This window comes from Castellaniella sp. (assembly GCF_034674885.1).
Taxonomy (GTDB): Bacteria; Pseudomonadota; Gammaproteobacteria; order Burkholderiales; family Burkholderiaceae_B; genus Castellaniella.
The window spans coordinates 222,930-278,546 of the sequence record NZ_JAUCDS010000001.1 but is presented as its reverse complement, the minus strand read 5'-3'; the positions used below and the strand labels follow the sequence as shown (position 1 = coordinate 278,546).

General features: G+C 64.8%; 55 protein-coding genes (2 of these 55 running past the window's edge). 25 read left to right on the top strand and 30 right to left on the bottom strand.

Going from position 1 to position 55,617, the window contains the following annotated elements; all coding sequences use genetic code 11:
* A protein-coding gene (locus VDP74_RS01365; protein WP_322997806.1) for a response regulator transcription factor crosses the window boundary here: on the bottom strand, positions 1–779 show its 5' portion. It extends 109 nt beyond the left edge of the window; 779 of the gene's 888 nt are visible here — the first part of the coding sequence; the start codon lies at positions 777–779; its stop codon lies beyond the left edge, outside the window.
* A gap of 358 nt (positions 780–1,137) precedes the next feature.
* On the opposite strand from VDP74_RS01365, the gene VDP74_RS01360 reads away from it, so the two are divergent.
* From VDP74_RS01360 to VDP74_RS01320, 9 genes are all read left to right on the top strand, one after another.
* Positions 1,138–1,575, top strand: a complete 438-nt coding sequence (locus VDP74_RS01360; protein ID WP_322997805.1) for an ATP synthase subunit I — start codon at positions 1,138–1,140, stop codon at positions 1,573–1,575.
* Positions 1,576–1,601: 26 nt separating this feature from the next.
* Positions 1,602–2,480: a F0F1 ATP synthase subunit A gene (atpB, locus tag VDP74_RS01355; RefSeq protein WP_322997804.1), complete on the top strand. Its 879-nt coding sequence runs from the start codon at positions 1,602–1,604 to the stop codon at positions 2,478–2,480.
* 54 nt (positions 2,481–2,534) lie between these two features.
* A complete protein-coding gene (atpE, locus tag VDP74_RS01350) occupies positions 2,535–2,777 on the top strand; it encodes a F0F1 ATP synthase subunit C (protein WP_298014239.1) in 243 nt (80 codons plus the stop codon).
* A 122-nt stretch (positions 2,778–2,899) separates the two neighbouring features.
* The gene (locus tag VDP74_RS01345) at positions 2,900–3,370 is read left to right on the top strand and encodes a F0F1 ATP synthase subunit B (protein ID WP_322997803.1); all 471 of its coding nucleotides are present in this window, start codon (positions 2,900–2,902) and stop codon (positions 3,368–3,370) included.
* 12 nt (positions 3,371–3,382) lie between these two features.
* Positions 3,383–3,922, top strand: coding sequence for a F0F1 ATP synthase subunit delta (locus VDP74_RS01340; RefSeq protein WP_322997802.1), 540 nt, complete (start codon positions 3,383–3,385; stop codon positions 3,920–3,922).
* A gap of 36 nt (positions 3,923–3,958) precedes the next feature.
* Positions 3,959–5,500: a F0F1 ATP synthase subunit alpha gene (gene atpA, locus VDP74_RS01335; protein WP_322997801.1), complete on the top strand. Its 1,542-nt coding sequence runs from the start codon at positions 3,959–3,961 to the stop codon at positions 5,498–5,500.
* Positions 5,501–5,556: 56 nt separating this feature from the next.
* On the top strand, positions 5,557–6,456 hold the full coding sequence (gene atpG / locus VDP74_RS01330; protein ID WP_322997800.1) for a F0F1 ATP synthase subunit gamma: 900 nt from the start codon (positions 5,557–5,559) through the stop codon (positions 6,454–6,456).
* A gap of 44 nt (positions 6,457–6,500) precedes the next feature.
* Positions 6,501–7,922, top strand: a complete 1,422-nt coding sequence (gene atpD / locus VDP74_RS01325; protein ID WP_322997799.1) for a F0F1 ATP synthase subunit beta — start codon at positions 6,501–6,503, stop codon at positions 7,920–7,922.
* Positions 7,923–7,931: 9 nt separating this feature from the next.
* Entirely contained in the window at positions 7,932–8,357 is a 426-nt protein-coding gene (locus VDP74_RS01320) for a F0F1 ATP synthase subunit epsilon (protein ID WP_322997798.1), read from the top strand.
* 105 nt (positions 8,358–8,462) lie between these two features.
* Here the strand turns inward: VDP74_RS01320 and VDP74_RS01315 are convergent, their stop codons facing one another.
* The 10 genes from VDP74_RS01315 to VDP74_RS01270 form a co-directional block, all read right to left on the bottom strand.
* On the bottom strand, positions 8,463–9,758 hold the full coding sequence (locus VDP74_RS01315) for a TRAP transporter large permease subunit (RefSeq protein WP_322997797.1): 1,296 nt from the start codon (positions 9,756–9,758) through the stop codon (positions 8,463–8,465).
* A gap of 1 nt (position 9,759) precedes the next feature.
* Entirely contained in the window at positions 9,760–10,287 is a 528-nt protein-coding gene (locus VDP74_RS01310) for a TRAP transporter small permease (RefSeq protein WP_322997796.1), read from the bottom strand.
* 9 nt (positions 10,288–10,296) lie between these two features.
* On the bottom strand, positions 10,297–11,316 hold the full coding sequence (locus VDP74_RS01305) for a TRAP transporter substrate-binding protein (protein ID WP_322997795.1): 1,020 nt from the start codon (positions 11,314–11,316) through the stop codon (positions 10,297–10,299).
* A gap of 104 nt (positions 11,317–11,420) precedes the next feature.
* Positions 11,421–12,596 (bottom strand): tricarballylate utilization 4Fe-4S protein TcuB, encoded by a 1,176-nt coding sequence (gene tcuB, locus VDP74_RS01300; RefSeq protein ID WP_322997794.1) that lies wholly within the window; start codon positions 12,594–12,596, stop codon positions 11,421–11,423.
* On the bottom strand, positions 12,583–14,037 hold the full coding sequence (gene tcuA / locus VDP74_RS01295) for an FAD-dependent tricarballylate dehydrogenase TcuA (protein WP_322997793.1): 1,455 nt from the start codon (positions 14,035–14,037) through the stop codon (positions 12,583–12,585). The genes tcuB and tcuA overlap by 14 nt, the downstream gene beginning before the upstream one ends.
* A 51-nt stretch (positions 14,038–14,088) precedes the next feature.
* Positions 14,089–15,465 carry an amino acid permease gene (locus VDP74_RS01290; protein ID WP_322997792.1) on the bottom strand — a complete coding sequence of 459 codons (1,377 nt, stop codon included), beginning with the start codon at positions 15,463–15,465 and terminating at the stop codon, positions 14,089–14,091.
* 1 nt (position 15,466) lies between these two features.
* Entirely contained in the window at positions 15,467–15,928 is a 462-nt protein-coding gene (locus VDP74_RS01285; protein WP_322997791.1) for an HIT family protein, read from the bottom strand.
* A gap of 14 nt (positions 15,929–15,942) precedes the next feature.
* Positions 15,943–16,740 (bottom strand): indole-3-glycerol phosphate synthase TrpC, encoded by a 798-nt coding sequence (gene trpC, locus VDP74_RS01280; protein WP_322997790.1) that lies wholly within the window; start codon positions 16,738–16,740, stop codon positions 15,943–15,945.
* Positions 16,737–17,771, bottom strand: a complete 1,035-nt coding sequence (gene trpD / locus VDP74_RS01275) for an anthranilate phosphoribosyltransferase (RefSeq protein ID WP_322997789.1) — start codon at positions 17,769–17,771, stop codon at positions 16,737–16,739. The genes trpC and trpD overlap by 4 nt, the downstream gene beginning before the upstream one ends.
* 27 nt (positions 17,772–17,798) lie before the next feature.
* Positions 17,799–18,365: an aminodeoxychorismate/anthranilate synthase component II gene (locus VDP74_RS01270; protein WP_322997788.1), complete on the bottom strand. Its 567-nt coding sequence runs from the start codon at positions 18,363–18,365 to the stop codon at positions 17,799–17,801.
* A gap of 507 nt (positions 18,366–18,872) precedes the next feature.
* On the opposite strand from VDP74_RS01270, the gene lldP reads away from it, so the two are divergent.
* The 3 genes from lldP to lldD are packed head-to-tail and all read left to right on the top strand — an operon-like array spanning position 18,873 to position 22,477.
* A complete protein-coding gene (gene lldP / locus VDP74_RS01265) occupies positions 18,873–20,558 on the top strand; it encodes an L-lactate permease (RefSeq protein WP_322997787.1) in 1,686 nt (561 codons plus the stop codon).
* Positions 20,559–20,568: 10 nt separating this feature from the next.
* Positions 20,569–21,321, top strand: coding sequence for a transcriptional regulator LldR (gene lldR, locus VDP74_RS01260; RefSeq protein WP_322997786.1), 753 nt, complete (start codon positions 20,569–20,571; stop codon positions 21,319–21,321).
* Between the two features lie 19 nt (positions 21,322–21,340).
* Positions 21,341–22,477 carry an FMN-dependent L-lactate dehydrogenase LldD gene (gene lldD / locus VDP74_RS01255; RefSeq protein WP_322997785.1) on the top strand — a complete coding sequence of 379 codons (1,137 nt, stop codon included), beginning with the start codon at positions 21,341–21,343 and terminating at the stop codon, positions 22,475–22,477.
* Positions 22,478–22,486: 9 nt separating this feature from the next.
* Here lldD and trpE read toward each other — a convergent pair whose 3' ends face one another.
* The 3 genes from trpE to rpe all read right to left on the bottom strand — a co-directional run bounded on the left by trpE (position 22,487) and on the right by rpe (position 25,677).
* Complete coding sequence (trpE, locus tag VDP74_RS01250) at positions 22,487–24,007, bottom strand: anthranilate synthase component I (RefSeq protein WP_322997784.1); 1,521 nt, start codon at positions 24,005–24,007, stop codon at positions 22,487–22,489.
* A gap of 174 nt (positions 24,008–24,181) precedes the next feature.
* The gene (locus VDP74_RS01245; RefSeq protein ID WP_322997783.1) at positions 24,182–24,904 is read right to left on the bottom strand and encodes a phosphoglycolate phosphatase; all 723 of its coding nucleotides are present in this window, start codon (positions 24,902–24,904) and stop codon (positions 24,182–24,184) included.
* A 38-nt stretch (positions 24,905–24,942) separates the two neighbouring features.
* Positions 24,943–25,677: a ribulose-phosphate 3-epimerase gene (rpe, locus tag VDP74_RS01240; RefSeq protein WP_322997782.1), complete on the bottom strand. Its 735-nt coding sequence runs from the start codon at positions 25,675–25,677 to the stop codon at positions 24,943–24,945.
* A gap of 73 nt (positions 25,678–25,750) precedes the next feature.
* On the opposite strand from rpe, the gene VDP74_RS01235 reads away from it, so the two are divergent.
* Genes VDP74_RS01235 through VDP74_RS01225 form a run of 3 tightly spaced genes read left to right on the top strand, consistent with a single transcriptional unit; the run spans position 25,751 to position 29,108 of the window.
* Positions 25,751–27,031: a murein transglycosylase A gene (locus VDP74_RS01235; protein WP_322997781.1), complete on the top strand. Its 1,281-nt coding sequence runs from the start codon at positions 25,751–25,753 to the stop codon at positions 27,029–27,031.
* 10 nt (positions 27,032–27,041) lie between these two features.
* Positions 27,042–28,226, top strand: a complete 1,185-nt coding sequence (locus VDP74_RS01230; protein WP_322997780.1) for an FAD-dependent monooxygenase — start codon at positions 27,042–27,044, stop codon at positions 28,224–28,226.
* Between the two features lie 39 nt (positions 28,227–28,265).
* Positions 28,266–29,108 (top strand): DsbC family protein, encoded by an 843-nt coding sequence (locus VDP74_RS01225; RefSeq protein WP_416232909.1) that lies wholly within the window; start codon positions 28,266–28,268, stop codon positions 29,106–29,108.
* Here the strand turns inward: VDP74_RS01225 and VDP74_RS01220 are convergent.
* The 6 genes from VDP74_RS01220 to VDP74_RS01195 all read right to left on the bottom strand — a co-directional run bounded on the left by VDP74_RS01220 (position 29,097) and on the right by VDP74_RS01195 (position 36,427).
* Positions 29,097–30,245, bottom strand: coding sequence for an ABC transporter substrate-binding protein (locus tag VDP74_RS01220; protein ID WP_416232908.1), 1,149 nt, complete (start codon positions 30,243–30,245; stop codon positions 29,097–29,099). The genes VDP74_RS01225 and VDP74_RS01220 overlap by 12 nt on opposite strands.
* Positions 30,246–30,379: 134 nt before the next feature.
* A complete protein-coding gene (locus VDP74_RS01215) occupies positions 30,380–32,191 on the bottom strand; it encodes a methyl-accepting chemotaxis protein (protein ID WP_322997779.1) in 1,812 nt (603 codons plus the stop codon).
* A 185-nt stretch (positions 32,192–32,376) separates the two neighbouring features.
* Positions 32,377–34,131 carry a methyl-accepting chemotaxis protein gene (locus tag VDP74_RS01210; protein WP_322997778.1) on the bottom strand — a complete coding sequence of 585 codons (1,755 nt, stop codon included), beginning with the start codon at positions 34,129–34,131 and terminating at the stop codon, positions 32,377–32,379.
* A 119-nt stretch (positions 34,132–34,250) separates the two neighbouring features.
* Positions 34,251–35,273: a UDP-glucose 4-epimerase GalE gene (gene galE / locus VDP74_RS01205; RefSeq protein WP_322997777.1), complete on the bottom strand. Its 1,023-nt coding sequence runs from the start codon at positions 35,271–35,273 to the stop codon at positions 34,251–34,253.
* An 89-nt stretch (positions 35,274–35,362) separates the two neighbouring features.
* Positions 35,363–35,671 carry a high-potential iron-sulfur protein gene (locus VDP74_RS01200; RefSeq protein ID WP_322997776.1) on the bottom strand — a complete coding sequence of 103 codons (309 nt, stop codon included), beginning with the start codon at positions 35,669–35,671 and terminating at the stop codon, positions 35,363–35,365.
* 99 nt (positions 35,672–35,770) lie between these two features.
* Positions 35,771–36,427: a thiopurine S-methyltransferase gene (locus VDP74_RS01195; protein WP_322997775.1), complete on the bottom strand. Its 657-nt coding sequence runs from the start codon at positions 36,425–36,427 to the stop codon at positions 35,771–35,773.
* A gap of 239 nt (positions 36,428–36,666) precedes the next feature.
* On the opposite strand from VDP74_RS01195, the gene VDP74_RS01190 reads away from it, so the two are divergent.
* Positions 36,667–37,044, top strand: a complete 378-nt coding sequence (locus VDP74_RS01190; protein WP_322997774.1) for a DUF4168 domain-containing protein — start codon at positions 36,667–36,669, stop codon at positions 37,042–37,044.
* Between the two features lie 4 nt (positions 37,045–37,048).
* Here VDP74_RS01190 and VDP74_RS01185 read toward each other — a convergent pair whose 3' ends face one another.
* Entirely contained in the window at positions 37,049–37,237 is a 189-nt protein-coding gene (locus VDP74_RS01185) for a 4-oxalocrotonate tautomerase (protein ID WP_322997773.1), read from the bottom strand.
* Between the two features lie 169 nt (positions 37,238–37,406).
* On the opposite strand from VDP74_RS01185, the gene dctP reads away from it, so the two are divergent.
* From dctP to VDP74_RS01160, 5 genes are all read left to right on the top strand, one after another.
* Positions 37,407–38,462 carry a TRAP transporter substrate-binding protein DctP gene (gene dctP, locus VDP74_RS01180; protein WP_322997772.1) on the top strand — a complete coding sequence of 352 codons (1,056 nt, stop codon included), beginning with the start codon at positions 37,407–37,409 and terminating at the stop codon, positions 38,460–38,462.
* A 24-nt stretch (positions 38,463–38,486) separates the two neighbouring features.
* Entirely contained in the window at positions 38,487–39,005 is a 519-nt protein-coding gene (locus VDP74_RS01175) for a TRAP transporter small permease (protein ID WP_322997771.1), read from the top strand.
* Entirely contained in the window at positions 39,005–40,324 is a 1,320-nt protein-coding gene (locus tag VDP74_RS01170; RefSeq protein WP_322997770.1) for a TRAP transporter large permease subunit, read from the top strand. Before VDP74_RS01175 ends, VDP74_RS01170 begins: the two co-directional genes overlap by 1 nt.
* 72 nt (positions 40,325–40,396) lie before the next feature.
* A complete protein-coding gene (gene dapA, locus VDP74_RS01165) occupies positions 40,397–41,272 on the top strand; it encodes a 4-hydroxy-tetrahydrodipicolinate synthase (RefSeq protein ID WP_322997769.1) in 876 nt (291 codons plus the stop codon).
* A gap of 10 nt (positions 41,273–41,282) precedes the next feature.
* Positions 41,283–42,764: an aldehyde dehydrogenase gene (locus VDP74_RS01160; RefSeq protein WP_322997768.1), complete on the top strand. Its 1,482-nt coding sequence runs from the start codon at positions 41,283–41,285 to the stop codon at positions 42,762–42,764.
* A 109-nt stretch (positions 42,765–42,873) separates the two neighbouring features.
* On the opposite strand, the gene VDP74_RS01155 is transcribed toward VDP74_RS01160, so the two are convergent.
* From VDP74_RS01155 to VDP74_RS01125, 7 genes are all read right to left on the bottom strand, one after another.
* A complete protein-coding gene (locus VDP74_RS01155; RefSeq protein ID WP_322997767.1) occupies positions 42,874–43,530 on the bottom strand; it encodes a GntR family transcriptional regulator in 657 nt (218 codons plus the stop codon).
* Between the two features lie 2 nt (positions 43,531–43,532).
* The gene (locus tag VDP74_RS01150) at positions 43,533–44,468 is read right to left on the bottom strand and encodes a 4-hydroxyproline epimerase (RefSeq protein ID WP_322997766.1); all 936 of its coding nucleotides are present in this window, start codon (positions 44,466–44,468) and stop codon (positions 43,533–43,535) included.
* Positions 44,465–45,733: an FAD-binding oxidoreductase gene (locus VDP74_RS01145; protein WP_322997765.1), complete on the bottom strand. Its 1,269-nt coding sequence runs from the start codon at positions 45,731–45,733 to the stop codon at positions 44,465–44,467. The genes VDP74_RS01150 and VDP74_RS01145 overlap by 4 nt, the downstream gene beginning before the upstream one ends.
* 166 nt (positions 45,734–45,899) lie before the next feature.
* Positions 45,900–46,637, bottom strand: coding sequence for a flagellar brake protein (locus VDP74_RS01140; protein ID WP_322997764.1), 738 nt, complete (start codon positions 46,635–46,637; stop codon positions 45,900–45,902).
* A 113-nt stretch (positions 46,638–46,750) separates the two neighbouring features.
* Positions 46,751–48,187 carry an NAD(P)(+) transhydrogenase (Re/Si-specific) subunit beta gene (locus VDP74_RS01135; protein WP_322997763.1) on the bottom strand — a complete coding sequence of 479 codons (1,437 nt, stop codon included), beginning with the start codon at positions 48,185–48,187 and terminating at the stop codon, positions 46,751–46,753.
* Positions 48,184–48,492 carry an NAD(P) transhydrogenase subunit alpha gene (locus VDP74_RS01130; RefSeq protein WP_322997762.1) on the bottom strand — a complete coding sequence of 103 codons (309 nt, stop codon included), beginning with the start codon at positions 48,490–48,492 and terminating at the stop codon, positions 48,184–48,186. Before VDP74_RS01130 ends, VDP74_RS01135 begins: the two co-directional genes overlap by 4 nt.
* Positions 48,492–49,610 (bottom strand): Re/Si-specific NAD(P)(+) transhydrogenase subunit alpha, encoded by a 1,119-nt coding sequence (locus VDP74_RS01125; RefSeq protein ID WP_322997761.1) that lies wholly within the window; start codon positions 49,608–49,610, stop codon positions 48,492–48,494. Before VDP74_RS01125 ends, VDP74_RS01130 begins: the two co-directional genes overlap by 1 nt.
* A gap of 321 nt (positions 49,611–49,931) precedes the next feature.
* Here VDP74_RS01125 and VDP74_RS01120 point away from each other — a divergent pair, with 321 nt between their 5' ends.
* Complete coding sequence (locus VDP74_RS01120) at positions 49,932–52,502, top strand: AsmA family protein (protein WP_322997760.1); 2,571 nt, start codon at positions 49,932–49,934, stop codon at positions 52,500–52,502.
* Between the two features lie 22 nt (positions 52,503–52,524).
* A complete protein-coding gene (locus tag VDP74_RS01115; RefSeq protein WP_322997759.1) occupies positions 52,525–52,911 on the top strand; it encodes an MOSC N-terminal beta barrel domain-containing protein in 387 nt (128 codons plus the stop codon).
* Here VDP74_RS01115 and coaD read toward each other — a convergent pair.
* Both coaD and VDP74_RS01105 read right to left on the bottom strand, forming a co-directional pair.
* A complete protein-coding gene (gene coaD, locus VDP74_RS01110; protein WP_322997758.1) occupies positions 52,902–53,411 on the bottom strand; it encodes a pantetheine-phosphate adenylyltransferase in 510 nt (169 codons plus the stop codon). The two genes, VDP74_RS01115 and coaD, sit on opposite strands and share 10 nt — an antisense overlap.
* Complete coding sequence (locus tag VDP74_RS01105) at positions 53,408–54,037, bottom strand: RsmD family RNA methyltransferase (RefSeq protein ID WP_322997757.1); 630 nt, start codon at positions 54,035–54,037, stop codon at positions 53,408–53,410. Before VDP74_RS01105 ends, coaD begins: the two co-directional genes overlap by 4 nt.
* A gap of 61 nt (positions 54,038–54,098) precedes the next feature.
* Here VDP74_RS01105 and ftsY point away from each other — a divergent pair, with 61 nt between their 5' ends.
* Entirely contained in the window at positions 54,099–55,379 is a 1,281-nt protein-coding gene (gene ftsY, locus VDP74_RS01100; RefSeq protein WP_322997756.1) for a signal recognition particle-docking protein FtsY, read from the top strand.
* A gap of 36 nt (positions 55,380–55,415) precedes the next feature.
* Positions 55,416–55,617, top strand: partial view of a bifunctional 3,4-dihydroxy-2-butanone-4-phosphate synthase/GTP cyclohydrolase II gene (ribBA, locus tag VDP74_RS01095; RefSeq protein ID WP_322997755.1) — the beginning only. It continues 983 nt past the right edge of the window; 202 of the gene's 1,185 nt are visible here — the first part of the coding sequence; the start codon lies at positions 55,416–55,418; its stop codon lies beyond the right edge, outside the window.

Below are 55,617 nucleotides of genomic sequence, written 5' to 3'. Positions count from 1 at the left end.
AGGCGCAGGTACAGGGCTTCGGTGTGGGTCTTGACGGTCGCCACTGAGATCGCCAGTTCCCGGCTGATCTGCTTCAGGGGATAGCCTCTGGCCATCAGGGCCAGAATGCCATATTGGCGTGGCGTGAGGCGCAGCAGTTCAGCTTCCCGCTGGATGAGCTCTGGCGTCAGCGCCTGGACAGCGGTCGCCAGCCCGCCGCTGACTGTCGATAAACGCGCCAGGCCGTCTTCCTGCCGGCCGTGAATTGCCTGAGCAGACGAGGGCAGGGGGTTCGTCAGGTCGCCATCAGCCTGGCCCTGGGGGTGCGCGTCGTCCTGATCGTACCAGCGCCGTTTTGGGGCGTCATCGCCGTGAGTGGCCGACATGTCCGGCGTGCCGGCATGGGCTGCGCTCGGGCGAGGGAAGCACTTGCCCCCCGCCAGGGAGAGCATGATCGAGGATTTCAACACGTCTGGCGATGCGAATTTGCAGACATATCCCGCCAGTACCGATGGCAGATTGAGCAACGAATAGGACGGTTCCTGGGCGTCGGAGAGCAGCAGGATGCGGCGCGGAGCAACGCGTTGCTGGGCGGTGGTGACCAGTTCCTTGACGTGGTCGTAGGCGGCCGGCACGGACAGCAGCATCAGGTCGGTGCCCGACGGGTGCGGCTGCCCGCCATCGAACAGCTGCGTGTAGTCGATCCCCTGGCTGGCGGCACGGCAGTCCAGCGTCTTCAGCAGATTGAGAATGCCCAGTCGCAATAGCGTGTTGGGTTCGACGACAGTAATGGTTACCATTCCGCACTCCGCAGGGTTTCATTCATGTGTGCGAATGCATATTGTTCATCCAAAAGTGGCTCAGCAGCGATCCCGGGGCGCTAAAAATATCGCCATATCGTTTCAGTCTGTGTCGTCATGTAGCAGAAACGGCCACAAGGGCCCAGGCGGCTGGCGCAAGTGTGATCGGGGTGTGCGCGGGTGCCAAGCATCGGATGTCAAACTGAGTTAAAATGGTGCGCCTTTTGGGGGTGGGTTCTAAACCTTGTTCCAAAAAACGCTATAATTCAACGGTTTGACTGGCTGCCTGGTGATTTGATCGCCGGGGCATGAACGGGTTGTTATGGGTGATCGGGCCACATCGGATCCGCACAGTGGGTTGGATGATGGATCGTCGGGCGAGGCCAGGCCACTGGTGCTCGACGACGCGGATCGCGCGCTCATCGCCCGACGTTCGCGGGTCGGCCTGTTTCGGGCGCTGGCAGCGCAAGCATTCACGGGGATGCTGGTGGTGCTGGGAGCCTGGGGGATTGCTGGGAAGGACGCTGGGGCTTCCGCCTTGATCGGGGCGGCAGCCTATTTTGTACCCAACGCGCTGTTCGCCATGCGATTGCTGCTGGGGTACTTCGGGCCAAAACGCCCGGGATCGCTCGCCTTTTTCTGGGGCGAATTCCTCAAGCTGCTGGTCGTGGCTGGGGTGGTGGTCCTGGTGGCGTGGCAGTGGGGGGGCTGGCTGAACTGGCTGGCTTTCCTGTTGGGCCTGTTGGGCGTCATGAAGGGGTATGTGGTGTTGCTGGCCTTGCGCCGCCTGCCATGATTTGATTACGTTTGAAGGGCTTACCGATGACCGACGCAGTAACGACGCCTCAGTCCGAATACATTCAGCACCACCTGGTGCATCTGAATAATCTCGGGCACAAGCAGGACATCATCGCCAACTTCGGCGTCGTGAACTACGACTCCCTGTTCTGGTCCATCCTGACGGGTGCCATCGTCATCTATTTCCTGTGGCGCGCCGCCCGGCGGGCCACGACCGACGTTCCCGGTCGCTTCCAGATGTCCGTGGAAATGCTCGTGGGCATGGTCTACGAAGAAGCCAAGAATATCGTTCCCAACGAGAAATCCCGCCTGTATGCGGCCCCCCTGGCGCTGACCGTGTTCCTGTGGATCACGCTGATGAATACCCTGGACCTGATCCCCGTCGATCTGATGGGCTGGTTCTTCCGCATGGTGGGTCTGGGTGCCGATCACTCCGATCCGCTGTACTACCACCGCATCCTGCCCACCGCCGACCTGAACATCCCCATGGGCATGTCGCTGGGCGTGCTGCTGCTCACTCTGTATTACGGCATCAAGATCAAGCACGTGGGCGGCTTCGTCAAGGAACTCTTCACTGCGCCTTTCCATGCGCATGGCGTGGGCGCCCTGGTGCTGGCCCCGTTCAATCTGCTGCTCAATCTCATCGAATACGTCGCCAAGACCGTCTCTCTGGGCATGCGGCTGTTCGGAAATATGTATGCGGGCGAACTGCTGTTCATGCTGATCGCCTTGCTGGGGGGGGCCTGGGTCGGGACCGATGCAACAAGCATCAGTCTGGCATTCGGGCACGTGCTGGCCGGCTCGGCGTGGGCGATCTTCCATATCCTGATCGTGCTGCTGCAGGCATACATCTTCATGATGCTGACCCTGGTATATATCGGGCTGGCACACGAAGGCCACTGATTTCTGATTCTTTTGTTTTCTGACTAAACAACGTTTACTTACCAAGGAGTTGTTATGACCAACGTTGCATTCGTTGCTCTCGCTTGCGGTCTGATCATCGGTCTGGGCGCCATCGGTGCCTGCATCGGTATCGGCCTGATGGGTGGCAAATATCTGGAAGCCTCCGCGCGCCAGCCCGAATTGATGAACACCCTGCAAACCAAGATGTTCCTGCTGGTTGGTCTGATCGACGCCGCCTTCCTGATCGGCGTGGGTCTGGCCATGCTGTTTGCGTTCGCCAACCCGTTCGTCGGCTGATCGCGCAGGCCTGTCCAGGCAGGCCAGGGGCTGATCCAGCCGCCTTTTGGGGGGCGGGCAGCCAGGTTTGGTGCCTTGTGGGTTCGCCACAAGGCACGAGTGGGTAAATTAGGGAAACGACCGTGAATTTAAACGCGACTCTCTTTTTCCAGATGATCGTGTTTTTCGTTCTGGGTTGGTTTACGATGAAATTCATCTGGCCACCCCTGACGAAGGCAATCGATGATCGTCGCCAGAAAATCGCCGACGGTCTGGCTGCTGCCGAAAAGGGCAAGGCGGACCTCGCCCAGGCGCAGGCTCGTGTCAGCCTGATCGAAGCAGCCTCGAAGACGGACAATCATGCACGTCTGGCGGAAGCCGAAAAGCAGGCTGCCCTGCTGATCGACGAAGCCCGCCGCGAAGCCGAAGCCGAAAAGGCCCGGATCGTCGCTCAGGCCCGCCAGGACGCCGCCCAGGAAGCGCAGCGCGCACGTGAAACCTTGCGTGCCGAAGTCGCTCATCTGGCCGTCAAGGGCGCGGAACAGATTCTGCGCCGCGAAGTCGACGCCAAGGCGCACGCTGATCTTCTGGATCAGCTCAAGGCGCAACTCTGATCAGGGTGAGTCATGGCTGAACTATCTACCATCGCGCGACCCTACGCCGAGGCTCTGTTCGAAGCAGTGCGCAACGATGCGCGCGGCCTTGAATCATGGTCCGGTGTGCTGTCGCTGCTGGCCCAGGTCTCGAGCATGCACGACGTGCTGGAAGCCATGGGCGATCCGCGTCTGAACAACGCGCAACGCATCCAGTTGCTGACCGCTCTGGTGCCCCAGGAACTGCCCGCACAGGCAGCCAATCTGGTGGCGCTGGTGGTGGAAAACAACCGGGTCCAGGTTCTGCCGCAGGTGGCGGAACAATTCGAGCTGTTGCGCAACCGGGTCGAAGGCACTGCCCTGGCCCAGATCACCAGTGCATTTCCGCTGGATGACGCCCAGGTCGCCGGCCTGCTGCAGGGTCTGGAGCGCAAGTTCGGCCTCAAACTCAAGTCGCAGGTGACGGTTGATCCGGAACTGATCGGCGGGGTGCGTGTCGCCGTGGGCGACCATGTGCTCGACACTTCCGTGCAGGCCCGTCTGGCCAATCTGCGCGATACGCTGGCCGCATGACGGCGGGCCACACAACAGGATTCCAGGAGTCTTACCATGCAACTTAACCCGTCCGAGATCAGCGAACTGCTGAAGAGCCGCATCGAAGGCCTGGGCGCGTCCACCGATGTCCGCACGCAGGGCACGGTGGTGTCCGTGACCGACGGTATCACCCGCATCCACGGCCTGTCCGACGTGATGCAGGGCGAAATGCTCGAATTCCCCAACAACCGCTTCGGCCTGGCCCTGAACCTCGAGCGCGACTCCGTCGGCGCCGTGGTGCTGGGTGATTACATTGGCGTGTCCGAAGGCGACTCCGTCAAGACCACCGGCAAGATTCTCGCCGTGCCGGTCGGCCCGGAACTGAAGGGCCGCGTCGTCGACGCCCTGGGCAATCCCATTGACGGCAAGGGTCCGATCAATGCCAAGGAAACCGACGTGATCGAAAAGGTCGCGCCGGGCGTGATCGCGCGTCAGTCCGTGTCGCAGCCGCTGCAGACCGGCCAGAAGGCCATCGACTCCATGGTGCCCGTCGGCCGCGGCCAGCGCGAGCTGATCATCGGCGACCGCCAGACCGGCAAGACCGCCGTGGCCGTGGACACCATCATCAACCAGAAGGGCAAGGGCGTCACCTGCGTGTATGTCGCCATCGGCCAGAAGGCCTCCACGATCAACAACGTGGTGCGCAAGCTCGAAGAGCACGGCGCGATGGAATACACCATCGTCGTGGCCGCTGCCGCTTCCGAATCCGCCGCCATGCAGTACCTGGCTGCCTATTCGGGCTGCACCATGGGCGAATACTTCCGCGATCGCGGCGAAGACGCCCTGATCGTCTATGACGACCTGACCAAGCAGGCCTGGGCCTATCGCCAGGTCTCGCTGCTGCTGCGCCGCCCGCCCGGGCGCGAAGCCTATCCGGGCGACGTGTTCTACCTGCACTCCCGCCTGCTGGAACGCGCGGCCCGTGTCAACGAGCACTACGTCGAACAGTTCACCAAGGGCGCCGTGAAGGGCAAGACCGGTTCCCTGACCGCGCTGCCGATCATTGAAACCCAGGCTGGCGACGTGTCCGCCTTCGTGCCGACGAACGTGATTTCCATCACCGACGGCCAGATCTTCCTGGAAACCGACCTGTTCAATGCCGGTATCCGGCCCGCCATCAACGCGGGTATCTCGGTGTCGCGCGTCGGTGGTTCCGCCCAGACCAAGGTCGTGAAAAAGCTGTCCGGCGGCATTCGTACCGACCTGGCTCAGTATCGTGAACTGGCCGCTTTCGCGCAGTTCGCCTCCGACCTGGATGACGCCACCCGTCGCCAGCTGGAACGCGGCAAGCGCGTGGTCGAACTGCTGAAGCAGCCCCAGTACCAGCCGCAGCAGGTCTGGGAACTGGCCGTCGCTCTGTATTCCGTCAACAACGGTCATCTGGACGACATGGAAGTCGGTCAGGTGCTGTCGTTTGAAAAGGCCTTGAAGGACTTCCTGAAGTCCAAGCACGAAGCCCTGATCCAACGCATCGAAGACGTGAAGGAATTGTCCAAGGAAGACGACGCCGCTCTGAGCGCCGCGATCCAGGAATTCAAGAAGCACGGCACGTTTTAAGTTGCATCCGGGGCGCCTGACTGCAGGCGCCCCGGTCAGCCCAAGGGAATAGTGGAATGGCCGGAATCAAGGAAATTCGAACCAAGATCAAGAGCGTGCAAAACACGAGCAAGATCACCAAGGCGATGGAAATGGTCGCCGCGTCGAAAATGCGCAAGGCGCAGGATCGCATGCGGGCTGGCCGTCCCTACGCCACCAAGGTCCGTGCGATTGCCGCGCACCTGATGCAGGCGAACCCGGACTACACCCATCCGTACATGGTGGAACGCCCGAAGCTGTCGGCCGTTGGCATCGTGCTGATCACGACTGACAAGGGCCTGTGCGGCGGTCTGAATACCAACATCTCGCGCCTGGCATTGGCGCGGATCAAGGAATTCGAACAGCAGGGCATCCGCGTGCAGGCGACGGCGCTGGGCTCCAAGGGCCTGGGTCTGCTCAATCGCGTGCGCGTCAACGTCGTGTCCTCGGAAGTCCAGCTGGGCGACGCGCCCAACCTGGAACGCCTGATCGGCGCCATCAAGGTCCAGCTCGATGATTTCATCGACGGCAAGGTGGACGCGGTCTATCTGGCGACCAGCCGCTTCGTCAACACCATGAAGCAGGACCCCAGCTTCATCCGCCTGCTGCCGCTGCCTTCGGGGCTGGACGATCCGTTCCAGGCCGGCAGCCAGGAAGACGATACGCTGGAGACGCAGTACGGTTGGGATTATCTGTACGAACCGGATTCCCAGACGGTCATCGACGATCTGCTGATGCGCTATGTGGAAGGCCTGGTGTATCAGGCCGTGGCGGAAAACATGGCCAGCGAGCAATCCGCGCGGATGGTTGCCATGAAGGCTGCGTCCGACAACGCCAAGAAAGTCATCGGCGACCTCCAGCTGGTCTACAACAAGACCCGTCAGGCGGCCATCACCAAGGAAATTTCGGAAATCGTGGGCGGCGCCGCCGCGGTCTGATCGACGCAAGCACCGGCAACCCAGAGATACTTATAGGACTAAACATGAGCAACGGTACCATCGTTCAGTGCATCGGCGCAGTGGTGGACATTCAGTTCCCCCGCGACAGCATCCCCAACATCTACGACGCGCTCACCTTGACCGACGAGTCCTCCGCATTCGCGGAAAAGGGCCTGACGTTCGAAGTCCAGCAGCAGCTGGGCGACGGCGTGGTGCGCACCATTGCCATGGGTTCGTCCGACGGTCTGCGCCGCGGCATGTCCGTGGCCGGTACGGGCGCCCCGATCTCGGTGCCGGTCGGCCAGGGCACCCTGGGCCGCATCATGGACGTGTTGGGCCGTCCCATCGACGAGCGTGGTGATATCCAGTCCACCGAAAAGCGCGCCATTCACCAGCACGCCCCGAAGTTCGACGAACTGTCGCCTTCCGTGGAACTGCTGGAAACCGGCATCAAGGTCATCGACCTGGTCTGCCCGTTCGCCAAAGGCGGCAAGGTCGGCCTGTTCGGCGGCGCCGGCGTGGGCAAGACCGTGAACATGCTGGAACTGATCAACAACATCGCCAAGGCCCACAGCGGCCTGTCGGTGTTCGCCGGCGTGGGTGAACGTACCCGTGAAGGCAACGACTTCTATCATGAAATGTCGGATGCCGGCGTCATCAAGCTCGACAACCTGGCCGAGTCCAAGGTCGCCATGGTGTTCGGTCAGATGAACGAGCCCCCGGGGAACCGCCTGCGCGTGGCCCTGTCCGGCCTGACGATGGCCGAGTCCTTCCGCGATGAAGGCCGCGACGTGCTGTTCTTCGTGGACAACATCTACCGCTACACGCTGGCCGGTACCGAAGTGTCCGCCTTGCTGGGCCGGATGCCGTCGGCCGTGGGCTATCAGCCGACGCTGGCCGAGGAAATGGGCAAACTCCAGGAACGGATCACGTCCACCAAGACTGGCTCCATCACGTCCATCCAGGCCGTGTACGTGCCGGCTGACGACTTGACCGACCCGTCGCCCGCCACCACCTTCCTGCACCTGGACTCCACCGTCGTGCTGTCGCGTGACATCGCCGCGCTGGGGATCTACCCGGCCGTGGATCCGCTGGATTCCACCAGCCGCCAGCTGGACCCGCAGATCGTGGGCGAGGAACACTACAACATCGCCCGTGGCGTGCAGCAGACGCTGCAGCGCTACAAGGAACTGCGCGACATCATCGCCATTCTGGGTATGGACGAACTGTCTCCCGAAGACAAGCAGGCCGTGGCCCGCGCCCGGAAGATCCAGCGCTTCCTGTCGCAGCCCTTCCACGTGGCCGAAGTCTTCACCGGTTCGCCCGGCAAGTACGTGCCGCTGGCCGAAACCCTGCGTGGTTTCAAGATGATTGTCGACGGCGAGTGCGATGCGCTGCCGGAACAGGCCTTCTACATGGTGGGCGGCATCGACGAGGCCTTTGAAAAGGCCAAAACCCTCCAATAAGGATTGCACATGGCGACTCTTCACATCGAAGTGGTCAGTGCGGAGGCCTCGATCTATTCGGGCGAGGCGACGTTCGTCGCCCTGCCCGGCGAGTCGGGCGACCTCGGCATCCTGCCGGGGCATACTCCCCTGATTTCACGCATCCGCCCGGGTACGCTGAAGATCAAGCGTGACGACGGCACAGAAGAAAACATCTTCGTGGCCGGCGGCATCCTGGAAGTCCAGCCGCATTCCGTGACGGTGCTGTCGGACACGGCCATCCGCGCTGCGGATCTGGACGAGGCCAAGGCCGTCAAGGCGCGCGAGCGCGCCGAGGAAGCCCTGCGCAACACGAAGGACAAGGCCGACCTGGCCGTGGTGGAAGCCGAACTGGCCATGCTGGCCGCTCAGGCAGCCGCTGCTCGGAAATTCAGCCAGAAACGGTCATCGCACTGATCGATTTCGGTCGGCAGCGATGACAGAAGGCGCTCCTCGGGGCGCCTTCTTTGCGTTTTGGTCCGGCGGCCCTTCATCTGGCCGGGATGCGCCGCGACAAGGGGGCTATCCGGTGGCCCCCAGGTTGGGGATCAGCAGGGCGATCTGCGGGAAGATGACCACCAGCGCCAGGCCGACCAGGCCGAGCGCGGCGTAGGGCAAAGATCCGATGAGGACGTCGCGAATCGTATAGTCGGGGCGCAGTCCCTTGACGACGAACAGGTTCATGCCGACGGGCGGGGTGACGGCGCCGATCTCCATGTTGATGACGAGGATCACGCCGAACCAGATCAGGTCGATGTGCAAGGCCTCCAGGCCAGGCAGGAGAATGGGCACCGTGACCAGGATGGCGGCCGATGCGTCCATGAACATGCCGAGCACCAGGTACAGCAGGTTGACGGCGATCATGAATTGCCAGGAAGACAACTGGAGGCCTTCGAGCCACATGGCAAAGTCCTGCGGGACGCGCAGCAGCGAGAGCGTGTTGCCAAACACGGCCGCGCCGGCGATCAGCATCAGGATCATGCAGCTGGTCACCGCGCTGTCGCGCAGCGCATCGATCAGGCGCTGCCAGGTCAGTGTGCGCTTGAAGAAGGCGGTCAGGGAAAAGGCGTAGATCACCCCTACGCCGGCCGCCTCGGTCGGTGTGAACCAACCGGTGTAGATGCCGCCCAGGATCAGTGGAATCATCAGCAGGCTGCCGAGCATGCCCCATGTGAAGGGCACGGATTCCCGGGAGATGGGTTGCGCGGCTGTGGTGTTGTGCCCCCGGCGCCAGGCCCAGTAAATGGAGTACAGGCAGAACAGGACCGCCAGCATGATGCCGGGCAGGATGCCCGCCATGAACAGTTTGCCCACCGAGGCGTTCGTGACCAGGGAGTACAGAATGAATGAAATGCTGGGTGGGATCAGGATGCCCAGCGTTCCTGCCACCGCGACGACGCCGGCCGCCATGCGTTTGTCGTAGCCCCGATCGCACATTTCGGGAACGCTGATGGATCCGATGGTGGCTGCAGTGGCGGTCGATGAGCCCGAAATCGCGGCAAATATGGCGCTTGCCACGGTCGCCGCCACGGCCAGGCCTCCGGGCAGGCGTCCCACCACGCGTTGCGCAAAGTCGAACAGGTCGCGGCCCGACTCGCCTTTGAGCATGATCTGGCCCATCAGGATGTACAGCGGGATCGCGATGATGACAAAGGAATTGAGGTCGGAGTAGGCAATTTGTGCCAGGGCCGTCATGCCCGGCGCCAGGCCGATGGTCAGCATGTAGCCCACGGTGCCGCTGATCAGTAGCGAGACGGCGATCGGCACGCCCAGCAGCAAAAGGCAGGCCAGCGATGCCAGCGTGATGGAAAATGCCATGTCAGGCCCGCCTTGTGGTCAGTGCAGCCAGAAAGTGATGGGTCTCGAAGATCAACCAGAGTATCGTGCCGACCGGCAGCGCCAGATGCGGGATCCAGACCGGCCAGCTCATGATGTCCAGCGTGGTTTCGTGGGTCTGCACGCTGGAGAGGAACTGCTCGAACCCGGAAATGGTGAACACCGCCAGGAAGATCGCGATGATGGCGAAACGCAGTGCCATCAGCAGCGTCGCCGCGCGGGGATACATGTTTTCCAGGGCGATGCCCGAGGTGACGTGCTCCCGACGCAGCGCGGTGAAAGAGGCGCCGATGAAGGCCAGCCAGATCAGCGCGAACAGATCGACGTCGTAGGTCCAGGAGTTGTCGATGCGTACGGTGCGCATGACGATGCCCAGGATGATCGATAAGGACATGAGCACCATGAACAGCGCCGAGGCATAGCCCACCACCTGTCCCAGGTGTGCCGCACATCGCTGCACTGTTGCCAGACGGCGATGTGCGCTGGCTGCCGAAGTGATGGGGTCAGCCATGGGGATCGCCTAGTGCTTGAGCGCCGCGTCCACGTCAGCCAGGATTTTCTGGCCCGGGGCGCCGACTTCAGCGATATAGTCCTTGCGGGCCTGGGCGCCGGCGGTATCTTTCCAGTGCTGCAGTTCCACCTCTGTGGGTCGGTAGATCTCGTTGCCGTTCTTCTTGGCCAGGGCGATGTCGCCATTGAACTCTTTTTCGATATCGGCAACGGCTTGTGATTCCGTGCTGACGGCGGCCTTGCTGATGATGTCTCGCTGGGCCTGCGTCAGGCCGTCCCACCATTTCGCATTGACCTGGATGGGATACACCAGCGGCACGTAGTGGATGGCCGTGATGTAGTGGCCGACTTCGTACCATTTGCGCGAGATGATGCTGGATAGGCCGGACACTGCGCCATCCAGGCTGCCGCTCTGCAGCGAGGTGTAGACCTCGCTGGAATCCACGGCCACTGGCGTAGCCCCTTGGGCCGCCAGGAACTTGGCCGAGAGCTTGCCCTCGGAGCGCATCTTCAGCCCTTTCAGATCGGCGGGCGTCTTGATGGTGTGCTTGCTGTTGACGTAGCTTTCCGCATAGCCGTAGAAGCCCCAGCCAATGACTTCGACGTTGTGTTTGTTCAGCAAGGCATTCACGTCCTTGCCAAGGCCGCCATGCAGGGTTTTCAGAAGCTGGCCGGCATCATCCGCCAGGAAGGGCACCGTGTCCCATTCCAGCGCCGGTTCGTATTTTGACCACCAGTGCATGCCGAAGATGGCGGCGTTGACCGTGTTGTTGCTGAGACCCTGCGCGATGTTCGATTCCTTCAGCAGGGATCCGGAGGGGTAGGTTTCGACTTTGATCTTGCCTTGGCTCAGTTTGGTGATGGCGTCGGCGAAGGCCTGGCCTTGGTCGGCGGTGGCGGTGTGCGGCGGCATGTACCACGCGATCCGGACGGTGAGATCGCTGTCGGCGGCCTGGGCGGTCGTCATGCCCAGCAGGCAGAATGTGCTGACGCTGGCAAGCGTCAGTAGCTTACGGAGTTGGTTGTTCATGTCATTCCTCGACAGAATGTGAAACCAATGGCGGCGCTGGAAAGAAGGGCCGCCTCCAGGAATCTTATTTGCGCGCGATACGCTTATATGCCCCGAAGCCAGGTTCAGTTTACGTCTTGTATTCGATCGGCCGCAATGTGGCCGGCGTATTGTGTGTCCAGAGAGTGCTTCAGCAACGCGGCTGCGCGGAACACCCCATGGGCGAATTTTCCGTAGGGCATGGTCAGAAAAAAGGCCATGACCGCCCCCAGGTGCAGGGCCAGGCACAGTCCCATGACCTCGGTGTTGCGCAGGACCAGCAACGCCAGCCCCGTTGCGCTCACCAGCATGAGCAGGGCGATGAACCCGCGATCCATGGGCTGTTGCGCCACGACCGCGTGCTCGGGATGACGCCGCAGATTCAGGTGCAGCAAGCCTGCCGGCCCGACGATCAGGCCGATGCCGCCCACAGTGCCGAACAGCACGGGGGCGCTGAGCAGTGGATAAGGGGCTGGATCATTCAGGAAGTAGTGGTAGACGGTGGCAATGGATGTCGCAATGAAACAGCAGATAAAGCCATAGAACGTGGCGTGGTGGAACGCACGGCGCCTGAGTGTGTAGCGGTCATCTTCGTCGGTGCAGCCTTCGCCGTGGCCGCCGTCCAGGTATTTCAGGGTCAGGATCTTGCCGGAAGCGTCCACGCCCGCTGCAGCCAGCGCGTTGCGGGATGTGGCCTTGGGCGACACCATGCGCCAGAACGCCGTGACGCCCAGGCCCAGCGAGAGCAGGGCATACAAGAAGACCGACCCGAACATCAGCACCAGAGTGTCGTGGGGAAAGATCGCGTAGAAATTTCCGGCCAGCGGGGCGTGCAGCAGGCTTCCGTGTTCGATGAACAGGACCAGGATCAGAAACAGCGCCAGGCCGCCAGCGGTGGCAAGCGCCAGGGTCGCGCCGGCGTGCCGGTACAGCCGTCCCAGCGCGCGTGGCCAGGCGAATTCGGCGTAGGTCTGCGGCCGTACCGCCGCCATGGCGCGCGGCACGTTGACGGCGAATTCATGCGGCGCGGCATATTGACAGGAATGCAGGCAGGCCCCGCAGTTGTGGCAGATGTTGGCCAGGTAATGGATGTCGGCCTTGTTGAATTCCAGCAGGCGCGTCATGGCCGGGAATACCGCGCAGAACCCCTCGCAATAGCGACAGGCGTTGCAGATGTTCATGACGCGCTCGACCTCGGCTTCTTCGGGCGACAGCATCCAGGAGGAAACCGCGTCCTGGGTCAGTGTTTCAAGCGTTTGCATGGGGATTCCTTGAAACCGGCAGTGGGTGGGCTTGCGGTTCGGCAGGAACGGGAACTGGAGATCCCGTTGCCGCGATGGCGGCTCGCGCGCCTGCGATGCGGCCAAAGGCGGTCCCGATGCTCATGCCCACGCCTGCGGTATAACCCTGGCCCAGGATGTTGCCCGCCATGATTTCGCCGGCGGCGAACAGGTTGTCGCTGGGCTGGCCGTCGAAATGCACTGCGGCGTGCTCGTCGATGCGCACGCCCAGGTAGGTGAACGTGACCCCCGGGCGCAGCGCGTACGCGTAGTACGGGGGCGTGTCCAGGGGCCGCGCCCAGTGGCTCTTGGGGGGCGACAGGTCGTCGGTATGGCAGTCGTCCAGGATCTCGTGGTCGAAATGCCCGGTTTGGCAGGCAGCGTTGTAGTCGGACACCGTCCGCGCCAGGGCCGGGGTGTCCAGATCGAGACGGCGGGCGAGTTCATCGATCGTATCGGCCTGGACACCCTTGAAGACGGGCGGCATGTAGCGCCCTACTGCCTGTGCGTCGGTGATCGAGTAGGCGATCTGTCCAGGTTGCTGGGCCACCAGACGCCCCCAGATCGCATAGCGCTTGGGCCAGAAGTCCTCGCCTTCGTCGTAGAAGCGCTGTGCCTGGCGGTTGACGACGATCCCCAGGGACACGCAATCGATCCGGGTGCAGATGCCTCCGTCGTACAGCGGCGCGCGTGCGTCGATCGCCACGCAGTGGAACTGCGTCGGATCACCGACCGGATCGGCTCCCTGATCCAGCAAGTTCCGCAGCAGGGCGCCGCGGTTGTAGCGCGTGCCCCGGATCAGAAAATTCTCGGCGGGCCACTCGCCGGCTTCGTTCATGCCCCAGGCGTCGCGCAACCAGTCCCGATTGGATTCGAAGCCTCCCGATGCGACGACGCAGGCCCGCGCCGCGATGCGCTCGTCACCCACCCAGGCGGCGCGGAAGTGTCCTCCATCGAGTTCCAGGCGATTGACGGTTGCGTCGTACCGGATCTGGACCCCCAGGGATTCTGCGCTGCGGTAGTAGGCATTGATCAAGGCCTTGCCGCCGCCCATGAAGAAGGCGTTGGTGCGGGCGACGTGCAGGGTCCCCGACAGGGCCGGCTGGAATCGCACGCCGTGGCGTCGCATCCAGTCGCGGCAGCTGGCAGAGGCCCGGATGGTGATCCGGGCCAGAGCCTCGTCGGTTCGCCCTCCGGTGACCTTCAGCAGGTCCTGCCAGAATTCCTCTTCCGGATAGGCGCCCAGCAGCACGTCCTGGGGCGCATCGTGCATGCAGCGCAGGTTGCGGGTGTGCGATGAGTTGCCGCCACGCCAGGCGCGGGGAGAAGATTCCAGGACAAGGACCTGGGCGCCCGCTTCGCGGGCTGTCAGGGCTGCGCATAGGGCAGCGTTGCCGCCGCCGATGACCAGTATGTCGAGCATGGTGCGCCTTTGAGGAACCGGACTGTCCTCTACAGCATATACCCGCCACGCTCAGGGAGTGGAAATCGCGCGCTTGCGAAACTGATAACCTGCGTACAGCACCCCCAACCAGACCGGCAGCACGTAGACCGCCGGCCGGGTATCGTCCAGCTGCGTCATCAGTGCAACCAGCCCCACCAGGAACGCCGCGCACAGATAGTTGACCCAGGGAAAACCGGGCGCCAGGAAATGCAGCTCGGATACCGTGTGCGCCCGCCGGAACCGCAGGTGTACCAGCACGATCATCATCCAGGTCGTGGCAGCTGCGGCGGTGGCTACCGCCATGATCCGCATGAAGGCGCCCTCGGGTACCAGGAAATTGATCACCACGATCGCCAGTGTGCAGGCCGATGAAAACAGGACGCCCACCCAGGGCACCTGCCGGGCGCTCAGGCGCAGGAAGATGCGCGGCGCATTGCCTTGCTGCGCCAGGCTGTAGAGCATGCGGCCGTTGCTGTACATGCCGCTGTTGTAGACCGAAATCGCGGCGGTCAGCACCACCAGGTTCAGGATGTCGGGCGCGGCCGGGATGCCCAGGTTTGAAAAAATCAGCACGAACGGGCTGCCCTGGGTGCCGATCTGGTTCCAGGGGTACAGGATCACCAGCACCGCCAGGGCTCCCACGTAGAACAGCAGGATGCGCCACAGCACCTGGTTGATGGCCTTCGGGATGCTGCGGCGCGGGTCGTCGGCCTCGCCGGCGGTGATGCCGATCAGTTCGGTGCCGCCAAAGGAGAACATCACCACGACCAGCGACAACAGCAGGCCGTGGATGCCGTTGGGCAGGAATCCGCCGTGCGCCCACAGGTTGCTCAGGCCGCTGGCCTTCTGGTCCGAGCCCAGGAAGATCAGCAGCAGCCCCAGGACGATCATGCCGATGATGGCCGCGATCTTGATGAAAGCCAGCCAGAACTCGCTTTCCCCGTACAGGCGCACGTTCAGCAGGTTCAGGGCGGTGATGCTCAGCAACACGACCAGGGCGCTGGCCCAGGCGGGGAAATCCGGCAACCAGTAGCTGACGTAGATGCCCACCACCGACAGTTCAGCCATGCTGACCAGCACGTAGAGCAGCCAGTAGTTCCAGCCGGACAGGAATCCCGCAAAGCCGCCCCAGTAGCGGTAGGCGAAATGGCTGAAGGCGCCGGAGACCGGTTCCTGCGTGGACATCTCGCCCAGCATGCGCATGATCAGGTAGATCATCAGCCCGCCGATCAGGTATGACAGGATGATCCCCGGGCCGACCAGCTGGATGGAGGCGGCCGAGCCATAGAACAGGCCGGTGCCGATGGCGCCTCCCAGTGCGATCATCTGGATGTGGCGGTTTTTCAGGGATCGGGCCAGGGTGGCCGGGTGGGCGTCGGCCTGGGGTGTTGCTTGGGGTGTGGTCATGTCAGGTGTTCTGGAGCGCAGTAGCGATGGCGTCGTACAGGGCCGGGAGTCGGGCGGCCAGGTCCTGGGCCCAGCGCTGCCAGGCGGATTGCGTGGCCGGATCGTCGCGACCGGGCGCCCAGATGGCGTCCGGAAAGCAGGGGTCCGCGCGCCAGCGGGGGATCAGATGCCAGTGCAGGTGCGGCACCTGGTTGCCCAGGCTGGCCAGGTTGATCTTGTCGGGTTGCAGTATCCTGCGTTGCAGGGTCTCCACCCGGTAGACGACCTGCATCAGGTGATCGCGCTCGACCCCGGAAAGATCGGTCATCTCGGCGACGTGGCGGCGCCAGATGACGCGGATGTAGCCGGGAAACGGGGTGTTGTCCACGCGGATGACGCGCAGATGCGCGTCTTCCCAGAGCAGGGCAGGGGCCGGGCCGCACAGCGGGCAGGTGGCGTGAAGGCGTGCGTCGGTCGAAGTCATGAGGGGATGGGGGTCTAGGCGCGTTCGAAGAACAGATCGTGCAAGGCGACGCCCGGGTCTTCGGCCCGCATGAACGCCTCGCCCACGAGAAACGCCTGCACCCCGTGTTCGCGCATCAGGTCCACATCGGCGGGTTGCAGAATGCCGCTTTCAGTGACGACGCGCTTGCCTTCGGGCAGGTCTTTGAGCATGGACAGGGTGGTGTCCAGGCGGGTGTCGAAGGTGCGCAGGTTGCGGTTGTTGATGCCCAGCAGGGGCGTCTGCAGCGACAACGCGGCGTCCAGTTCGCTGCGGTCGTGGATTTCCACCAGCACGTCCATGCCCAGGTCGATGGCGACGGCTTCCAGTTCGCGCATCTGCGCGGGTTCCAGGGCGGCGGCAATCAGCAGCACACAGTCGGCGCCCAGCGCACGGGCATGGATGACCTGGTAGGGATCGATCAGGAAGTCCTTGCGCAGGACCGGCAGGCTGCAGGCTGCGCGCGCCTGGCGCAGGTGATCGTAGCCGCCCTGGAAATACTGCACGTCGGTCAGGACCGACAGGCAGGCCGCGCCGTGGCAGGCGTAGCTGGTGGCGATGTCGCTGGGGTGGAAGTCTGCGCGGATCACGCCCTTGGATGGCGAGGCCTTCTTGATTTCCGAGATCACGGCGGGCTTGCCTTGGGCGATCTTGTCTTCGATGGCGCGGGCGAAGCCACGGATGTCCTTGCGGCTGCGGGCTTCGCGCAGCAGTTCGGCTTCGCTGCGCATCTGCCGCGCCGTGGCGACCTCGATGCGCTTGGTGTCCAGGATCTGTTTGAGGATGTCGCTCATGATGCAAACCTTTGCGTGTACTGGCGGAACTGTTCCAGTTTGTCGCGGGCGGCGCCCGAGGCGATGAGTTCCGTCGCCCGGGTGATGCCGTGCGGGATGGAGTCGGCCTGATTGCCCGCGTACAGGGCCAGGCCGGCATTCAGGATGACGATGTCGCGGGCCGTGCCGGCGGTGTTGTTCAGAGCGGCGCGAACCAGTTGCGCGGATTCGTCGCGGTTGGCGACCTTGATGCTGCGGTTGGAGACCATGGCCATGCCGAAGTCTTCCGGATGGATTTCGTATTCGCGCACGTGGCCGTCCTTCAGTTCGCCGATCAGGGTGGCGGCGCCCAGGGAGGCCTCGTCCATGCCGTCCTTGCCGTGGACGATCAGCACGTGGCGCGAGCCCAGGCGTTGCAGCACGCGTACCTGGATGCCCACCAGGTCGGGGTGGAAGACGCCCATCAGCTGGTTTTCGGCGCCGGCCGGATTGGTCAGCGGGCCCAGGATGTTGAAGATGGTGCGCACCCCCAGTTCGCGGCGCACGGCGGCGACGTTCTTCATGGCACCGTGGTGGGCCGGGGCGAACATGAATCCGATGCCGGTCGCGTCGATCGATTCGGCCACCTGTTCGGGTGTGGCCGTGATGCATACCCCCAGGGCCTCCAGCACGTCCGCGCTGCCCGACGAGGACGAGGCGCTGCGGTTGCCGTGCTTGGCGATCTTGACCCCGCCTGCGGCGGCCACGAACATGGAGGCGGTGGAAATATTGAAGGTGTGCGAGCCGTCGCCGCCCGTGCCGCACATGTCCAGCAGGTCCTGCGGGTAGGGGGTCGTGACGCCCAGGGCGAATTCGCGCATCACCTGGGCGGCAGCGGTGATTTCCCCCACGGTTTCTTTTTTGACGCGCAGGCCCAGCAGCAGGGCGCTGGCCAGTTGCGGCGACATTTCCCCGCGCATCAGCATGCGCATGAGTTCCAGCATTTCGTCGTGGAAGATTTCGCGGTGTTCGATGCAGCGAACCAGGGCTTCGTTGGGTGTGATCGGTGGCATGACGGGTTCCTTGGGGGGGATCTGGTTTCAGAGGTTCAGGAAATTGCGCAGCAGGGCGTGGCCGTGTTCGCTGAGGATGGATTCCGGGTGGAATTGCACCCCGTAGACGGGCAGGGTCTTGTGCGCGACCCCCATGATTTCCCCATCCGCCGTTTCCGCCGTGACGGACAGGCAATCCGGCAGGGTGGATCGTTCGATGGCCAGGGAATGGTAGCGGGTGACGTCGAACGGCGACGGCAGGCCGGTGAACAGATCGGTTCCGGCATGTGTGATGGGCGAGATCTTGCCGTGCATGAGTTCCTGGGCACGTACGATGCGCCCGCCGTAGGCGGCACCGATGGCCTGGTGGCCCAGGCAGACACCCAGGATGGGCACCCGCCCCGCGAAATGGCGGATCAGGTCGATGGAAATGCCGGCCTCGGCCGGCGTGCAGGGGCCGGGCGAGACACAGATGCGGTCAGGGTTCAGGGATTCCACGCCGGCCAGGTCGATCTGGTCGTTGCGCGCGACTTCGACCTGGACGCCCAGTTCGCCGAAGTATTGCACCAGGTTGTAGGTGAAGGAATCGTAGTTGTCGAGCATCAGGAGCTTCATGATCAAGCATTTCCTTGGTCAGAAACCGCCGCGCTGGAGACAGATAGGGAATAAAGATTTGCCAGCCAGAACGGCGGCAAATTGCGAAAAAACACGCATGAGGATGCCGCCTCTAAGAGAGGCGCCACCAAGTCGATGGGTGCAAGGTCGCGTGAAAGGTCATGCAGAGATTCTACAGCGCGGGCGGCCGCGCTGTCGAGCAGGGAAAACGCCGATAAATTGGTAATACCAAAGATGAATTCACGAGGTATTCATATCTATCGTTTACCCCAATATGTAGAAAAATGGCCAGACCTTTTCTATGGACAAGATCTTGAAAATACAGCGGATATTGCCTTGTAAAGCCAGTTATCTGATTTTAAGTCAGAGGGTTATGGCGGTTGACCCGAAAAACGGTACATCCTTATAATTCTGCCAGCAATATTCCATGATCTAAAGTGGTCAGGCCAATATCGGCGCTGTAGAGAAACCGCCGACTGCTGCTCCTACCTGAGAGACCTCACCAAGATGTCCGCCATCTGGCAACAAAATTACGATCCCGCCGGCCATATCTGGCTCTCGGCCCTGATCGCCTGTCTTCCCATCCTGCTGTTCTTCCTGTCCCTGACCGTGCTGCGCCTGAAGGGCTGGCTGGCGGGCACGCTGACGGTGCTGGCCGCGCTGGCAGTGGCGCTGTTCTTCTACGGCATGCCCTTGGGCCATGCGCTGGCGGCGGCCGTGTACGGATTCTTCTATGGCCTGTGGCCCATCGCGTGGATCATCATCGGCGCCGTGTTCCTGTACAAGGTCGCGGTGAAGACGGGGCAGTTCGATACCATCCGGGAATCGGTGCTGACCTTGACGGCCGACCAGCGTCTGCAGATGCTGCTGGTGGGCTTTGCCTTCGGGTCCTTCCTGGAGGGCGCCGCCGGTTTCGGCGCCCCCGTGGCGATCACGGCGGCCTTGCTGGTCGGCCTGGGATTCCGCCCGCTGTATGCCGCCGGCCTGTGCCTGGTGGCGAACACGGCTCCGGTGGCGTTTGGCGCCCTGGGGATTCCCATCATCGTGGCTGGGCAGGTCACCAGCATTCCCGCGTTCGCCATCGGTGAAATGGCGGGTCGTCAGCTGCCGTTCCTGACCATCATCGTACTGTTCGTCATCATGGCCATCATGGACGGCTGGCGCGGCATCCGGGAAACCTGGCCTGCCGTGATCGTGGCGGGCGGCAGCTTCGCCATCACACAGTACCTGACGTCGAATTTCATCGGCCCGGAACTGCCCGACATCACCTCGGCCCTGGTGTCCCTGGTGGCCTTGTCCGCATTCCTGAAAGTCTGGCGGCCTGCCTCGATCTTCCGCTTCGCGACGGAAGGCGAAGGCACGGAGCACCTGTCGCCCGATGCGCCGGAAGCGCGTCCCACGGGGCGCAAGTTCACCACAGGCGAGGTGTTGCGCGCCTGGTCGCCATTCATCGTGCTGACCGTCATGGTGACGATCTGGTCGATTCCGCCGTTCAAGCACCTGTTCGCCGCCGGAGGGCCGCTGCAGGGCTGGATCGCCAGCCTTCCGGTGCCGGGCCTGGACGGTCTGGTGCAGAAGATGCCGCCCATCGTCGCGCAGGCTTCCACCTATGGCGCGGTGTACAAGTTCGACTGGTTCTCGGCCACGGGGACGGCCATTGTGCTGGCGGCCCTGATCACGGTGCTGGCGGCCCGCATGAAGCTGTCGGCAGCAGCCTGCGTGTTCGGCGAAACCCTGAAGGAACTGGCGATCCCGATCTACACGATCGGCATGGTGCTGGCTTTCGCCTTCATTGCCAACTATTCCGGCCTGTCGGTCACGCTGGCGCTGGCGCTGTCCTATTCCGGCCATGCCTTTACCTTCTTCTCGCCGCTGCTGGGCTGGCTGGGCGTGTTCCTGACTGGGTCGGACACATCGTCGAACGCCTTGTTCGCCGCACTGCAGGCGACCACCGCCCAGCAGATCGGCGTGCCGGAAGTCCTGCTGGTGGCGGCCAATTCCACGGGCGGGGTGACGGGCAAGATGATTTCCCCGCAGTCCATCGCGATCGCCTGCGCCGCCGTGGGCCTGGTGGGCAAGGAATCCGACCTGCTGCGTTTCACAGTCAAGTACAGCCTGATGTTTGCTGCTATCGTCGGGATCATGACCACGGTGCAGGCGTATGTCCTGCCCTGGATGATTCCCTCTGTATAGACACCCCGCCATGCGCCTTTCGGATCGCCTCGTCGAACAACTGCAGACCCTGATTGCCGACCGGGGCCTGCAGCCGGGCGACCGCCTGCCGGCCGAACGTCAGCTGGCGCTGGAACTGGGCGCATCGCGGCCATCCGTGCGAGAGGCCATTCACCAGTTGTCCAGCCAGGGGCTGCTGCGCAGCCGCCAGGGCGGGGGCACCTATGTGCAGGCGCCGGCCGACGACGCCGAGGGGCCGCGCCGAGCGCTGGTGCGGACACTGGGCGATCTGGTGTCCGATGACCTTGAATATCGCTACGATGTGCTGGAGGCCCGCCACGCGCTGGAAGGCGGGACCGCCTGGCATGCGGCCCTGCGGGCGACGCCGGAAGACCGGGCGCGCATCCAGGCGCGCTTCGACGATCTGCAGCGGTTTCAGGGTAATGAAGACCCTGAACTGTCGGCCCGTGCGGATGCCCAGTTTCACCTGGCCATCGCCGAGGCGTCCCACAATGCCGTGCTGCTGCAGATGATGCACGGTCTGTTCGAACTGCTGCGGGCGACCGTGACCGAGAACCGCCAGCGCATGTATACGGTGCAGCATACGCACGAGCAACTGTCCCAGCAGCATCGGGCCGTGATGGACGCCATTTTGCGCGGCGATGCCCAAGCCGCGCGGGCGACGGTCTGGCAGCACCTGGAATTCGTGCACGCGACCGTGCGTGCCCTGGACGAGGACGAGGCCCGCCGGGCGCGTTCGTCGCGCTTACCGCATCTTTCCTGATACTTCACTGCAAACGACCATGATCATTTCCGCCTCCACCGACTATCGGGCTGCCGCCCAGCGCCGCCTGCCGCCCTTTCTGTTTCATTACGCCGACGGCGGTGCCTACGCCGAATATACGCTGCGGCACAACGTCAGCGATCTGTCGGGGGTGGCCCTGCGCCAGCGAGTGCTCAACGACATGTCGCAGCTGGATCTGACGACCCGCCTGTTTGGCGAGACCCTGTCCATGCCGGTGGCGCTGGCCCCGGTGGGCCTGACCGGCATGTACGCCCGCCGGGGCGAGGTCCAGGTGGCTCGGGCGGCGGATGCGCACGGCATTCCGTACACCATGTCCACGGTGTCGGTCTGCCCGATCGAGGAAGTCGCACCCGCCATCAGCCGGCCGATGTGGTTCCAGTTGTACGTGCTGAAGGACCGCGGCTTCATGAAAAGCGTGCTGGAACGCGCCCAGGCTGCCGGGGTGTCTACCCTGGTGTTCACGGTGGACATGCCGGTGCCCGGGGCCCGCTACCGCGACGCTCATGCGGGCATGAGCGGCCCCTACGCCGCCTGGCGCCGCTACGTGCAGGCTGTCCTGCACCCGCGCTGGGCCTGGGATGTTGGCCTGAGGGGGCGGCCGCACGACCTGGGCAATGTGTCCAGGTACCTGGGCAAGCCCACCGGCCTGGAAGACTACATCGGTTGGCTGGGGAATAATTTCGACCCGTCGATCTCCTGGAAGGACCTGCAGTGGATCCGTGATTTCTGGAAGGGGCCGATGGTGATCAAGGGTATCCTGGACCCGGAAGACGCGCGGGAAGCCGTGCGCTTCGGCGCCGATGGCATCATCGTATCCAATCATGGCGGGCGGCAACTGGACGGGGTGCTGTCCACGGCCCGCGCACTGCCGGCGATTGCCGACGCGGTCAAGGGCGATATCACGCTGCTGGCGGATTCGGGCGTGCGCACCGGCCTGGACGTGGTGCGCATGCTGGCCCTGGGCGCGGACACCGTGCTGCTGGGCCGCGCCTGGCTGTACGCCCTGGCCGTTGGCGGCCAGGCAGGTGTGGCGAACCTGCTGTCCCTGATCGAAAAGGAAATGCGGGTCGCCATGACCCTGACCGGAGCGCGCACCATCGCCGACATCACGCGCGATTCACTGGTGCGCGACTGATATTCCGGGTCAGATAGGCTCGTCCAGCCCGAACTGCACCTGTTCTGCGGCGCGCAGCAGCGCCCGGGCCTTGGCCTCGGTTTCCTGCCATTCCTTTTCGGGGTCCGAATCGGCGACGATGCCAGCGGCGGCCTGCACATACAGCATGCCGTCGCGGATGACGCCGGTGCGAATCGCAATGGCCAGGTCCATTTCGCCGCCGTAGCTGAGGTACCCGGCTGCGCCGCCGTAGATGCCTCGGCGCACGGGTTCCAGTTCGTCGATGATTTCCATGGCGCGGACTTTCGGCGCCCCGGTCAGGGTGCCGGCCGGGAAGGTCGCCCGCAGCACGTCGATGTTGCTCATGCCGTCGTTCAGCTCGCCGCGCACGTTGGACACCAGGTGCATGACGTGGGAATAGCGTTCGATCGTCATGGTGTCGGTGACTTCGACGGAGCCGGTCTTGGCGACGCGGCCGATGTCGTTGCGCGCCAGGTCGATCAGCATGACGTGTTCGGCGCGTTCCTTCGGGTCGGCCAGCAGTTCCTGTTCCAGGCGCTGATCATCGTCCTGGGTGGCACCGCGTTTGCGGGTGCCGGCCAGGGGGCGGATGGTGACCATTTCGCGGGTCTGGCCGCCTTCGGTTTCCCGGTCCTGGCGCACCAGGATCTCGGGCGATGCGCCGACCACGTGGAAAGTATCGAAGTTCCAGTAGTACATATAGGGCGACGGGTTCAAGGACCGCAGCGCCCGGTACAGCGACAGCGGCGAGTCGCGGAAGGGCTTGGCGATCACCTGGCCGACCTGTACCTGCATCAGGTCGCCGGCGGCGATGTATTCCTTGGCTTTCAGCACGGCGGCGATGTAGTCTTCTTTCTTGAAGTCGCGTTCCGTGGGCGTCTGCATGCTGGCGTAGGCATAGGGGATGACGACCGGGGTGCGCAGTTTTTCGCGCAGGGCCTTCAGGCGCCGGCGAGCCAGGGCGTAGGCCTCGGGCTGCTGCGGATCGGCGTAGACGATCAGGTAGGTACGCCCGGCCAGGTTGTCGACGATGACGAGTTCATCGACCTGCATCAGCATGATGTCGGGGGTGCCGGGCTGCTGGCCGGCGGGGCGCGGTTTGACGCAGGGGCCCAGGCGCGGCTCGATGTGGCGCACCGTGTCGTAGCCGAAGTAGCCGGCCAGCCCGCCTGCGAAGCGCGGCATGCCGGGCCGCAGGGCGACGCGGAACCGTTTCTGGAAGGTCTCGATGAAGGCCAGGGGGTCGCCCTCGTGGGTTTCGACGACCTGGCCCTGGCGCACGACTTCGGTCGTCGTGCCGGTGGCGCGGATCAGGGTCTTGGCGGGCAGGCCGATGAAGGAATAGCGGCCGAAGCGCTCGCCCCCCACCACGGATTCCAGCAGGCAGCTGTTGCGCCCTGCCTCGGGGCCGGCGTGGGCCAGTTTCAGGTAGATCGCCAGCGGCGTATCCAGGTCGGCGTAGGTTTCCGCGATCAGGGGGATGCGGTTGTAGCCTTGGGCGGCCAGTGCATTGAATTCGATTTCTGTCATAGCGGTCTTGTGGGATAAGGGCGGCCGAGACAGAAAAGCCCGGCCAATCGAAGGTCCGGGCTGTGAAAGGGGGTGGCGCGAAGGATCGGTGCCACCCGGGATGCCATTACCCGGAACGCCAACACCACCAGCGCCAGGTGGCGCGGGTGGTGGTCGGGTAATAGCGAAAGCTGTTCATGCGAATTGCGCCGTCTGGTCGGCGGCCCATTGGGCCGCTTCGATAAGGGAATCCACTATAGCATCCACCGGCAGGCTCTGCACGGGCTGGCCTTCGTTGTAGCCGTAGGGCAGGGCAAGGACACGGATGCCGGCGGCCTGGGCGGCCAGCGCGTCGTTGATCGAGTCGCCGATGAACAGCGCCTGGGCGGGCCGGATGTCCAGCAGGTCGCAGGCGTGGAACAGGGGCATGGGATCAGGTTTCTTGCGTTCGCAGGTGTCGCCGCAGACGATGACGTCGAAATAGGCTTCCAGCCCCATGTGCCGCAGCAGCGGCGCCGTGAAATCGGAACCCTTGTTGGTGACGACAGCCAGCCGCGCGCCCTGGCTGCGGAAGGCCTCCAGCCCCGCCACGACGCCTGGAAACAGCCGGCTGTTGCGGCCATTCAGGGCGCGGTAGTGATCCTGGAAACGGGCCAGGCCGCGCATCACCTGATCGACGCTGGGGGCCTGGCCGTCGTGGCTGAGTGTCCGGATGACCAGTTGTTCGACGCCTTTGCCGACGAAGGTGGCGATCAGTGATTCGGGCAGCGGCACCAGGCCCATGTCCTGGCGCATGGCATTGGCGGCATCCGCCAGGTCGGGGATGGTGTGCACCAGGGTGCCATCCAGATCAAACAGTATTCCGGCAAAATGCATGATGCTGTGAAGCGTGAGGGTGGATGCGTCAAACGGGGGCATGGTAGCACTTTCCGTTCAAACGTGTCGTGCCGGATGCTTCAGGAAACGGTTGTTTCGTCCTGCCCGATGCCCGCGCGCCGTTGGGCGTCTCCCTGGGCGATGCCTTGGCGCAGTCCCGAGATGACCTGGCGGTAGTCGGGCTGGCCGAAAATCGCCGAGCCTGCCACGAAGGCGTCGGCCCCGGCGGCGCGGATGTCGGCGATGTTGTCGGGTTTGACTCCGCCGTCGATTTCCAGGGCGATGGGCTGGCCGCCCCGAGCCTGCCAGCGGTCGATGCGGCTGCGCGCCTGTTGCAGTTTCTGCAGCGTGTGGGGGATGAAGGACTGCCCGCCGAAGCCGGGATTGACCGACATCAGCAGCACCAGGTCCAGGCGTTCCATGACGTGGTCCATCCAGTCCAGAGGCGTTGCCGGATTGAAGACCAGCCCGGCCTGGCAGCCGTGGTCGCGGATCAGCGCCAGCGTCCGATCCACGTGGCGCGAGGCTTCTGGGTGGAAGCTGATGATGTTGGCCCCTGCCTTGGCGAAGGCGGGCACCAGGGCGTCCACGGGTTCGACCATCAGGTGCACGTCGATGGGAGCCTGGGTATGTGGCCGCAGGGCTGCGCAGACCATGGGCCCCATGGTCAGGTTGGGGACGAAATGATTGTCCATGACGTCGAAGTGGATCCAGTCCGCGCCGGCGGCCACCACGGTGGCGACCTCTTCGCCCAGCCGGGCGAAATCGGCGGACAGCAGACTGGGGGCGATGCGGGCGGGTGGCAGAACGGTCATGGCGAAACAGGGTCCGGATGTGTCATGATGGCGGTTTGGTGATTCTGTCTATTTTAGTGCACCCGGTTTTTGCATGAAAAAGCTTCTGTGGTCTGCGGCCGTGCTGGCCTTATTGAGCGCCTGTTCCTCGGTGCCCCTGGAAGAAGGCCCGGCCGGCGAACCGGCGGGGCCGGAACCTTCTGTGACGCAAGCCCTGGTCGTGCCAGCCCTGTCCGCCTTGCCGGAATCACCTGCGCGCACCCTGAAAGGGCGCTATGTGCCGGTGTCCTGGCAGCATCTGCCAGGCTGGGCCGAAGACGATCTGGATCATGTCTGGAAAGGGCTGCTGAACGACTGCCGGGGATTGATGCGTCCGGTGTCCGGGTCCCTGGCCTCGCCCGCCCGGGCCGCCCCCCGGGCCTGGCAGCCTGTGTGTCAGGCGGCCGTGCAGACGGGGCTGGGGCCGCAGGCTTCCGGCGCGCAGGTGCGCAGCTTCCTGCAGACCCATTTGCGGCCCTGGCAATTGGATCAGGCGGCTGGACAGCCCGCCAGCGGCACCACGACGGGCTACTACGAACCCCTGATCCACGCCTCCCGCGACCGCGCGGGCGCTTATCAGTGGCCGCTGTACGCCACGCCGGCCGATCTGCTGGTCGTGGACCTGGGGGCCATCTATCCTGAACTGGCCGGCAAACGGGTGCGCGGCAAGCTGGAGGGCCGACGCGTCGTGCCGTACGACACGCGGGCGCAGATCGCCGCTGATCCGGCCCGCCAGCCACCCGTGATCGTCTGGGCCAGCGACCCGGTCGAGGCCTTCTTCCTGCAGATCCAGGGGTCCGGGCGCGCCGTGCTGCCGGATGGGGCTGTGATCCGCCTGGCTTATGCCGACCATAACGGCCGTCCCTACGTGTCGATCGGCCAGTGGCTGGCGCAGCAGGGGGAAATGCCGCTGGCGCAGACTTCGATGCAAAATATCAAGCAGTGGGCCCGCAACCACCCAAGCCGTGTGCAGCAGATGCTCAACGTCAATCCGGCCATGGTGTTTTTCCGCGAGGAAGCCATCGCCGACCCGGAACTCGGCCCTCGCGGCGCCTATGGGGTGCCGTTGATGGCGCAGCGCTCGATTGCCGTGGATACGGATTTCGTGCCGCTGGGCACGCCGGTCTGGCTGGACACTCGCCAGCCGGGCGGGGCTGGGCCGCTGCAGCGTCTGGTCTTCGCCCAGGACACGGGGGCTGCCATCCGGGGGGCGGCGCGCGCGGATTTCTATTGGGGAACGGGCGATCAGGCCGGCGCGGCGGCCGGGCGGATGAAGCAGCCGGGCCGGATGTGGCTGCTGTGGCCCGCCCAGGCCGGGGCGCCCAGCGCGCGTTGAAGAAGACACCATGACACAAGCATCCATTCTCGTTTGCGGTACTGGCATTGCCGGCCTGGCGTGCGCCCTGGGGCTGTCGCGCTCGGGGCTGTCGGTGGGCCTGCTGGGGCCGCGCCACGAGCCGGCCGTGCGGGCGGCCGATGATTACCACCCCCGGGTGTACGCGATTTCCGATGCCAGCCGCATGCTGCTGGATCGCCTGGGCGCCTGGAGGCTGATCGATTCCCGCCGCATCACGCCGGTCGAGGGCATGGAAATCCACGGCGACGCGAACGGCTGCCTGGATCTGTCGGCCTGGCAGGATGCGCGTGACGCCCTGGCCTGGATCGTCGAATCCGGCGAAATCGAACGTGCCCTGCAGCAGGCCGTGCAGGTCATGGGCATTGCCTGGCACGAGGATCAGTTCGCCAGCCTGATCACCCGGCCCGACGGGATTTCCGTGACTTCCGCCCAGGGGATGCAGTGGCAGCCGGATCTGCTGGTCGGCGCCGATGGCGCCCGTTCTCCGGTGCGCCAGGCGGCCCGCATCCATCACGATTACACGCCCTACGGCGATATGGGCGTGGTGGCGCATCTGGACATCGACCGCCCGCACCAGAACCGCGCGTACCAATGGTTTACCGGCGACAGCGTCTTTGCGCTGCTGCCGATGCCGGATACGGTCGCTGGGCCGCAGGCCTCGCTGGTCTGGTCGCTGCCCGAAGGGCTGGCCCGCGACTGGCTGGCCCTGGATGCGCAGGGGCAGCAGGCCTACCTGGCTGCCCACGCGCAATCCATCACCGGCGGGCGCCTGGGGCGCCTGCGCTTGCGCACACGGCCCCAGGGCTTTCCCCTGACCCTGGAACGGACCGCCATGGTGGCGCCGGGCGTGGCGCTGGTGGGCGATGCCGCGCATCGGGTGCATCCCCTGGCGGGGCAGGGCCTGAACCTGGGCCTGGGCGATGTACAGGCTATGATGCAGGTCCTGCAGGATCGCGAATCCTACCGTGCGCCCGGCGATCTTCGGGTGCTGGCCCGCTACCGTCGCCGGCGGGCGGAACCGGTCTGGGCGATGGGGGCCGTGACGCATGGCCTGCATCGCCTGTTCGGCACGCAGTGCGCCCCGCTGGCCTGGGCCCGGAACCAGGGCATGCAGGTTGCGGACCGCCTGCCTTTCCTGAAGCGTCAATTGATTCGGGCGGCTGCGGGGGATTGAGATCCCGTAGCCACCCCATACAGTCACAAGAGGTTTTTCATGAAGCGTTTTTCAATTCTGGCCGGGCTGTTGCTGTGCGCCGGCCTGACCGCGCAGGCGCAGCCTGCGGATCAGGTGCTGGGCACGCAGCCGGAACATTCGGCCGCAGCGTCCACCGACGGCGTGGTCACGGCGACGGGAGGCATGTCCACCCCCTCGGATGCCAAATTGACCGCCACGGCCCCAGCGCCGCAGCAGGCTCAGGCCATCACACAGGCCTTCGAACAACGGTTTCCCGGCATTCGAGTGGATGCCGTGCGACTGACCCCCATGGAAGGCATCTACGAGGTGCAGGTGGGGCTGGATCTGCTGTACACCGATGCCCGGGTGAACTATGTGCTGCAGGGCTCGCTGATCGATGCCAAGGCCCGCCGGGATCTGACGGCGGAACGGCTGGAAGTGCTGCAGCAGGTGGCGTTCGACAGCCTGCCGCTGGACCGTGCCATCCGCCAGGTGAAGGGCACGGGCGCCCGCAAGGTCGCCGTCTTCGAGGACCCCAACTGCGGCTATTGCAAACAACTGCACCATACCCTGGAAGATGTGGACAACGTCACGGTCTATACCTTCCTGTTTCCGATCCTGACGCCCGATTCCGCGACCAAATCCCGGGACATCTGGTGCGCAGCCGACCCGGCCAAGGCCTGGAAGGCCTGGATGTTGAACGGTGAACTGCCCGCCACGGCGGACTGCTCGACCCCCATCCAGGACAATCTGGCGCTGGGCCGCAAGCTGAACATCCAGGGCACGCCTGCCCTGTTCTTTGCCGATGGCAGCCGGGTCAATGGCGCCCTGCCCCTGGACGCCCTGAAAAAGAAACTCGACGCCCAGCCGTCAGCGCAGTAACGTCCAGGCGCCGTTCTTCACGGTGATCAGTTCGCGGCCGCGCTGGTCAAAGCCGCTGTGGTCGGCCGGGCTCATGTTGTAGACCCCCTGGGTGGCGACCAGTTCGTGCGTTTGTTCCAGCGCGTCGCGCAGGGCCTGACGAAAGGCGGGGGTACCAGGCTTTGCGGTTTTTGCGGCCGTCGGGATGGCATGCTGCAGCAGCAGGCCCGCATCGTATACATTGGCGCCGAAGGTCGCCGGGCGTTCGTTGTAACGCGCCTGATAGCGCTGGATGTAGTCCTGGGCGATGGGCTTGGACGGGTTGTCATCCGCGATTTCCGGCAGCACCAGCATCAGGCTGGCAGCCAGGATGGTGCCTTCCGTGGCCTTGCCGCCCAGCTTCAGGAAAGCGGGCAGTGCGGCGCCGTGGGTCTGGTAGAACTGCCCCTTGTAACCCTGTTGCGCCAGCGTGGACTGGGGCAGGGCGGCAGCGCCGCCAGTTCCAGCCACCAGGATGGCGTCGGGCTTGGCGGCCAGCAGCTTCAGGGCCTGGCCCGTGACCGAACTGTCCGTGCGTTGATAGCGTTCGGACACGGTCAGCTTCAGGCCGTTTTCCTGGGCCAGTTTGTTGAAGACCTGATACCAGTCGTCGCCGTAGGCATCCGCAAATCCGATGAACCCGACCGTGCGGATGCCACGCTTGACCATGTCGCGCACCAGCGCCTGGGCAATGATGTCCGTGTTCTGGGTGGTCTTGAAGGCCCATTTTTTCTGGTCCGTCATGGGCAGCACGATGGAGGCTGCCCCCACGGGCGCCAGCATGGGTGTCCCGGATTCCGCCGCGAACTGCAGCACGCTCATGGCATTGGGCGATCCGGTGGGCCCGATGATGGCGTCCACGTGGTCTTCGGAAATCAGCTTCTTGAAGGCCGTGACGGTCTGTGTGGGGTCGCTGGCATCGTCCAGGCTGATGTAGTCGATGGAGAGGCCGCCCGCCTGCGTGGGCAGCAGGGGCACGGTGTTCTTTTGCGGGATGCCCACCAGCGCGGTGGGGCCGGTGGCCGAGGTGACGACGCCGATCTTGACCTGGGCCAGGCCCAGGGATGGCAAAGCGAACAGTGCAGTGGTCAGGGTGGCCAGCAATATACCGGTACGCACGAGTGTGTCTCCTTGGAATGAAACGGCCCACCTCGCCGCTTGCAAGCGGTGAGGTGGGCGAGCAATGCAGCAACCCGTCGATTGTATTGAAAAGCCCCGTTTCGGGAAATGGGGCGAATCCGTCGATCAGGGGATCAGAACTCCGTCCATTCCTCGGTGTCGGCCGTGGCAGGAGCCGGTTTGCCGGGGGCGCGCAGCGCCGGGCGGGCGGCCGCAGGGGCGGTGGCTTCGGCTGCGGTTTCGCGGCGCGGACGCTGCGGGGCCGGGCTGACGACCTTTTCGGGGGCCGAGGGCAGGCGCGGAGCGGCGGCCGGCGGGGCCTTGGCCGATGCGCCGGACTGCGGGTGCGCGCCTGCGGATGAGCCAGCATGCGCGTGCGGGCGGGCGCCGGCAGTGGCTGCATCGTCGTGGTTGCCCAGGTTGAAGGTGGCCACCAGCTGGGCGAGCGTGTCGGCCTGGGCCTGCAGGCTGGTCGCGGCGGCGGCGGATTCTTCCACCAGGCTGGCGTTTTGCCGGGTGACGTCGTCCATCTGGGTGATGGCGGAATTGATTTCCTCGATGCCGGTGGTCTGTTCGCGGTTGGCCGCGTTGATCTCGCCCATGATGTCGGTGACGCGGTTGATGCTGTCGACGATCTCCTGCATGGTGTTGCCGGCGTGGGCGGCCTGCTCGTTGCCCTTGGAGGCGGCCTGGACGGAGGTGTCGATCAGGTCCTTGATTTCCTTGGCGGCGCCGGCCGATCGTTGCGCCAGGGCGCGGACCTCGGCGGCGACCACGGCGAATCCCCGGCCCTGTTCGCCGGCGCGGGCGGCCTCGACGGCGGCGTTCAGCGCCAGGATGTTGGTCTGGAAGGCGATCGAATCGATCACGCCGATGATGTCGGCGACCTGCTGGGATTTGCTGTTGATCTCGCCCATGGTGCCCACCAGTTCGGCAACCATGGCGCCCCCGCTGGAGGCCGTGTGCGCGGCGGCGGCGGCCAGGGAATTCGCCTGTTGGGCGTTGTCGGCGTTCTGGCGCACGGTGGCGGTGATTTCTTCCATCGTGGCGGCGGTCTGCGCCAGGGAACTGGCCTGCTCTTCGGTGCGCGATGACAGGTCCAGGTTGCCGGCGGAAATCTGGCCGGCGGCCGAGGCGATCGAATTGGCACCGCTGCGCACTTCGCTCACGGCGCTGCGCAGGTTTTCCTCCATCGAGCCCAGGGCGCGCAGCAGCAGGCCGATTTCGTCCTTGCCGTCGGCGTGGATCTGGTGGCTGAGATCGCGGCGGGCCACGGATTCAGCCAGGCTGACGGCATGGCGCAGCGGGTGGGTGACGGACCGCGTCACCAGCCAGGCGAACAGCGGCCCCAGGATCAGCGCCAGCAGGGTAGCCACGCCCAGCGAGGTCAGGCCCAGCCGGTTGGCGGTGGCGTTGTCGGCGAAGGTCTGTTCGACCATGCCGTTCTGCAAGCTGGAGAGCTTGTCGATTTCCGCGATGTACTGCGCGGTGATCTTTGGCATTTCCTGGTTGAAGAAGGCGTCGGCCTTGGCGTAGTCGCCGTTGTCCAGGTCCTTGAAGGCCTGGACGCTGCCGCTGTGGTATTTGTCGCGCTCGACGAGAGCCTTCTTGAATTGCGCGATGGTGTCGGGGGCTTGCAGGCCGGCTTCGATCTGCTTCTGGAGATCGTCCGAGCGCTGCGACGAAGCCTCCATGCCGTCCTTGAAGGACTTGAGTACGTCGGGGTTGGTCAGGTTCGCAGCCGCCAGCGCCTGGTTGGCGTTGACTTCGACCTGGCGGGCCCAGCGCAGCACTAGGGCGTTGTTGTTCTGGCGGTGTACCAGAGCGTCGCCGTCCTGTTCGGTTGCGATCATGCGCCATGCGCCGATGCCGGACATGATCAACAGCAGGACAATGATGAGACCAAAGCCCAGCGCCAGCCGGGTGCCGATTTTGAGGTTACGCATGGAGTTCTCGAGGTATGGAGAGACTTTCGGAACCACGCGGGCAGCCTGCCCGACGCGGACCGGACGATTTTTCACTCGATTGTACGAAGTGTGTCCAAATCCAAACGGCACAAAAAGGGCCGTGTCGGGGGCCTTTTCATCCTCAGAGTCCTGCCGCCCGGGTCGGAGGCGGCAGGAACGACGCCTCAGAACTCAGTCCATTCTTCCGTGCTGGCCGTGGCGGGCACTGGCTTGCCGGGGGCGCGCAGCGCGGGGCGGACAGCGGCAGCGGAGGTGTTGGCCGATGTTTTCCGGCGGGGTTGCTGTGGGGCCGGGCTGATGGTTTTTTCGGGGGCCGAGGGGAGGCGGGGGGCAGCTGCGGGCCGGGCGTAGGCCGACGCGCCGGCGCCTGCTGCATCGGCCTGGTTGCCCAGGTTGAAGGTGGCCACCAGGTGGGCGAGCGTGTCGGCCTGTTCCTGCAGGCTGGTCGCGGCGGCGGCGGATTCTTCCACCAGGCTGGCGTTTTGCCGGGTGACGTCGTCCATCTGGGTGATGGCGGAATTGATTTCCTCGATGCCGGTGGTCTGCTCGCGGCTGGCCGCGCTGATCTCGCCCATGATGTCGGTGACGCGGTTGATGCTGTCGACGATCTCCTGCATGGTGTTGCCGGCGTGGGCGGCCTGCTCGTTGCCCTTGGAGGCGGCCTGGACGGAGGTGTCGATCAGGTCCTTGATTTCCTTGGCGGCGCCGGCCGATCGTTGCGCCAGGGCGCGGACCTCGGCGGCGACCACGGCGAATCCCCGGCCCTGTTCGCCGGCGCGGGCGGCCTCGACGGCGGCGTTCAGCGCCAGGATGTTGGTCTGGAAGGCGATCGAATCGATCACGCCGATGATGTCGGCGACCTGCTGGGATTTGCTGTTGATCTCGCCCATGGTGCCCACCAGTTCGGCAACCATGGCGCCCCCGCTGGAGGCCGTGTGCGCGGCGGCGGCGGCCAGGGAATTCGCCTGTTGGGCGTTGTCGGCGTTCTGGCGCACGGTGGCGGTGATTTCTTCCATCGTGGCGGCGGTCTGCGCCAGGGAACTGGCCTGCTCTTCGGTGCGCGATGACAGGTCCAGGTTGCCGGCGGAAATCTGGCCAGCAGCCGAGGCGATGGAATCGGCGCCGCCGCGCACTTTGCCGACGGTGCTGCGCAGATTCTGCGCCATGCGGCCCAGGGCCTGCAGCAGCTGGCCGATTTCGTTGGTGGATGTCGACGTGATCTGATGGCTGAGGTCGTTGTGGGCGATGCTTTCCGCCACCGAAACGGCGTCGCGCAGCGGATGAGTGATGGCGCGCATCACCCGCCAGGCGAACAGCGGCCCCAGGATGAAAGCCAGCAGGGTGGCGATGATCAGGATGGTTTCGCTGGTCTGGGCCTGCTGCGTCTGAAGTGCCTGGGCCGCTTCGATGCCCGCGCTGTGATAGGCGCGCAGCTTGTCGATGGTGTTGACGTAGGTTTGCCCCAGCTGCGGCAGCTTGTCGCGCGCGATTTCCGTGGCAACGATGGATTGGCGTTTGTCCAGCGCTTCGAAGGCCGCGTTCATCTCTGCTAGATACTGCTTGCGCAGTTCCAGGATTTCGCCGTACATGCGCAGGGATTCGCCGGATTTGAACAGGGCCCGAGCCTGGACGTCGTATTGGGCGATGTTGGCCGTGGCGGTGTCGATGCCTTTTTTCAGGTGTTCCAGGACGTCCGGGTCGGACACCAGTACGTAGCCGATGACCTGGTTGGCGCGGACTTCCACGGCGCGGACCCACTCGGTCATCAATTGGTTGATCTGCTGACGCTCGACGATTTCTTTTGAGATGGCCTGGGAACTGCGGGCATTCCAGATGCCGATCAAGGCCACAATCAGGGCAAGAGACAACAGAAACGCAAACGCGGCGGCCAGCCGCGTGCTGATTTTCAGGTTTTTCATGACAAGGGTTCGCCTGGGCGGTGTCCAGAATGGGATGTCCGCTATATTAGGGAAAACCCCACGTCATTGATCGATGCAGTAAGCGGGGAATATCTGCCTACTTTCGTGCCTGGCTGGCGTCAATTGTCCGGCGGATAGCCATCCGGGTTGCCGGATTGCCAGCGCCAGGCGTCTGCCATCATCTGCGTCAGGCCGCGCTGCGCCTGCCAGCCCAGGTCGCGTCGGGCCTTGGCAGGGTCGGACCAGCAGGCGGCGATGTCGCCGGGGCGGCGGGGGGCCAGGACGTAGGGGATGGGACGACCGCTGGCGGCTTCGAATGCGTGGATCATGTCCAGCACGGAATAGCCGGTTCCGGTGCCCAGGTTCCAGATGTGAGCCCCCGGGTGCCGCTGCAGATAGGCCAGAGCGGCCAGGTGCCCCTGGGCCAGGTCCACCACGTGGATGTAGTCGCGTACGCCTGTGCCGTCAGGCGTCGGGTAATCGTGGCCGAATACCGACACGCGTTCCAGCCGGCCCACGGCCACCTGGCTGATGTAAGGCAGCAGGTTGTTGGGGATACCGTGCGGGTCTTCGCCGATGCGGCCGCTGGCGTGGGCGCCCACGGGGTTGAAATAGCGCAGCACGGCGATGGCCCAGCGGGGGTCGGCGGCGGCCAGATCCTGCAGCACTTGCTCGACCATCAGCTTGGATCTGCCGTAGGGATTGGTGGGCTGACCGGTCGGGCAGGCTTCGGTGATCGGCATGTCTGCCGGGTCGCCGTAGACGGTAGCCGAGGAACTGAAGACCATCTGGTAAACGCCGGCAGCAGCCATGGCCTGGCACAGGGTCAGTGTGCCGTTGACGTTGTTGTCGTAGTAGCGCAGCGGTTCGCGCACGCTTTCGCCCACGGCCTTCAGGCCCGCGAAATGCACCACGCCGCTGATGCTGTGCTGCGCGAACAGCCGGTCCAGCAATGCGCGGTCACGCACGTCGCCCTGGACGAAGCCCGGAGTGCGGCCCGTCAGGGCGGCGACTCGGGCCAGCGATTCGCGGGAACTGTTGCCGAGATTGTCCAGTACCAGCACATCCTGCCCGGTGCTGAGAAATTCCAGGACCGTATGCGAACCGATGTATCCGGCACCGCCCGTGATCAGAAGCGTCATGGTGAAAAACCGATGCAATGGAAAGGCTCCATGCTATCAGCTTGGGCGGCGCGGTTCCGCGCCCGGCGCTGACGCCGAGCGCGTGACGGTCAGGCCTTGGGGGTGTAGGCGCTGCACCAGCCTTTTTCGGATACGTCCTTGCCACTGAAGATCGGACAGGGCCCCCAGGCATCGCCCGCCTTGCCCTGATAGAGCTGGCAGTTGGCGCAGTGTTCGCCGGGCTTGAATTTGGGTTGGGCCGCCTGGTCGACCTGGGCTGCGTCGTGCTTGTAGCCCAGCTGTTTGGCCAGGGCGCTGTTTTCATCGACGTGATCGGCCGCCAGCACCTGGCGGGAGAGCGCCAGGCTGGACACCAGCCCTGCGCTGGAGATCAAGAAAGTGCGACGAGATGTTTTCATGAGGATTCCTGGAGAACCCCCCACGGGCCAGTATGTCTTTTGCCGTCCATTATTCGCCTGCTCGCCCCAGGTGGCAAGTTGCCTTGCCCGCCCGGCGGCCTATCGGGCGCTCAGCCGGTAGACCGTGGTGCTCATGCGAGTGACGCCGCGCGCCGCGAACTTGGGCTCGTGTTCCAGGACATTGCGGGTCTCCAGTGTGTCGATCTGCCAGCGGGCCCCGTAATGGGCCTGGATTTCCGCATCCGGCACGGAGAACGGCGGCCCATCCATTTCGGCCTGGGGGTAGTCCAGCGTCAGCAGCAGCGTGTGGCAGCCCGCCGGCAGTTGCCCGTAGACATGGGCGACGTAGCGGGCGCGCAGCGCGGGTGTCAGGGCGATCAGGGCAGCCCGGTCGTAGCAGGCCCGGCAGCTGGCCAGCGTGGCCGCATCCAGATCGAAGATGTCGCCGCACAGAAAGTCGATGCCGCCGGCCTGGTACAGACGGCCCTGGGGCACCTCGCTGATCGCCGGCGTCAGCTGGTGTTCGTCGAAAAACTGCTGAACCGCCAGGGGCGAGAGTTCCACGGCCAGCACGCGGTGGCCCTGGGCGGCCAGCCAGGCGACGTCCAGGGATTTGCCTGCCAGGGGCACCAGCACCCGGCTGCCCTGAGGCAGGTCCAGGGCAGCCCAGTGTTTTTGCAGCAGCGGCATGACGCGGCTTTGGTGAAAGCCGGTCTGACCATGTTCCCAGCGCTGCAGCCAGAAATCCGTATCCATTTGTGTGTTCTCCATCCTGAAACGGGGTGGAATCCATCGTCGGATTCCGGTCCATGCGGCCTCGGACGCCGGGCTGGCGCGCCTGGCGGGCATTCATTCGATCAGTGTAGCTGTCGCGGCGCCCCTTCAACCAGAGGCGACCGTGGTATGCCGTTACAGGACCGAGCATCGGGAAACTTGAAACGGGTGGGGGGCGTCGTCATCATGGGAACGTTGTTCACGAGCATCAGGAGTCAGAAATGAATCATGTGATGAAAGCGTTCATGGCCGCTTCCGTGATCGCCCTGGGATTGGCCGGGCCGATGACGGCAGTCCGTGCAGCGGGCCCCGGCGCCGCCTACGAGGCGATCGATCAGCCGACGGATGAACAATTACAGCGGTATGCCGGCGCCGTGCGCGAGGTCAGCGGCGTGGTGGCCGAATACCAACCCCGTTTCGAGGCAGCCTCCGATGAGAACGCCCGGCAGGCGATCCGGGTCGAGGCCGACCAGAAAATGGTGGACCGGGTCGAGGCGGGCGGCATGAGCGTGGCCGAATACAACGGCATCAGCCATGCCGTGCGCAAGGACCCCGAGTTGCGCAAGAAGGTCGAGAGGCTGGTCGGTCAGCAGAAATAGGCCGCTACGATTTTTCGGACCACAGCACGCCGCCGGAGGCCCAGTGATCCTTGCGGATCTCGGTCAGGATGATGTCCACGGCTCCCGGCTGGCAGCCGAGCACCTCGCAGGTGCGTTCAGTCAGGGCCTGCACCAGTTCGCGTTTCTTTTCGGGGGTACGGCCTTCGAACAATTCAATGTGCATGGTGGGCATGCGAGTCTCCGGAGATGGGGAAAGACAGGCAAGCCTAGCATATCCTCCAGGCCGGACCGGCCATGGAGGGTCTTCAGTGTTTACCCTTAATATGTTGTAAATATATTTATTGGATATTAGACTGGCCGTTCAGCGAGAATGCTGACACCTACTATTACCCGGGGGAAACATGAAGACCATTTTTCGCAGTCTGGCCGTAGCGGCCCTGTCGGCGTGCGCTGTGGGCGCGGCGTCCGCCGCTGACGTGACGTGGCGCGTGCCCACGTCGGTGCCCGAGGGCTCGCCGTTCTACCAGAATTTTCTCGAACGCTTCGCTACCAACGTGAAGACCATCACGTCGGGGCGCGTTGAGATCCAGCCCTTTGGCGCGGGCGTCATCGTGCCGGCCCTGAAGGTCTTCGACTCGGTGCAGGACGGCGTGATCGAGGCCGGCCATTCCACGTCCAGCTACCTGGTGAACCAGAATCCCGTGAACGCCATTTTTGCCGGCTTCCCGGGCGGCATGGGGCCGGATGCCTACAAGGCCTGGCTGTATCAGGGCGGCGGCAAGGAAAAACTGGAAAAGCTGCGCTCGGAACAGGGCCTGAAGACCATGATCGTCGGCATCGGCTCGTCCGAGATCCTGGCGCATTCGAACAAGCCGATCCGCAACGCGGAAGACCTCAAAGGCATGAAGTACCGCACCTCCGGCGCCTGGGCCGAAGTCATGCGGGATTATTTCGGCGCGGTCCCGACCGTGGTGCCGGCGGGCGAAACCTACACGCTGCTGCAACGCAAGGGCGTGGATGCCGTCGAATGGGCCCCGCCGTCGGCCAACATGCCCGAGGGCTTTCATCAGGCAGCCAAGTACATCGTGGTGCCTGGCGTGCATCAGCCGACCTTCATGTGGGAAGTCTTCCTGAAGCAGGAAACCTGGGACAAGGTGCCTGCGGATCTGAAGCCGCTGATCGAAGCCGCCGCGCAGCTGACCACCGAACAGAGCCTGGACTATTTCTATGACGCGGACATGAAGGCCATGGAAAAGTACCGCAGCGGCCGTAACGAAATCATTACTCTGGATTCGGCCTTCGTCAAACAGCTGTCCGATGCCGGCTATGACTGGATGCACAAGACGGCCGACGCCCAAAAGGCTGCCGGCAAGCCGGAAATGGCGGAAGTGCTGGCCGACTACGAGGCCTACCACAAGCGCTGGAAGGCGGAAAGCGGTTATCTGATCCGCGACTGACGCGCGACTTCACTTCACGAGGCCATGATGCTCAATGCCCTGACCCGATTTGCAAATGGCGTGTCGTGGTGCGCGTCCCAACTGGCGAGCGTGGCGGCGGCCGTGTTGACCATGTCCATGGTCTACGAGGTCTTCGCCCGCTACGTGTTCGATGCGCCCACGGTCTGGGCATTTGACATCGCCTACATGGCCAACGGCGCCGTCTTCCTGCTGGGAGTGGCCTACGTGCTGCGTGAAGATGCACACATCCGCATCGACGTCTTGCGCAACCGCCTGCCCGCGCGATTCAACGGCGCGGTGCAGGGGGTGGCCTACCTGCTGATCCTGGCGCCGTTCTTCGGCATGCTGTCCTGGGTCGCCCTGTCGCACACCTGGCGGGCCTGGGTGCGTCACGAAGTGGAAACCGTCAGCCCCTGGGCTCCGTTGATGTGGCCGTTCTATCTGCTTATCGCAATCGGCCTGGTCGCCTTGACCCTGCAACTGGTGGCGGAAGGCCTGCGGGCCTTCTTCGGCCAGGACCCGGACGCCAAGAAGGAACATTGATGAATTCGACGATTGCCGCCCTGATGTTTCCGGGGATGTTCCTGCTGATCTTCCTGGGCATCCCGGTTTCTTTTTCCCTGATCATCCCCGCGCTGATCGCCGGATGGTTCGCCTTTGGCGATCAGGTTTTCAACCAGCTCTATGGCGGCCTGTATTCGGCCACCACCAATTACATTCTGTCTGCGATCCCTATGTTCGTGCTGATGGGCGCGATCCTGGAGCGCTCCGGGATCGCGGCGCGCTTGTTTCGCACCATGCAGCTGTGGCTGGGCCGGCTGCCTGGGGGGCTGGCCGTCGCAACCATCGCCATGGGCGCCACTTTTGCCGCAGCGGCCGGGGTGGTGGGGGCGGTCGAGGTCATGGTCGGCCTGATGGCGATCCCCGCCATGCAGCGCTTCCGCTATGACAATTCGCTGATTGCGGGCACCATCTGCGCGGGCGGGTCCCTGGGGACCATGATTCCGCCGTCCGTGGTGGCCGTGGTGTATGCGTCGCTGGCCCAGATCTCCGTCGGAGAGCTCTTTGCCGCGATGCTGTTCCCTGGCCTGATCATGGTGGGGCTGTTCGTCCTGTACATCATCGGTGTGTGCATCCTGGATCCGAAAAAGGGCCCTCGCGCGGACGACCCCGACATGCTCCTGCCGCTGGCCGAGAAGCTGCGGATCACGGCCAGCGGCCTGTTGCCGACCATGCTGCTGATCTTCGCGGTTCTGGGGTCCTTGATGGCCGGCATCGCGTCGCCCACCGAGGCCGCCGCCGTGGGGGCCATCGGCGCCCTGGTCCTGTGCATCTGCTATGGGCAGTTCAGCGTGCCGATGATGCGCGAGGCACTGGCCATCACGGTCCGGATCTCCGCCATGATCCTGCTGATCGTGGCCGGCGGTATCATGTTCACGGGGATTTTCGCCGCCAATGGGGGCGGACGTCTGATTCAGGCGCTGATTTCCGATATGGGGCTGGGGCTGAGCGGCACATTGGTGCTGTTCCTGTGCATCGTGTTCCTGCTGGGTTTCGTGCTGGACTGGACGGCCAACGTCCTGATCTGCGTGCCGCTGTTCCTGCCCGTGCTGACGGCGGCAGGCGTCGATCCGATCTGGTTCGGCACCATGGTCATCATCGTCATCCAGACCAGCTACCTGACCCCGCCGATGGCCTCGTCGATCTTCTACCTGCTGTCCATCGCGCCACCGGACATGAAGTACGGCCAGGTCTGCCGGGGCGTCGTCCCCTTCATCCTGGTGCAGTTCCTGACGCTGGCGATCGTGGCAATGTTCCCGATCCTGGCGACGTGGCTGCCGCAGCGCATCGTAGGTTTCTGATTTTTTGCGCGGGGCCGCGGGCCCCGGCAGTCGCCCGGCTGGCCGGGCATCCTTTTGTCATTAGGAAGGCATATGAATATCGAAGGTATCCTGGTTCCCATCATCACTCCGTTTACGGCAGATGGTCAGGTCAATGCGCAGGCTCTGACGCAACTGGTGAACCGTTTCGTCGAGGCCGGCGTGGCCGGCATCGTGGCCTGCGGCACCACCGGCGAGTACTATGCGCTGAACGACGAAGAGCGCGACCTGGTCCTGCGCACCGTGGTCGAGGCAGTCGGCGGGCGCGCCAAGACCATCGCCGGGATCAATGCGCTGTCCACCCAGGAATCGATCACACATGCCCAGCGCGCTCAGGCCCTGGGCTACGACGGCCTGATGCTGGCCACGCCGCCCTACAGCCTGCCGGAACAGGCAGGGATCCTGCAGCATTTCCGCACCGTGGCGGCCGCCACCCCGCTGCCCATCATCCTGTATGACTTCCCGCAGCGCGTGGGTGTGCAGATCGCCATCGAAACCGTGGTCGAACTGGCCAAGATCCCCAACATCGTCGCCATCAAGGAAAGCAGCGGCAATTTCAACCGCGCCCTGCACCTGATCCAGGCCCGCATTCCGGATTTCCAGATCATCAGCGGTTCCGACGACATGGCGGCCGACTTCCTGTTCTGGGGTGTGCGCTGCTGGATCAGCGGTGGCGCCAACGTCTTCCCGGCCGAACAGGTGGCGATGGTCAAGGCAGCCGGCGAAGGCCGCTGGGACGAGGTCCGTTCCCTGATGGAAGGCATGTACCCGATCATCCTGGCGATGGAATCCGGTGACTACAACCAGAAGGCCAAGCTGGGCTGCCGCCGCCACGGCGTCGAGGCCGGCACGGTGCGCCTGCCGCTGGCACCGCTGCCGGACGCCGACGCCCAGGACTTCCTGTCCATGCTCGACGCCTATCAGCGCTAAGGAGGCCACCATGCCGCAGACCAAAGAACAGATTTTCGAGCAGGCCCGCGCCGCCAGGCTCTGGGCCGGGAACCTGATTCCGGGCCACGCCGCCTCGAGTGCGCGCCTGGACAACACCACGCCCATCGATAACAGCGTCATCGGCGTCATCGAGGCGGGCACGGCCGCCGATGTGGACCGGGCCGTCAAGATCGCGCGCGCCAGCTTCAAGGCGGGCGCCTGGTCCCAGTTGGCGCCGGCCGAACGCAAGCGCGTCATGCTGCGCTGGACAGACCTGATGACGGAACACGCGGAAGAACTGGCCGCGCTGGACTGCGTCGATGCGGGCAAGCCGATCACCGAATGCCTGAACACGGACATGCCGGCCACCCTGGATACGTTCCGCTGGTACGCCGAGGCCATCGACAAGTGCTTCGGGCGCGTCGCGCCGACCGGGCCGGATGCCCTGGGGCTGATCGTCAAGGAACCCATCGGCGTGGTGGGGGCCGTGCTGCCCTGGAATTTCCCGGCGCAGATGTACGCCTGGAAGGTCGCCCCCGCGCTGGTGGCGGGCAATTCGGTCATCGTCAAGCCGGCAGAACTGACTTCGCTGAGCGCCTACCGCATGACGCAGCTGGCCTACGAGGCCGGGGTGCCGGAAGACGTGCTGATGCTGGTCACCGGCCTGGGCGAGGACGCGGGCCAGGCCCTGGGCCGGCACATGGACGTGGACGTGGTGTCCTTCACCGGTTCGACCGAAGTCGGGCGCTATTTCCTGAAGTATTCGGCCGAGAGCAACCTGAAGGAAATCGTGCTGGAATGCGGCGGCAAGAGCCCGCAGGTGATCTTCGACGATGCCGACCTGGACGGCCTGGTCGATCATGTGCTGGCAGCCGCATTCTGGAATATGGGCGAGAACTGCAGTTGCGGCTCGCGCCTGATCGTGCAAAGCGGCATCAAGGACGCCCTGCTGGCACGCCTGCAGGAACGCCTGGCCACCTGGACGGTGGGCCTGCCCACCGACGAGACGGTCAAGATCGGCCCGATGGTCGAACGCGCCCATTTCGACAAGGTGCGCAGTTTCCTGGACGACGCGCCTGCCGAAGGCGCGCGACTGGTGCACGGCGGCCGCATCCATGCGGACCTGGGCAGCGGATGGTATGTGGAACCTACGATCTTCGACCAGGTGTCGGCGGGGTCGCGCCTGTTCCGGGAAGAGGTCTTCGGCCCCATCCTGGCGGTGACGCCCTTCGAGACGGAGGCCGAAGCCATTGAACTGGCCAATGACAGCGCCTATGGCCTGGCTGCATCCCTGTACACCCGCGACGTTGGTCGCGCCCAGCGAGTCGCCCGCGCTATCCAGGCTGGCACGGTGTCCATCAACGGCTTTTCCGAAGGCGACATCACCACGCCGTTCGGTGGCTACAAGCAGTCCGGCTTCGGCGGTCGCGACAATGGCCTGGAAGCCCTGGACCAGTACCAGCAGACCAAGACGATCTGGTACGTAAATTAAGCCTGGACCCCTCAGAAGAAGAGACCTTCCGCCGCCGGGCCGCCCCAAGGCGGAAGGCGCCCCCTTGGGGGGCAGCAAGCGGGCGCAGCCTGCGCAGCGTGGGGGCTCTTTAAGCCTCGATCACCGTCCGGGTGAATTCCATCAGATAGTCCATCAGCGCATCGGCGCCGGCGACCGCCTGTTCGGGGTTGCTGGCGTGGATGCCTTGAACTTCCATCAGGTGGCTGCGGGCGCCGCGTTCCAGGTCGCCCTCGTGCTGGTAGGCGTACCAGAATCGCCGGCACTGGATGATCATCGGCACGATGGCCTGCACCGCGTAGGGATTGCGGCAGGCTTCGTGATTGATGCGGTCCAGCGCCTGATCCGCCTGCATGTACGCCGACAGATCGCCGCGCTGTGCGGCATCCATCATGTCCTGGCCGCATTGCAGCAGGCGGATGCGTTGGTCGGGCGTCGCCCTGCGAGCCGACGATGTGGCAATCAGTCGTTCCAGCACCCGGCGTGTGTCGATCAGGATCAGGTGTTCCGCGATGCGGATTTCACTGACGCGCAGCCCCCGGCGTGGTTGCTGCTCGATCAGGCCGCTGGCGACCAGCCGCATCAGGGCCTCGCGGATGGGGGTGCGCCCCAGGCCGGTCATCTGGATCAGATCGCTTTCCACGATGGGCTGGTTGGGTTCCAGTCGCAGCGTGGCGATCAGTTGCTCGATGGCATCGTAGGCAGCCTCGGTGGCGCGGGGTTTGGTGGTATGCGTGGCAGTCGGCATGATCAGACCCTGATCCCCCAGGCAAAGGGGTCGTCGTCCTGCAGGATCAGCGTCGTTTCGCCACTGATGTGCGCTTCGCCCCGGATGGTTGGAATGACGGTGCCGTCCAGCCCCGGCTCGTAGCTGGCTTGAAAACGGCTGCCGATGATGCTGGCCTGGTGCCAGACCTGGCCCGGCTGCAGTTTGCCGTCTGCCGCCAGACAGGCGATCTTGGCGCTGGTTCCGGTGCCGCAAGGTGAACGGTCGTAGGCCTTGCCGGGGCACAGCACGAAACTGCGGCTGTCGGCTTCGGGGTCCTTGCCGAACAGTTCGATGTGGTCGATCAGGCCGCCGTCGCGGCCACGGATGCCCTGGGCTTCGAGCGCGTCGCCGATGGCGGATGCATGTTCGGTCAACTGGCGCGTATCGGCGCCTGGGTGGACGCGGTCGGGGGCATTGACCAGGAAGAACCAGTTGCCGCCCCAGGCGATGTCGCCGGTGACGGGCCCCAGGCCGGGCACGTCCACCGTGACGTCCTTGCGGTGGCGGTAGGCCGGGACATTGCGCACGCTGACGCTGCCGTCCGGGTGCAGTACGGCCTGGACGGTGCCGACCGGTGTTTCGACCCGGTGGGTGCCGGGCTGGATGCGTCCCAGATAGGCCAGGGACACAATCAGGCCGATGGTGCCGTGGCCGCACATCCCCAGATAGCCGGTATTGTTGAAAAAAATCACCCCGGCAGCGGCCTGCGAGTCCTGTGGCGGGCAGAGCAGGGCGCCCACCAGCACGTCGTGGCCGCGCGGCTCGAGGATGACGGCGCGGCGCCAGTCGTCGTGCTCGGCGGCCAGGCGGGCGCGGCGCTGGGCCATGTCACCCGGCCCTGGATCGGGAAAACCGTCGAGGACCAGGCGGGTCGGTTCGCCGCCAGTATGGGAATCCAGGATGGAAATGCGTTTCATGAGCGAGCGCCCCAGAGGGAAAACCGATCGACCCGGTAGGGTTGCAGGTCGATCGCGGAGGGTTGTTGTGTAGCCAGATCGCGCACCAGGCGGGCCGTGGCAGCGCTTTGGGTCAGGCCCAGGTGGCCGTGGCCGAAAGCGTAGATGACGGCGGGGTGGCGCGGCGACCGCGCGATGATGGGCAGGGAGTCCGGCAGGCTGGGGCGGAAGCCCATCCACTGGGTGCCGCCGGTCGTGTCCAGGTCGGGGAAGAAGGTCTTTGCCTTGTCCAGCATGGCCTGCGCCCGGCGGTAGTCGGGGGCGCGGTCCAGTCCGCCCAGTTCCACGGCGCCGCCGACGCGGATGCCACAGGTCAAGGGGGAAATGACGAAGCCGTGATCGCTGAAGGTGACTTGTTGGCGCAGGTCCAGCGCATCAGGCGCCAGGGTCGTGTTGTAGCCGCGCTCGGTTTCCAGCGGGATGCGGTCGCCCAATCCCCGCGCCAGCAGGTGGGATCGCGCGCCCGCCGCCAGCACGACCTGACGGGCCTGCAATTGGCTGCCATCTTCCAGGATCAGCTGGGCGCCGGATGGGGCCGGCTGCAGCCAGCGGACCGCCTGGCGCAGCCGTCGCACCCCTCGGGCCAGGGCCTGTTCCCCCAGGGCCTGGCCCAGGGCATATGGGTCGGCCACGTTGCGCCAGCCGGGGATGAGGACCCCGTGGGTGAAGCGTGGCGACAGGCCCGGCTGCTGCGTGGCCAGGTCGGCGCCCTGCAGCAAATGGGTCTCGACTCCGTAGCGTTCCCGCCATTGCGCCGTGTCCAGCGAGGCCTGGTAGCGGGCGTAGCCTTCGTAGACTTCCAGCACACCCTGGGTGTGCAGGTGGCCCGACAGGCCGGTGCGTTCCAGCTGGACCCGCATTTCGCTTTCGGCCAGGCCCATCAGGGCGGCTTGCGCGCGAATGTTGGCCGGGTAGCGGTCGGACAGGCTGGAGCGCCACAGCTGCAGCAGCCAGGGGGCGATGCGCGGCAAGTAGGCGGGCGGCAGGCTGAGAGGTCCCAATGGGTCGAATAACCAGCGGAGGGCCTTGCGGATGATGCGCGGGGATGCCAGGGGCAGGATGTCGGCGAAGGCCAGGCCGCCGGCGTTGCCTTTGCTGGCGCCGCTGGAGAGGTCCTGGGGGTCGATCAGGAGGACGTCCTGGCCGGTGTCGCTCAGGGCCAGGGCGCAGCTGACGCCGATGATGCCGCCGCCAATGACGGCGATGTCGCAGGAAGACGCTTGCATGGGGTCCTTCGGACGCTGCCGGCGACCCTGCCGCTACGGGGGCGGGCCGTCGTGTATTCGGATTGACGGCGCCCGGGCGTTGGGGGTCAGGGCCGACAAGCAGCGCGGGACGCCTGTTGCATGGTGGCACAGACCCGATAAATATGCAATGGATATATCAAGGGGGTTATTCGCTACCCCACCGCCGGGCCAGTACGGCGCGTTCCAGCGAACCCACGTATTGCTGGATGGCGATCTCGCGGTTGGCGGGCAGGTTGAAAAATCGGCAGGCGACAGTCAGCAGGGGCTTGTCGCCATCCTGGGTGAGCCGGGTGAGGCGCAGCAGCCGCATGCCGACGTCCAGTGCGCCGGTGTCGGGCAGGTTCAGGGTGCAGTCGTCGAAGAACGTGCCGATGGCGTGGTCTGCCAGCAGCTCGGCGCGATCGATCAGCTGCAGCCCGCCGGCGCTGATGTTGGCCAGGGGCAGGGTAGCCTTGCCCGAGGGCAGGGAGGGGTGTTCGATGGAGCAGGTGGCCGGGTTGCTGGCGGGCACATCCATGCGGAAGAATTCCCGGCGCTGCATGCGGCGCAATTGGTCGGGCCAGAGCATGGAAAACGCCGGGCGGCCGTCATGCATCGTGGGGCTGATCTTGCCGCTGCACTCGATCATGACGCGGTCCAGCATGCCCTGCAGGCGGATGGCCGGAGCGCGCAGCAGCTGCGTGTTGAGATGGTCTTCGGTGGCGTTGTCCAGGATCAGCGTGCCCTGTTTGACGTCGACATCCAGCAGGGTGGAGATGACAGACACGGCGTGGCCGGGGATGTCCAGGCGGACGAGCGCGCGTTTATTCAGCAGCCCTTGCAGGATGTTCTGAATGTCCAGCCGTTGCGACACCGAATAGGGATCGTCTTCCTCGAAGGCCATGATCGATGGTTCGTAGAATTGTAAAAGGTTGCTTGCAATGTTAAACGATTCCGGCCTGCATCAGCAGGCCGGAAGGCTACGGGTTAGCCACTATGAACGGGGCTCGGACCCCGTCATTCCAGGGCTTTGAGCATGTCCTCCAGGACCTTTTTGGCGTCGCCGAACACCATCATGGTCTTGTCCATGTAGAACAGTTCATTGTCCAGGCCGGCGTAGCCGGCCGCCATGGAGCGCTTGTTGACGATGACGGTGCGCGCCTTGTAGGCCTCCAGGATCGGCATGCCGGCGATGGGTGACGCGGGGTCGTTCTTTGCCGCCGGGTTGACCACGTCGTTGGCGCCCAGCACCAGCACCACGTCGGTCTGGCCGAACTCGCCATTGATGTCATCCATCTCGAAGACCTGGTCGTAGGGGACTTCGGCCTCGGCCAGCAGCACGTTCATGTGGCCCGGCATGCGGCCGGCCACCGGGTGGATGGCGTATTTGACCGTCACGCCCTGGCTTGAGAGTTTGCCGGCCAGTTCCTTCAGTGCGTGCTGGGCGCGCGCCACGGCCAGACCGTAGCCGGGGATGATGGTGACGGTGTCCGCGTTGCTCATCAGGAAGGCGGCGTCATCCGGGCTGCCTGATTTGACGCTGCGGTCCCCCGCCGCGCCGCCGCCGCCCGCTGCGGCCTCTGCCCCGAATCCGCCCAGGATCACGTTGAAGAAAGACCGGTTCATGGCCTTGCACATGATGTAGGACAGAATGGCGCCGGACGAGCCCACCAGAGACCCCGCGATGATCAGCATGGGGTTGTTCAGGGAAAAGCCGATGCCCGCCGCTGCCCAGCCCGAGTAGCTGTTCAGCATGGAAATCACCACCGGCATGTCCGCCCCGCCGATCGGGATGATGATCAGCACGCCCAGCAGGAAGGCGATGGCCGCCATCAGCACAAAGGGCAGCCAGGATTGCGTGGCCATGAACCAGAAACCGCAGGCCAGCATGACGAGGGCCAGGATCAGGTTGAGCAGGTGCTGGCCGGGAAAGACCACTGGGGCACCCCGGAACAGGCGGAACTTGTATTTGCCCGAGAGCTTGCCGAAGGCGATGACCGAGCCCGAGAAGGTGATCGCGCCCACGAATGTGCCGATGAACAGTTCCAGCCGGTTGCCTGTGGGGATGGGGCTGCCGGCCGCAGCGATACCGAAGGCATGCGGCTCGGCGACCACGGCGGTCGCGATGGCCACGGCTGCCAGGCCGATCATGCTGTGCATGAAGGCGATCAGTTCCGGCATCTTGGTCATTTCGACCTTGCGCGCCAGAAGTGTGCCGATGCTGCCGCCGATCAGCAGGCCCAGGATGACGCGGCCCAGGCCCATCGCGGCGGTGCCGTCGCGGGCCAGGCCGATGATCAGCGCCGCCGTCGTCAGGATGGCGATGACCATGCCGATCATGCCGAAGGCGTTGCCGCGCCGGGAGGTTGTGGGGTGCGACAGACCCTTCAAAGCCTGGATGAAGCAGACCGAGGCGACCAGATAAAGCAGGGTGACGAGATTGGCCGAGATCATGCCTGGCCTCCCTTGCGGTCTTTCTTCTTGAACATTTCCAGCATGCGCTGGGTGACCAGGAAGCCGCCGAAGACGTTGACGGCCGCCAGCGCCACGGCCAGCACGCCCATGCCCTGCGCCAGTCCGCCGTCGGTCAGGCCGGTGGCCAGCATGGCGCCGACGATGACGATGGCAGAGATGGCGTTGGTCACGGCCATCAGCGGGGTGTGCAACGCAGGCGTGACGTTCCAGACCACGTGAAAGCCCACGTAGACGGCCAGCACGAAGATGATGATGTTGATGAGTGTCGGGTTGACCGCTTCCATCAGGCGCTCCTCAGAACCTTGCCGTCCTGGCAGACCAGGCAGGCCTTGACGATGTCGTCGTCGGCGGGCAGCGCGAGGCGGCCGTCGGCGTCGATGACGAGTTTCAGAAAATCCAGCAGATTGCGGGCGTACAGGGCCGATGCGTCCGTTGCCAGCAGGGCGGGCAGATTGCTCAGCCCGACCAGGGTGACGCCGTTGTGGTCGACGATTTCACCGGCGACCGACAGCGGGCAGTTGCCGCCGCGTTCGACGGCCAGGTCGACGATGACCGAGCCCGGTTTCATGGCCTCGACCGTCTCGGCCTGGATCAGCACCGGGGCTGGGCGCCCCGGGATCAGGGCCGTGGTGATGACGATGTCCGCCTGCTTGCAGCGTTCGGCCACCAGTGCGGCCTGGCGTGCCATCCAGGCGGCGGGCATGGGGCGGGCATAGCCACCCACGCCCTGGGCGATTTCACGCTCCTCGTCGGTTTCGTAGGGCACGTCAATGAACTTCCCGCCCAGCGATTCGACTTGTTCGCGGGCGGCGGGCCGCACGTCCGAGGCCTCGACCACGGCGCCCAGGCGCCGCGCCGTGGCGATGGCCTGCAGGCCGGCCACGCCAGCGCCCAGCACTACCACGCGGGCGGCTTTCAGGGTGCCGGCGGCCGTCATCATCATGGGGAAGATGCGTCCGTAGTACTGGGTAGCCAGCAGCACGGCCTTGTAGCCCGCCAGGTTGGCCTGGGACGACAGCACGTCCAGACTCTGGGCGCGGGTGGTGCGCGGCGCGGCTTCCAGCGCGAAGGCGGTCAGCCCGGCATCGGCCAGCGTCTTCAGTCCGTCGGCGTCGAAGGGATCCAGCATGCCCAGCAGCGCGCTGCCGGCTTTCATGTGCGCGAGCTCGGCGGCGTCCGGGCGGCGGACCTTCAGCACCAGTTCGCTGCCCAGGGCCTGAGCGGCGTCGACCAGGGTGGCGCCTGCCTGTTCGTAGTCGCCGTCGCGATACCGGGCGGCCAGCCCGGCCCCGCGTTCGATGCGGACCTGGTGGCCTGCCTGGACCAGTTTCTTGGCGGTTTCCGGCGTCGCAGCGACCCGGGCTTCTCCGGGCAGGGTTTCTCGGGGGATGCCTACCTGCATGGCGGCCTCCCGGGGATCAAGACGAATATGGGCATGGCTTCTCCTTGTATATTTTCTCGGCCGGGGCGGACAGGCGCGTACCCGCCGCTTCGACAGTGAATCATGGTACCGGGGATCGGCGGCGGAAACACGGGTTCCATGATGGATTTACATATACCCTGTGGTTATATAAATCTGTTTTTTATGGATTTTCTAAAATTTTGAGACATAAAGCTGGCAGGGCGGCGGGATTCGGGGACTTTCGACGGCGCGCATCGGTTAGCATTTCGCTTATTGCCCGCCCGGGTGGCGGCTTGCACTCTGTCATATGTGGGATTGATCATGAATGTCTGGTTGAAGCGGGTTCTGTTCAGCCTGGTCGTGGCCTTGCTCGTGGCTGTGGTCGGTCTGGCCATCTTCCTGCTGACCTTCAATCCGAATGCCTACAAATCACGGCTCGAACAGCTGGTGTTCGATCGTTATGCGCGGACCTTGACCATCGGGGGGGACATCAGCCTGTCCCTGTTCCCGCGCATCGGCTTGTCGGTCAGCGACGTGGCGCTGTCCAATCATTCCTCCAAGGACACCTTCGTCTCGATTGACAGCGCGCGGTTTGCCGTGGCGATCTGGCCTTTGCTGTCCAATCAACTGGTGGTGGACCACGTGGCGATCACGGGACTGAAGGCCTGGGTGGTGCGCGACACCAAGGGGCGTTTCAATTTCGGCGACCTGCTGGAATCGGGCCGTCCAGCCCTTGCGTCGGCTGCGCCGGCAGGCTCGGTCGTGGCGGCGCCCCTGATTGCCGCTGCCGGGGCTGCGGATGATCCCGAGGGCCGCACCGACATGAACATCGACATCGCCGGGCTGGAACTCAAGGGCGGACAGATCCATTATCTTGACCAGCGCAGTGGCCTGTCCACGACGCTGTCCTCGATCGAGGCCAATACCGGGCGAGTGACCTACGATCAGCCCTTTGATGTGTCGCTCAAGGCTCAGGTGGCCGGCGATGACCCGGTGCAGGACGCCCAGCTGCAGGCCCAGGCCCTGCTGCGGCTGAATCCCGGCGGGCGCGGCTATTACTCGGCGCAGAAAATCAACGTCCAGTTGAACGGGCGCCTGGGCAATCTGGACCAGGCCAATGCCGCCCTCAAGGGCAATCTGGCATACAAGGGCAGCGAACGCCGCCTGTCGGCCGGGAATCTGGAACTGACGCTGGCCGGCAATATCGTGGGTGCGCATCCCATCCAGGCCCTGAAGGCCAGTCTGACGGCCGGGCAACTGCGGCTGGACCCGCGCAATCTCGAATTGAACGTCGCCAAGCTCGCCCTGCGGGCCTCAGGCCAGGACCGGGGCCGCAACCTGGAATTGGCCCTGGATGCTCCGGCATTGGCCGTGTCGCCCGAATCAGCTCAGGCCGATCCGATTGCCGCTACCCTGAAGTCGTCCGGGGATCAGACCCTGGCTGTGTCCCTGGGGCTGGAGGGCCTGAGCGGCAATGCCAACGACTGGCAGTTCCGCAAGGCCAGCCTGGATGGCGCCCTGACGCAGGGGCCGCGCCTGGTGCAGGTGAAGCTGACCTCGCCCCTGACCTGGAATACGACGCTGCGCAAAGGCGGGCTGACCGCCCTGAAGGGCGACGTCACGCTGCGGGACCAGAAGCAGCCCAAATTCCTCAATGAAGTGCCGATGATCGGCAGCGTGCATCTGGATCTGGTGCGCGATGCGCTGGATGTCGATCTGAACGCGGTCATGGATGGCGGGCAGGCGGCCCTGAAGGCTACGACGACACGCCTCGTCCAGCCGCAGACCCGGTTTTCCCTGAGCGCAGAGAAAATCGACCTGAATCATTGGGTGCCCAAGCCGGCGCCCGTGCCTGCCAAGCCACCTGCGGCGGACCAGGGCGCCGCCGCCCCCAAGGCCGCCACTCCGGCCCCCGCCGCTGCGCCGTCCGTGATCGATCTGTCCTTCCTGAAGGGGCTGGACATCCAGGGTGACCTGAAGATCGCGGATCTGCGTATCCGCGACCTGCAACTGACCCAGGTGGCGACACCGGTGCAGGTGGCCGAGGGTGCGTTGAGCCTGCCCAAACTGACCGCCAAACTGTATGACGGCAGCTTGAACGCCCAGGCCCGGGCCGCTGCGGACCAGACCCTGAGCCTGAAGCTGAACCTGGACAAGGTGGCCGTCGCCCCCTTGCTGCAGGCGGCGCTGGGGCGCGACCTGCTGTCAGGCCAGGGGGCGGCCCAGCTGGATCTCAAGACGCAGGGCAATACAGTAGACGCGTGGATGCAGGGGCTGTCGGGTCGGGCCTCCTGGCAGGTCAAGGACGGCGCGGTGCACGGCATCGATGCCACACGGACGCTGACGGATGTGTCCGCCGCCCTGGGCAACGTGTTGAAAGGCCGCCTGGACGCGTTGGCCTCGCCTTTCGACAAGCAGCGCAGCACGCCGTTCAGCACACTGGAAGGCCGCGTCGACCTGAAGGACGGGCAGGGTACCGTGTCCAAACTGCTGCTGGCCTCCAGCCTGGTGCGGGTCACGGCCGGCAAGCCTGCCCAGATCGATGTGCCGGGACAGCGCCTGGATCTGCAGCTGCTGGCCCAGGTCGCTGCCCGCGCCCCCAAACCGCTGTCCGGTACGCTGGGGTCTTTGCTGGGCGTGACGATTCCCGTGCAGGTCACGGGCGACTGGGCACACCCTGACTACGCCGTGCAGTGGGGGAGCATCCATAACCAGAGCATCCAGCAGGCGGTCAAGTCCGGCCTGATGGAGTTGATCAAGGGCAAGGACCTGATCGAACAAGCCCTGCCCAGCCCGGAATCCGAGCCAAACCGCGCCGGGAGCGACGCTGCGACCAAATCTGACCCGGTCGAACGGATCGGCAATGCCCTGAAGGGCCTGCTGGGCCAATGAAACCACTCTAAAGGAAATCTGGATGACGCTTTCCCTTGCCCACCCCATCGCCGGCGGCCCCGCCCTGGAGGATGCCGGCGCCTATGACCGTCGTTGGCTGGTCGTGGATCCGGAACATGCCTGGCTGAGCCTGGATCAGGCGCCGCGCCTGGGCTTGCTGGAACTGAGCCTGCGCTTTGGCTATCTGGTCGTGCGCGCGCCGGGCATGCTGCGTCTGGATGTGCCTCTGGATGTGATCGAGGATGACGCCAGCGTCGAGCGCCGCGCCCAGGTGGGCTCGCAGGTCGTGCGGGTCGTGGATGAGGGCGATCTGGCAGCCGCCTGGCTGACTGAATGGTTAGGTCAGCCGTGCCGGTTGATGAAGATCCACCCTGAGGCGGACGAAGTCGCCTGGCCGGATCAGGCCTGAGCCTGACTCTGCTGTTCGCGCAAGGCCTTGGCCTTGGCGTGCAGCCAGCGTTCCACCGATGGGAACACGAATTTGCTGACGTCCCCGCCCAGGATGGCGATTTCCCGTACGATGGTGCCGGAGATGAATTGGTACTGGTCCGAAGGGGTCATGAACAGGGTTTCGACTTCCGGCAGCAGGTGGCGGTTCATGCCCGCCATCTGGAATTCGTACTCGAAATCCGACACGGCTCGCAGACCGCGCACGATGACCCGGGCGTCCTGTTCGCGTACGAAATCCTTCAGCAGGCCGCTGAAGCTGCGCACGCGCACATTGGGGTAGTGGCCCAGGACTTCCTCGGCGATTTCCAGGCGTTCCTGCACGCTGAAAAAGGGGCGCTTGTTCTGGCTGACGGCCACGCCCACCACCACCTGGTCGAACAGGCCGGCGGCGCGACGCACGAGGTCTTCGTGCCCTCGGGTCAGGGGGTCGAACGTTCCGGGATAGACGGCGGTGATCATGCGCTCTCCGATGGCGTAAGGGAATCGCAGCCCGATTCCAGTCGTTCATTATTACGATTTTTTTGCGTTGCAGCAAACTGCAACAGCGCGTAATGCACCTGTCCGGCGCGGCCCTGGCGTAGCGGCAGGCAATCGGCGGGCGCTTCGGTCAGCGCCGTGCCCGATTCCAGGTAGAGCAGCCCGCCCGGCATCAGGGCGCGGCCGATCAGGGGATGCACGCGTTCCAGCCAGTCGCCGCCAAAAGGCGGGTCCAGCATCAGCAGGTCGAATGACGGCGCCGGCAGGGATTGCAGATAGGCCAGGGCGTCCCCTGCATGGATGCGGATGGCGGGCGCCTGCAGGCGGCTTTGCACGGCCCGCAAGCCTGCAAGGGCCGCTGGCGCCTGTTCCACGAGCTGGGCCAGCGCGACGCCGCGCGAGGCGGCCTCGAAGCCCAGGGCCCCGGAGCCGGCGAACAGGTCCAGCACCTGCTTGCCATCGAAAGAGCCGCCCCAGAAGTGGGCCAGCCAGTTGAACAGCGTTTCGCGGACCCGGTCGGGCGTCGGGCGCAGATGGTCGCCGTTCGGGACCGAAATCGGGGTTTTGCGGTAGTGACCGCCTACAATACGAATCTGATGTTTTTTCATGCGCGGCCCGTGATGTTCGGCACGGTGTCGGGCGTTCGCCGGATCGTTCAGTGTAAAGCCTATGTTCAGTTTTTTTAAACGCAAGAAACCCCAGCCGCAGCCGGATTCGGCCGAGATCGCCGCCGATGCGCCCGAGATCGCTCCGGTCGCGCCGACCGAATTGCCGCCGGAAACCCGGGCAACTGAAGTCGCTGCGCCCGACCTTCCGGACGTTGCCCCGGTTGCGCCCACCGAGCCTGCGCAGGAACCGGTCGCGCCTGCAGCGCTGGCGTTCGCGCCCGAGGCGGCCGCCGCTGCGGGGCTGGCCGCAGACGACGCCGGGTCCTGGGCGCCGGACGGCGGGGCCACAGTCCAGCCCCCGGACCCGTGGTCCGACGCGGTGGACGCCGCCGGCGACCCCCTGGCGCGCCTGGACCAGGCGGCGGATGGGGGTTCGTGGCTGTCCCGCCTGCGGCGGGGGCTGTCGCGCACGGGCCAGAGCCTGGGCGGCCTGTTCGTCGGCGTCAAGGTCGATGAGGCCCTGTTCGAGGAACTCGAAACCGCGTTGATCATGGCGGACGCCGGGGTCGAGGCCACCGAAAAACTCCTGACCGAACTGCGGTCCCGGGTGCGCAAGCAGCGCATCGACCAGCCCGATGCCGTGCGGGCTGCCCTGCAGGACATCCTGGCCGATCACCTGAAGGTTTTGGAAAAACCGTTCATCGTGGGGGAAAGCGCGCCCATGGTGGTGATGATCACCGGCGTGAACGGGGCGGGCAAGACCACCTCGATCGGCAAGCTCGCACATGCCCTCCAGGAACGCCAGGCTACGGTGCTGCTGGCGGCAGGGGACACCTTCCGCGCCGCTGCCCGTGAACAGCTGGTGGCCTGGGGAGCCCGCAATGGCGTGACCGTCATCGCCCAGGAAGGCGGCGATCCGGCCGCCGTGGCGTTTGATGCGGTCAATGCCGGGCGGGCGCGGGCCGCCGACGTGGTGCTGGTGGATACGGCTGGCCGGCTGCCCACCCAGTTGCACCTGATGGAAGAACTCAAGAAAATCAAGCGCGTGATCGGCAAGGCCGATGCCAGCGCCCCCCACGAAGTGCTGCTGGTGGTCGACGGCAACACCGGCCAGAATGCCCTGGCGCAGATCCGCGCGTTCGATGCCGCGCTGGGACTGACGGGCCTGATCGTGACCAAGCTCGATGGCACGGCTCGGGGCGGCACTCTGGCGGCGGTAGCGGCCGGCAGTCAGGGCGTGCGGCCCGTGCCGGTCTACTGGATCGGCGTCGGTGAAGGCATGCAGGACCTGCAGCCTTTCGTGGCAGCGGAATTCGCCGAGGCTTTGTTGGGCAGCCGTTAAAATGGCAGCACAGTCTTTTATTGGGACAGCATTGAAATGAATACGGATACCGGGGCGATGCGCGACGCATCTTCGTCCTTCCAGATCGCTTCCGTCCAGGAAATCGTGGCTGAACTGCGGGCCGGCCACATGGTCATTCTGGTCGACGAGGAAGACCGCGAAAACGAGGGCGATCTGGTGATGGCGGCCGATTTCGTCACGCCTGACGCCATCAATTTCATGGTCACCCACGCGCGTG

Coding starts and splice junctions, on each gene's coding strand:
- atpB (WP_322997804.1), top strand. CDS start 1,602: ATGACCGACGCAGTAACGACGCCTCAGTCCGAATACATTCAGCACCAC.
- atpE (WP_298014239.1), top strand. CDS start 2,535: ATGACCAACGTTGCATTCGTTGCTCTCGCTTGCGGTCTGATCATCGGT.
- VDP74_RS01340 (WP_322997802.1), top strand. CDS start 3,383: ATGGCTGAACTATCTACCATCGCGCGACCCTACGCCGAGGCTCTGTTC.
- atpA (WP_322997801.1), top strand. CDS start 3,959: ATGCAACTTAACCCGTCCGAGATCAGCGAACTGCTGAAGAGCCGCATC.
- atpG (WP_322997800.1), top strand. CDS start 5,557: ATGGCCGGAATCAAGGAAATTCGAACCAAGATCAAGAGCGTGCAAAAC.
- atpD (WP_322997799.1), top strand. CDS start 6,501: ATGAGCAACGGTACCATCGTTCAGTGCATCGGCGCAGTGGTGGACATT.
- VDP74_RS01320 (WP_322997798.1), top strand. CDS start 7,932: ATGGCGACTCTTCACATCGAAGTGGTCAGTGCGGAGGCCTCGATCTAT.
- VDP74_RS01315 (WP_322997797.1), bottom strand. CDS start 9,758: ATGGCATTTTCCATCACGCTGGCATCGCTGGCCTGCCTTTTGCTGCTG.
- VDP74_RS01310 (WP_322997796.1), bottom strand. CDS start 10,287: ATGGCTGACCCCATCACTTCGGCAGCCAGCGCACATCGCCGTCTGGCA.
- VDP74_RS01305 (WP_322997795.1), bottom strand. CDS start 11,316: ATGAACAACCAACTCCGTAAGCTACTGACGCTTGCCAGCGTCAGCACA.
- tcuB (WP_322997794.1), bottom strand. CDS start 12,596: ATGCAAACGCTTGAAACACTGACCCAGGACGCGGTTTCCTCCTGGATG.
- tcuA (WP_322997793.1), bottom strand. CDS start 14,037: ATGCTCGACATACTGGTCATCGGCGGCGGCAACGCTGCCCTATGCGCA.
- VDP74_RS01290 (WP_322997792.1), bottom strand. CDS start 15,465: ATGACCACACCCCAAGCAACACCCCAGGCCGACGCCCACCCGGCCACC.
- VDP74_RS01285 (WP_322997791.1), bottom strand. CDS start 15,928: ATGACTTCGACCGACGCACGCCTTCACGCCACCTGCCCGCTGTGCGGC.
- trpC (WP_322997790.1), bottom strand. CDS start 16,740: ATGAGCGACATCCTCAAACAGATCCTGGACACCAAGCGCATCGAGGTC.
- trpD (WP_322997789.1), bottom strand. CDS start 17,771: ATGCCACCGATCACACCCAACGAAGCCCTGGTTCGCTGCATCGAACAC.
- VDP74_RS01270 (WP_322997788.1), bottom strand. CDS start 18,365: ATGAAGCTCCTGATGCTCGACAACTACGATTCCTTCACCTACAACCTG.
- lldP (WP_322997787.1), top strand. CDS start 18,873: ATGTCCGCCATCTGGCAACAAAATTACGATCCCGCCGGCCATATCTGG.
- lldR (WP_322997786.1), top strand. CDS start 20,569: ATGCGCCTTTCGGATCGCCTCGTCGAACAACTGCAGACCCTGATTGCC.
- lldD (WP_322997785.1), top strand. CDS start 21,341: ATGATCATTTCCGCCTCCACCGACTATCGGGCTGCCGCCCAGCGCCGC.
- trpE (WP_322997784.1), bottom strand. CDS start 24,007: ATGACAGAAATCGAATTCAATGCACTGGCCGCCCAAGGCTACAACCGC.
- VDP74_RS01245 (WP_322997783.1), bottom strand. CDS start 24,904: ATGCCCCCGTTTGACGCATCCACCCTCACGCTTCACAGCATCATGCAT.
- rpe (WP_322997782.1), bottom strand. CDS start 25,677: ATGACCGTTCTGCCACCCGCCCGCATCGCCCCCAGTCTGCTGTCCGCC.
- VDP74_RS01235 (WP_322997781.1), top strand. CDS start 25,751: ATGAAAAAGCTTCTGTGGTCTGCGGCCGTGCTGGCCTTATTGAGCGCC.
- VDP74_RS01230 (WP_322997780.1), top strand. CDS start 27,042: ATGACACAAGCATCCATTCTCGTTTGCGGTACTGGCATTGCCGGCCTG.
- VDP74_RS01225 (WP_416232909.1), top strand. CDS start 28,266: ATGAAGCGTTTTTCAATTCTGGCCGGGCTGTTGCTGTGCGCCGGCCTG.
- VDP74_RS01215 (WP_322997779.1), bottom strand. CDS start 32,191: ATGCGTAACCTCAAAATCGGCACCCGGCTGGCGCTGGGCTTTGGTCTC.
- VDP74_RS01210 (WP_322997778.1), bottom strand. CDS start 34,131: ATGAAAAACCTGAAAATCAGCACGCGGCTGGCCGCCGCGTTTGCGTTT.
- galE (WP_322997777.1), bottom strand. CDS start 35,273: ATGACGCTTCTGATCACGGGCGGTGCCGGATACATCGGTTCGCATACG.
- VDP74_RS01200 (WP_322997776.1), bottom strand. CDS start 35,671: ATGAAAACATCTCGTCGCACTTTCTTGATCTCCAGCGCAGGGCTGGTG.
- VDP74_RS01195 (WP_322997775.1), bottom strand. CDS start 36,427: ATGGATACGGATTTCTGGCTGCAGCGCTGGGAACATGGTCAGACCGGC.
- VDP74_RS01190 (WP_322997774.1), top strand. CDS start 36,667: ATGAATCATGTGATGAAAGCGTTCATGGCCGCTTCCGTGATCGCCCTG.
- VDP74_RS01185 (WP_322997773.1), bottom strand. CDS start 37,237: ATGCCCACCATGCACATTGAATTGTTCGAAGGCCGTACCCCCGAAAAG.
- dctP (WP_322997772.1), top strand. CDS start 37,407: ATGAAGACCATTTTTCGCAGTCTGGCCGTAGCGGCCCTGTCGGCGTGC.
- VDP74_RS01175 (WP_322997771.1), top strand. CDS start 38,487: ATGATGCTCAATGCCCTGACCCGATTTGCAAATGGCGTGTCGTGGTGC.
- VDP74_RS01170 (WP_322997770.1), top strand. CDS start 39,005: ATGAATTCGACGATTGCCGCCCTGATGTTTCCGGGGATGTTCCTGCTG.
- dapA (WP_322997769.1), top strand. CDS start 40,397: ATGAATATCGAAGGTATCCTGGTTCCCATCATCACTCCGTTTACGGCA.
- VDP74_RS01160 (WP_322997768.1), top strand. CDS start 41,283: ATGCCGCAGACCAAAGAACAGATTTTCGAGCAGGCCCGCGCCGCCAGG.
- VDP74_RS01155 (WP_322997767.1), bottom strand. CDS start 43,530: ATGCCGACTGCCACGCATACCACCAAACCCCGCGCCACCGAGGCTGCC.
- VDP74_RS01150 (WP_322997766.1), bottom strand. CDS start 44,468: ATGAAACGCATTTCCATCCTGGATTCCCATACTGGCGGCGAACCGACC.
- VDP74_RS01145 (WP_322997765.1), bottom strand. CDS start 45,733: ATGCAAGCGTCTTCCTGCGACATCGCCGTCATTGGCGGCGGCATCATC.
- VDP74_RS01140 (WP_322997764.1), bottom strand. CDS start 46,637: ATGGCCTTCGAGGAAGACGATCCCTATTCGGTGTCGCAACGGCTGGAC.
- VDP74_RS01135 (WP_322997763.1), bottom strand. CDS start 48,187: ATGATCTCGGCCAATCTCGTCACCCTGCTTTATCTGGTCGCCTCGGTC.
- VDP74_RS01130 (WP_322997762.1), bottom strand. CDS start 48,492: ATGGAAGCGGTCAACCCGACACTCATCAACATCATCATCTTCGTGCTG.
- VDP74_RS01125 (WP_322997761.1), bottom strand. CDS start 49,610: ATGCAGGTAGGCATCCCCCGAGAAACCCTGCCCGGAGAAGCCCGGGTC.
- VDP74_RS01120 (WP_322997760.1), top strand. CDS start 49,932: ATGAATGTCTGGTTGAAGCGGGTTCTGTTCAGCCTGGTCGTGGCCTTG.
- VDP74_RS01115 (WP_322997759.1), top strand. CDS start 52,525: ATGACGCTTTCCCTTGCCCACCCCATCGCCGGCGGCCCCGCCCTGGAG.
- coaD (WP_322997758.1), bottom strand. CDS start 53,411: ATGATCACCGCCGTCTATCCCGGAACGTTCGACCCCCTGACCCGAGGG.
- VDP74_RS01105 (WP_322997757.1), bottom strand. CDS start 54,037: ATGAAAAAACATCAGATTCGTATTGTAGGCGGTCACTACCGCAAAACC.
- ftsY (WP_322997756.1), top strand. CDS start 54,099: ATGTTCAGTTTTTTTAAACGCAAGAAACCCCAGCCGCAGCCGGATTCG.